The following is a 57671-nucleotide window of genomic DNA, read 5'->3' on the forward strand; positions in this document are numbered from 1 at the left end:
GTTACGCCGTTGGGAGTAAGTGTGGAACGGGGCTTGGGAAGCTCTGCGGCAGTAGTGCGAACATGCCATCGGCTGCGTGTCATCGACGCACATCATCCGGTCACTGACCGAGTATGCACAAGCTTTGGCAAGTGTCGTTTTCGATCACCACCGGCAACAAGAAAGGCCGACTCGACCTGAATCGACAATGGTGCCCCGCCGCCGCCATCACACCCATCACATGACCGACACCACCACCGCCGAAGTCATCCGGACCATCGTCGATCACCGACAATCAGCACACACCACCACAAGCACAGGAGAGATCGTAAAAATCGGCGACCGCTACTACCTCGCAGCCGGCGCACCGGGCATCGTCGTCGTCCGCGACATCCAACCCGAGGGCCTCGTTCTCGTCGAAAACGAAACACCAGGCCCCGGCGTCTACCCCTACCTCGTCAAACCCGACACCCTCGTACCCGCCACCACCTGAACGCCCTAACCCCGACGCCGACCGAGCCGCCGAAGGTTCGCGGCATGAAGCCGCGCCGCCCGCTCCTCCGAATCGACCCACAACGGATACCTGCACTGAGAACAAAAGTTGTCCAACGGCAACGGAATTGGGCTACTACACCGCGGACAGTCATCCAAATGCGACCGACTTGTCATGGCCTCCACCTGTATATCCATAGGCGGTGACCCTGCCACAGGCCACCGACAACCACAGTCCGGCTGACCCGGTCATCGAAGGCGGGTCGCTTGGGTCAACGAGCGGTCTACCACGCAGTTGTTTGTCGACCGGCGATGTCTACGAGTCGATCGAGGCCGACGTTCATGTCGACCAGGTGGGAGTCGAGTAGCGGAATCTCTTTGAATGGCTGGGGTTCTACGAACTGCATGTGGGACGACTCGGCGGCGACCTCTGTGCGCGAACGGTGTCTGCATCCAACTGGCCATCCTTGCCGGATACCTCACCGTGGGCCGGACCGCTGTTCCTGCTGGCGGTGGACCACCGGCGATGCGCACCCTGAGGTAAGGACCGTTAGTGAAAGAGCTACCGCGCGGTGGTGTCGCTGCGATCGATGGCTGACGCGGCCGGATGATCGACTTCCGTGATCATCGCCGCGATGGTTCGCAGAGGCAGATTGCGTTCCTGCGAGAGCGTGGCCATCAGCTCGAACGCGCGCAGCGCGTCGACCGAATAGCGCTCCATCAGCATCCCTTTGGCTTGCCCGATCAGATCGCGGCTTGCCAATCCGGTGGCGAACTGGTTCCGCTCACGCGCGGACAGCAACGCAATGGCGGCGTGCGCAGCGACAGCTTCACCGACGACGACATCGTCAGCGCCGAACGCGTCGGGTTTCGAGCTGTAGAACACCAGCGCGCCCAGGTCAGCGTCACCGGAATACAGGCGAAAAGCCGCTAACGATCGAACGTTCGCCTCGACCGCCGCCGCAGCGAAGAGCGGCCACCGGGATTCGCGCTCGAGGTCTTCAGAAACGACGGTGTCCAGATGCCACAGTTCGGTGTCGATCGGGCCCTCACCGAGCTCGTACTGAAGTCGACACATCTGCTCGGCAACCGGATCGGTGGAAGCGACGACGGTACGAACACCACGCCGCAGCGTAGTGACACATCCTGTGCTCGCATCAGAGATCAGCTCGACTGCCCAAGCCAGAACATCGTCGAGTACCTGTTCCACCGTTCGGCTCCTACCGCCAATTGCTCGTGCGAATTCGGCCAGCCGCAACACCGTCGAAACCTCCGATGCAGCACCGACCGAGCCCACAGACGGCCTCCCACCACTGTTGTGCACGGATGAGCTTGTTCCGGCAGGCTCTCCCGCACGCGCGGCGGGTCGCTCGTTCATCGACACTCTGTCTCTCCCCGTCCCGTCGGACGCACCGTTGCCCCTCGCTGTCGTATCTGTGCCGCGCACGCCGGGATCCCGAGTGCAATCGATGAATGCCGACCGTCGTGCACCGGGATCAGCGAAGAATGTCCTGGGGTCTCTTGCGCCGCGCTTCTGGACGCACCCCTGCGCTGAATCGACCCTGCTCTCAATTCGAGCGTCACAGGATCGAGCACTGACATGCTACCGGCAGTTCAGTCGGACTCGATCGAGGACCTTCCACACTCGCGTCCGAGCTTCTGCCCACCCTGAAGTTCAGCGCAGGTGGTGTGAGAACGCGTCATCGAGGGCATGCACGTTGTGGTCCCGTTCTGTGCTGTAGCGATACGGCGCGCTGTGGGATCAGGGTGCCGTAGGTTCAGACCAAGAGCCTGCGGCACCATCGCAGTAGTTGCTGTGCCTCGTTTGCGGTCGCCACGACATCCCTGTCACCGCGGCAGCCGACACCGCATCTGGTTCGGGTTCCGCAAACCCCACCAGCGCAACCCGATTCCGAATCGGCCCCACCGATTTCGGGCCACCTCGAGCCACCGCCTAACGGCAACACAGAGCTGCCGCGACACCGAATGCCGTCGCCCCCGCACCGTCACCTCGACAGCCGTGCCCCACTGCCGCGCCGCCGCCGTAGAGCACCAGCTCCGGCGGCGTTCTGCGTCCCACCACCCGAGGCCGGCCACGTGCGCATGCGCCCCTGCGGGTCACACGCACCCTACGGGCTGCACCGAATCGAACTCCGCTGCGCTCCGCACTCACAAGAGCGACAAGAATCAAATTACTTACGGGCGTAGGTGGCTTCTCAATAGGGTTTGTCAACTGTTGTGCCCGCTTGGTGGGTGTGTCACGACGGTTCGTGGGCTCGGTGTGCGGAGCTACCGCTTGTTACCGGAGAACAGTAGTACCGCGCCGAGGCCGATCATGAGGCCGCCGCCGATGCCCTCCATGCGCGACATTCGCTTGGGGGAGGTAGCTAACCAGTCTCTGGCTGAGCCTGCGATGAGCGCCCAGACCGTGTCGAGCGCAATGGCGACGATTACAAAGATCAACCCGAGCGCGGCAAGCTGAACTGGCACATGCTTAAGGGATGGGTCCACGAATTGGGGGAGAATCGCCACGAGAAAAACGATCGATTTCGGGTTCGTGACTCCGACCGTGAAACCCTGGAGCAGCAATCGTTTTCCCGACAGCGTCTCGGAGTTCTCAGCGGATACCGCGGACGTTCGGTTGCGGTGGCGAATGGTCTGCACGCCAAGGTATGCGAGATATCCGGCACCCAAGATTTTGATAACGGTTAGTGCCAGAACGGAGCTTGCAATCAGTGCTCCCACCCCGGCGGCGACCGCGATGACCAGGGGTATCTGCCCCAATCCATTGCCGAGGACATTGAGTAGACCGCCGCGACGTCCATACGAGATCGAGCGGCTCACGGTGAACAGGACGCTGGGCCCTGGGACGGCTATCAGGGCGAACGACGCCAGGGCAAAGGCGGCTGCCGTAGTCAGAGAGATCATGAGGTTGCTTCCGTGCTGTGAGGACAATCCAGGTCAGATGGACTATGTCGACGGCCGGAAGGCTTATTTTCAACTCGTGTCCGCGCCGGGGCAACACGGTAAGACAGAATGTTCGATCCAGTCTTCCCTCAGACTGTACCCCGACCCACGCCGGCCGCGCGGTACGGCTGGAAGACATCGATACGCTCACGCCGAAGCCCCGTCGTACACGGGAGCCGCGTTCACCGGAGTGCGGATTACGGCGTGGGAAGGTGCGTGGCGAGGTAGAAGCTGCCGTGCGGTCGGCCAGGCGGCGACCCGGCCCTCGAACCACACGGTATTCGCGATCGAGCGGAACGACGAGAAACACGACTGTTCGTCCGACCCGCACTCGCTGCGCTCCCCGGCGAACACTCGCACCGGCCAGGCATTGACCGTCGACGCCGTGCGCCGCGTCTCTTTTCCGCGCCACCCGGAAGCGAAAAAGAACGCAGTAAAGAAAGAGGCGGGAAGGTGTCCGATAACTTTATTTTAATTCCACTGACGAATAGGCATTAAAGACAGCGGGCGATATGAAACAGCAAGTGCAGCAACGCAAATTGCCGGTATTGAAGTGGTATTAGCCCTGGTGTAAACGCCGCTATTGACGTAAAATAGAAGACAACGCAAGCAATTCCGACAAGGAGAAAGCTATGTCGATCACTGTGTACACCAAGCCGCAATGCGATCCTTGCAGCGCAACCAAAATCTTCCTGGATAGGAAGAAGGTGAACTACCGAATCATCGATGTCACCGAGGACTCCGACGCCTACCGCTTCATCACCGACGAACTCGGCTACCGACAGACCCCCGTCGTCTACGTCGACGACAACCACCACTTCAGCGGGTTTCAGATCGACGCCTTGAACGAACTCACCCCCGCCTGAAACCCACAAACCCGCCAAACACAGAAGAGGTCCCGTCATGCGACTCGTACCCGCCTACACCCCCGACCCCGACTACATCGACCGCCAGATCGACGCCGAACTCACCGCGGAACACCCCGCAACACGCCGGGCCGACCCGGCCGAGGGCGAGCATAACGACATCGACAAAGCCGCATCCTGACCACTGACGCGATGCAGCACAGCCGGTAGCAATGTCCCGCCGGTACGACGTTCGACCCGAAACGAACACGAGGCCCACGATGAACGCACTACGCGCAGTCCCCACACCCGGCGAAGACCCGGCAGCGCAAGCGCGCGCGGACCTCGCACCCGTCGACGAGTTGCACGTCGCTCGCAACGTCGAGCCCGGTTACGACCCGGCCACCGACCCCGAAGCAATGCTCCTGTGCGCGCTGATGGATGTTCGTAACCAGAGCGCCGACAGAACCGACATCGAACGCATCACCACCACACTCACCGCAGCGGACTTCGAGGATCCCGCGCACGCGCGCATCTACAGCCACATCGTCGACCTCATCTCCGCCGGTGGGCCCCACGACTTCGCCTCCGTTACAGGTGCGCTCATCCGATCCGGAGCCGACGGAGCCAAAGATGCTCCGCTACGCAAACGCCTCATGGGCATCGTCACCGCCGGAGCGCACTCCGTCGCCGCCGTGCACTACGCCGATAACGTCCTCTCTCAGTCCTACCGCCGCAGCTTCCACATCGCCGGTGGGCGACTGATTCAGGCCGCCGAGGAGGCACCCGAAGCTGATCTGTTCGATTTCATGGTCGAACTCGGCACCCGGCAGCGTGCAGCGTTTAACCGGCTCAACGCTTTTCGTCGTGCACACTCGTGATGATCACCGGTACGCAACCAGCCAAGAATGACGGTTCTGTACTACACAATAGCCGTGTTGTGTAGTACACTACTCGTATGGCGATCGAATGGACCGACAGTGCCGACAAGCACGGTATCGACCACGCCGACGCGCTCCACGCGATCGAGAACGCCTACTACGTCGAGCGAGAATTCGACGAGCCGCGAGTGCCGGGACATGCGAAACCATGGCTGTTCATCGGCCCACCTCGCGCACTGGGAGGAGCGCTGTTGGAGGTGATGGTCGAAGTGATCCCACCACGAGGAATGGTCGGGATTCCACGTCATGGAAGCCCGACCCAAACACCTCGACCGCACGACCGACTGACACCACGGGAATCGACGTTCCAACCGCACACCCGCACAACTCCACCAACTGAGGTGACACACCATGACCGAACACACCGACCACCAGGCCCTGTCGGAATGGGCCGAGAACGAGATGACCCTGCCCAAGAACTCGACCACCGCTCTGCGCGGCGACGACGCAGCAGCCGCCGGGCGGGCCCTGCTCGAACGAGCCGGAGGCGGCCGCCCGTCGTTGGACCCGAACGCACAACCCGGCGAAAAATCCCCCCGCCGACAGGTCCGACTCCCGAAACCACTGAGCGACAGGGTCAACGCCATCGCCGCGCAGCAGGGCCGCAGGCCCGCCGACGTAATGCGCGAAGCCATCGCCGAATACGCAGCACACCACAGCCAGCCCGCATGAGCGCCGCCGACGTCGACACCGCCGTGCTCGGTACCGGACTGCCCACACACGTCCGCGAACAGATCACTGCCGTCATCGACGCCTCCGGCGACCTCGAGCAGGCTTCACCCGGTAGCGGCGCGCTGACGGTGCAGGTGTGCTCGGCATCGGACACCTCGTACGACGCCGCGACGTGGAGCACCCTGGGCACCTACCGGGCTGCAGACGCTGCCACGCTGGCCGAACGACTGCTCGACGCACTCGGTGACAGTGCGAACATCGGAACCGACCTCGGTGTCCTGATCGTCACTCACACCCACACCGACACCCCGGAGGCACCGGCCATGACCGCACCCACCGCACACGGAGCCGACGGAACCCGCGCGCCGGCCGTGCCGCTGCTGACCCTCGACCTCGCCAAGGCCGACGCACTCGGCGAGGACTTCGAGTGGCCGCAACCGGGCACCGCGGCAGCGTTGGGGACCCCGAACACACTGCTGCACGCGGCATTGTGGGACGGGGCAGTGAGCTACGACCGGAGACTGTGGGGCGAGCTGGAACTGTCGGCCGAGTTCACCGCCCCGAACCGACACGAAATTCAATTCGTGATCACCTACGAAATCGACGGCGCACCGAACATCGTCGACGGCGACACCACCGACTACCCGGCCGGCTTCAACGAACTCTCCGACGACGAACAGAACGCCGTCCCCTCCACCCTGGTCCCGAACCCGGAAACCGCGCGTGCCTGGTTGACGTACCTCGTCGACGCCTTCAACGCCCTGCACGCGAGTACCGACAAGCTCGTCCGCGGGTGGCCCCAGCACTGAAACCCCCTGCGCTGCAACAACGAAACCCCCGATCACCGTGTGGTCGGGGGTTTCGTTGTCGGGCAGTCGATGCGGGTGGGGTGCGTCAGTCCTGGCGGATGGTGCGTAGGAGCTGCGTCGGTCAGGACACAGGCGGTAACGGCGGCGTCGAGGTCTGCGTATCGGCTGCTGGTGCGCTGCCGGGCTGAGTGTGGTCGGCGGGGGCGTGTTCGGCATCGCCGCGGCGACGCGGGGTACTGCGCCCGGACGCGCGCTTGGAAGACTTGGATGTCTTCTTACCGACCGGTGCCGGTGCGGGTAGCGGCAGGGCGGTGAGTTCGGCGGCCGTCCAGCCGGCTTCGATCGCTTTTTTGTAGGCGGCGGCGTGTTCGGCGTTCGCACGTTCGGCCGCGCGGGTCGCGTCGGCGACCTTTTCTCGTGCATCGGCGGCGGCTTGGGCGGCGTCGAAGAGCGATTCGATGTATTTGGTGCGGTTCTCGATCGCGGCGCGCGCGTGTGCCAGTGCGGTGTCTTTGTCGACAGCGGGAGAGACGGAGGAGGTGATGGACATCGGAGTGAGGGCCTTCCAGTTTCGGTGCGCGGAAATCCCCAACCGGACAGGCACCGATCGTTCACACACGCTGCCCGGCGAGGAACGCGGTGCAGGGGTGGATCGGTACGGGTGGGGCGCGCTCGAACGTGACCCTCATCGACGCTCGAACATCATCGAGTCTAAACCATGTTCCCTGCGATGCGGCGGCGCAGCATACGGGCCGAGAGTGGCCCTTGGCCGCGCCGAGTGCGTTGCATTCCCCACAGATCGTTCGTCTAGCGAACGGCACTCCGAACTGTTTGACTACCGACATGTCCGACGTGGGAAAAAGCACAAAGGGTGAGCGCGCCGTTGGTGATGTGGTCCAAGTGACTCGGTCGAAAGGCACCGTTGTCACCGGAACGATCGTCGAGGACTATGCCGACGTGGTGCGAGCTGTGGACGATGATCTCGGTCGGGACTGGGCGAGACCGCATCGGTGGGCCGTTGCACTCGACACCGGTGTGCTCGTCTTCGTCGACGACGATGATCTGATAGCGACGCGAGCGTTGCCGTGAGCGTGCGATGACGAGGCAGGGCAGTGGTCTCGATCCGCTGTTGGCGTTCGCGGTGAAGTGGGAACCGTACGGCGGTGCCAGTGCCGAGGACGTCTTCGCCGAGTTCGGCATCGACATGAGCGAGTATCGGCGTCGGTTGTTCGTGATGCTCAGCTGCAGCGATCGCGGCGGTGTCCGCGCGCCGCTGCGGGATCGGCTGATCGCGTACTCGATCACACCTGCTCGACGTGTGCAGAGTGAGGGGCGCTGAGCGGAGCCTGACGAGTGCCGTTCAGTAGTAGTCGTTGCCGTACGGGTCGCGTCGATACCCGCGACGTGGGCGGTCGGCGACTCCGCTCGCACCGCCGAGTGCGAACAACGGAAGCATGAACAGCATGACTGCTGTGACCGCAAGGATCGCGGCGATGACGGTGGAGAACACAACGGCGATTACGACGAGGAACGCGACGCCGCCGACGATGCGCAGGATGTTTGCGATGAAGCCCTTCCATCCAGCGTCGGTCTCACCGAGGTACTGCACGTACCAGATCAAGAATCCGGCACCGGCAACAGCGAGCAAGGGCAAGAGCCCAACGTCGTCGGTGAAGAGCGAGGAAAGTGTCATCGGGTCGGTCCTTTCGTGTGAGGACTGCGGCACCCGATCGGTGTGGCGAGGGCGGTATCGATCAGCTCGGCGGCCTCGCGCAGTCCGAGACCGGGATGGTGTTCGCGCAACGTTTTGATCGCTGCGATGCGGTTCGGTGTCGACGCGATGGAGTGTGCAACGGCGTCATCGGAAACCTCGACTGGGCCGGTGCACTTCTCGGGGTCTTGTCGGTGGCGGGTTCGCCACTGATACACCGTCGTCGCCGCGTACACCACGACCGCGAGGATCCACACTGCCGCGATGCTGACGTTCCAGGCCGAGGGATCGTCGACTGCGTCGGTGACGGTGTCGCGCCCGAGGAATATCAGCAACACCATCATCAGTAGTTGCGCACCCCAAGGGCGTCGGGTGAGGACTCGTCGATACCAGCGAGGTTCGGGCATGGTGTCACCTGCTCTTGTGGTGGTCTAGAACAGGGTCGGTGGTGCTTGCGCGTCGAGGCTGTATCCGGCGAGGGCGGCGCGCAGTCGGTCGGCGTCGTATCCGTCGCGGAGTGCGTCGCGGACCGCCACGGCTCGTCCGTATCGTCCGCGTGGATCGCCGCCTGCGGGCGTCGGTCCGATGTGGCGTCCGGTAGCAACAGCGTGTGCAAGGTTCGTCGATTGGGTGCCGCGCTTGAGGTGACCGTCATCGACTCGCACGCACAAGGTTTCGTCGCAGTCGTGCTCGCCGACGATTCCGTCCCCGAGGTCGCTGTGCGCGAGCAGCAGCGCGAATCGGTGCGCAGACAATGTTCGTGGGGTGTCGCCGTCGGTGAAGGTGAAGCGGCCGTAGCCGTCGGGAAAGCTGACGGCCGATCGCCACAGCCAACACGTCGGAGTGATGACCACTTTCGTCCAGAAGCGTGCCACGGTCTTGGCGGTCAACGGTCCCTGCAACGGCCGCCACGATCGACGAACCGACATCTCCGGTTCGACGACGGTGTCCCCGCCGAACAGTGCCAGTTGCGTCGTCGCGGTCACGGTCAGCGTCCCGACACGTGGTGACTGTCGGCGAGGTGTCGACGCCGCGCGTTTTGCAGCACGACGAACGCAACGGAGGAGGCGTCGGCAAAGGTCGATGTCGTATTCGATCCTCCGGCCGCGAGTTCGATCGTCGGGGCGTGGAAGTCGCGAAAACCCGCGTCGGGGACGGACGGTTGCGCAGGTTTCTCACGTCCGCCGATTCGGATCGCGGCTCGCTCGATGAACCCTCGGGTGTCGCGGAAGGAGATCGCGGGCAGCCACATTCGGGAGTGCTGCACCGCCGACGCGTAGGCGAGGTCGGCGTTGATCTGCACCGTTCCCAGGTGTGCCGAGTGCAATGGAGACAGCACCGACGGTGTAACACCGAGTCGGTGCCCGAGGCCGGTGCCGAACAAGTCGGTTGCGGTCTCGACACCGATCTTGTCCGACACGCGGATGCGTGCGTTGTCGGTGTAGACCGCGTACGTCCCGTGACTGTCGAAATCGGGCTCGAGCCACACCAGCGCCGCGCTGCGTTGCACGACCGACGCGGGTTCGATGATCGCCGCGCCGGTCGCGGCGGCGACACGTGCTACGAGGTGCGGGTGCAGCAGTGCGACCCAGTCGGCGGCGTACTGACGGTCCGGGCCGAGGGTGAACTCGGCGTCCAGGCGTGCTGCGGTGTGCACGCGTACTCGTCCGGTGTCGTCGACATGGATATGCGGAACGGTGCCGTCGCTGCTCCAGGCGAGCACGTTCGGATCCGTGTCCGGTGTGTGGGGAGCGGGGTACCCGGCGTCGGTCAATGCCGCCACCAGTTCGCCGGTGTAGACGCTCATCTGTGTTCTCCGTTCGTGTCGTCGGCAGGTGCCGCGACGGTGTCCGGCGACTAGCCGGCCACGCCGTTGTCGGAGTCATCCGACGAGTCGGCGTCGGCGAGTAGTGCCAAAAGTTTGCGTGCTTCCCCGGTCGTGATCTGGGTCAGTGTCGCGGCGGCGGCGAGTGTTCCTTCGCGGGCGCGGATGTCGTCGAGCGCCCGGGCCATCGCCAGTTTCGCTGCGTCGATCTGCTCGGCGGCGGTGAAGAACGCCGTCAACGACGCCATGTTCGCCGCGTCCCGGCGCTGACGGTCTGCGAGCACTTTCTGCTGCGCCGCACGCGCCCGAGCACGCGCAGTCATCCGAGCCTGTGTCGACGCCATGCGGCCAACCATAGCCCCAGAGACCGTCAAACACAGAGATCCTGACACAACCTCCCGCCACATCACCGATCCACCACCACCGAAACCCCAGTTCACCAACCCAATCCCATCCACCAGAAATTACCGATCCAAAGCCAAGGCCAACCCACACACCTCATGCACTACGGAGCTAGATGCGTTTCCGCTGGTACAGTCCGCGTTTGTGATGGGTCTGCACAAGCTGACCGCTGGGGATGGGTACGAGTACCTGACCCGGCAGGTCGCGGCTGCCGATTCCACCGAGCGTGGGGCCTCCTCTCTGGCCGATTACTACTCCGAAAAAGGCGAGTCACCCGGCCGCTGGGCCGGGGCCGGGTTGGCCGAATTGGGGTCGGTCGCAGCGGGCCAGCAGGTCTCCGAAGCGCAGATGAAGGCCCTGTTCGGTGAAGGTCTGCACCCGAACGCGGACCTGATGTTCGAGCTGGCGCTCGCGCAAGGGGCGTCTCAGGCCGACGCCGCCCGGTCGGCGAAACTGGGCCGGGCGTTCAAGATCGACTCCGGAGCGACCGCGTATCGGGTGGCGTGCGCGGAGGCGTTCGTGGCGCACAATCTCGCACGCGGGCAGAAGTGGAACGCGGCGATCGACGACGCCGACCGTGCGCGGATCCGCACCGATGTCGGATCGAAGATGTTCGCAAAGGAGTACGGCCGCGCGCCGGCGGACGAACGGGAACTGTCGGGCTGGGTGGCGAAGGTCGGCCGGCAGAAGACCACCGCTGTAGCTGGGTTCGACTTGACGTTCACACCGGTGAAATCGGTGTCGGCATTGTGGGCGGTCGCCCCGCGTGAGGTCTCGGAACAGATCGAAGCTGCACACGAGTCCGCGATCGCCGCCGCGGTGACGTACCTCGAGAAGCACGCGTGCTTCACCCGCGTCGGTACCGGGGGAGTGGCGCAAGTCGACGGCAACGGTTTGATTGCCGCACAGTTCACCCACCGCGATTCGCGCGCGGGTGATCCGAACCTGCACACCCACGTCGCGATCAGCAACAAGGTCGCCGCCACGATGCCCGACGGCACCACCAAGTGGCTCGCACTCGACGGGGCCGCGTTGTACCGCAACAACGTTTCCGCCTCCGAGGTCTACAACACCGTCCTCGAAGCGCAGTTGCGTGAACGCATCGGCGTTCGGTTCACCGAGCGAGCGTCGACCGATCGCAGCAAACGTCCGGTCCGCGAGATCGACGGCATGGACGAACGTCTCGCCGAGCGGTGGTCCTCGCGCAGCGCCGTGATCAAACTCCGCACCGCCGAACTCGCGCGCGCCTTTCAGGCCGATCACGGACGTGAACCGACCGCCATCGAAGCGATCTCCCTAGCCCAGCAAGCGACGTTGGAAACCCGTGCCGCCAAACACGAACCGGTCTCGCACGCCGACCAACGCAGCGGTTGGCGAGCCGAAGCGATCGAGATCCTCGGCTCACAGAAGGCGTTGTCGGAACTGGTCTCCTCGATCACCGCGCACACCGCCGCCGAAGCGACGATGGACTTCGATCACGCCTGGGTGCGCGAGACCGCCGAACGTTCACTCGACATCGTCTCGCGGAAGCGATCACGGTTCCTGCGGCACAACATTCGCGCCGAAGTCGTGCGGCAAGTACGCACTTTCGACCCACCGGCCGGGCGCATCGACGCACTCGTCGACACGGTCACCGACCTCGCGTGTGGGGAGGAGTTGTCGATCGACCTCTCCGGTGCCGCCGACGCCGACCCCGCTGCCGATATCGCCCCGGATGTGATGCGCCGACGCGACGGTGCCGATGTGCACACCCGCCACGAATCGCAGTTGCTCACCACCGCAGCAGTACTCGATGCCGAAGCGCGCATCGTCGCCCTCGCCGGACGCACCGACGGTATTGCGATCGACGACAAGCATGTCGAGATTGCGTTGCTCGAATCAGCAGCGAACGGTCTCGACCTCAACGCCGGGCAGCGGTCGCTGGTGCGTGCGATGGCGACCTCGGGAGCGAAAGTGCAGCTCGCACTCGCACCCGCAGGCACCGGCAAGACCGCGTCGATGAAAGCACTGACGACCGCGTGGCAGAACGCCGCTGGCCGCGTCGTCGGGTTCGCGCCGACCGCTGCTGCCGCCGCAGTCTTGCGTCAAGATATCTTGACGACTACCGATACGTTGGCGAAGTTCGTCGACATCACCCAACGCTTGCGCGAGGGCCGGTCGGTGAAAGTTCCGCAGTGGTACACCGACATCGGCGAGGACACTCTCGTCATCGTCGACGAAGCGGGCATGACCGGAACACTCGATCTCGACGAAGCAATCACTGCACTTGTCGAGCGCGGTGCAACGGTGCGGTTGATCGGTGACGATCAACAGCTCGCCTCCGTTGCCTCCGGTGGTGTGCTGCGCGATATTCACGACCGCATCGGTGCGTTGTCGCTCTCGCAGGTCGTCCGGTTCCGCGACAGTGCCGAGGGTGCCGCGTCGCTGGCGTTGCGTGACGGCGACGAGGCCGCGATCGGGTTCTACATCGACCACGGACGGGTCCATGTCGGATCAATTGCGACGGTCACCGACGACGCCTACACCGCGTGGGCGGCCGATCATGCGGCCGGCAAGGACGCGCTCATGCTCGCCCCGACCCGCGAGCTCGTCGCCGAACTCAACACCCGCGCCCGCACCGACCGCCTCGCCGCCACCGGCAAGCGAGTCGGCCGGGAAGCCGTCCTCGCCGACGGGCTCATGGCCAGCGCCGGGGACACCGTCCGCACCCGCTCAAACGACCGCCGCAACCCGCTCTCGCAGACCGACTGGGTTCGCAACGGTGACCGCTGGATCGTCGAGAAAGTCGGACGGGACGGCTCGCTACAGGTCCGGCATATCGAACTTGGACGCAGCGTCACCCTCGACGCCGACTACGTCCAGTCGGCCACCGAACTCGGCTACGCCGGAACGGTGCACTCCGCACAGGGCTCGACCGCCGATACCTGCCACGTCGTGGCCACCGGCGACGAGACCCGTCAGCTCGCCTACGTCGGGCTCACGCGCGGCAAGCAGGCCAACCACCTGTACTTGGCGACCGCGTCGGACGGTGACCTGCACACCGCGATGACCGAACGCGGAATGCTTCCCCCGACCGCTGTCGACGACCTCCGCGAGATTCTGCGGCGCGACGGCGCACAGGTCTCAGCGCACTCGACCCTCGCCGAAGCCGACGATCCGCACCTCAATCTCTCGCCGGCCGCGCGGGCCTACGACTACTCGGTGGCCACCGGCTCCGAAGTGCACCTCGGCCCGGAGGTCATGGCCGCGATCGACGTCGCCGCCGAACAAGAAGCACCGGGTCTGACCGACGAGCCCGCATGGCCGACCCTGCGCGGACACTTGGCGATCCTCGGTGCACACGGCCGCGATCCCGTCGAGGCGTTACGCAGTGCTGTCCGCTCGCGCGAACTCGATACCGCCCTCGACAGGGCCGCAGTTCTCGACTGGCGTCTGGACCCCAGCGGCACGCATTCCTCCGCCACCGGGCCGCTGCCGTGGCTACCCGCCATCCCGACAGCAGTACACGATCTGCCCGAGTGGGGTGCCTACCTCGACGCCCGCCAGGAATTGGTGACGGCGCACTGCGCACGCATCGCAGCCGACGTCGCCACGTGGACACCGACCACTGCACCGGTGTGGGCGCGCCCGCTGCTCACCGACGAACCTGACCTCGAACTGCTCACCGATCTCGCGGTGTTCCGCGCTGCGCACGATGTGGACCCGGCCGACCGGCGCCCGACCGGACCGGAGCAGCTCGCCGCCGCGTCGGTGAAAGCGCAACGCAGTCTCGACCGCCGCGCCGCCGAGGTGATCGAGACCGGAAATGATGCCGTCTCCCGGTGGCGTCCGTTCGTCGACGAACTCGACCCCCACATCGCCCGCGATCCGTACTTCCCGATCCTCGCCGACCGACTCTCGGCCGCCGCCCGCGCGGGAATCGAGGTTCACACCCTCGTTCGCGACTCGCTCGCCACCTCGCCGCTGCCGGACGAGCTCCCGGCTGCCGCACTGTGGTGGCGTCTCTCCGGTGAACTCTCCGCCGCCGCGCTCGATGCCGACACCGACGGCACGGTCCTCGAACCATCCTGGGCACCGGTGCTGACCGAACTGCTCGGCTACACCGCCGCCGTCCGCGTGATGTCGGATCCGGCGTGGCCCTCGCTCGTGGCGACCGTCGACGCCGCCGACCCGACCCTGTGGACACCGGGGCAGTTGCTCGGAACCGCGTACGAGTTCCTGCACGGTGGCATCGACCCGGTCGATCACGGTGTCACCTTCCCCGCCCACGAACTCGCCACCGCCCTGACGTGGCGGGCCGAGATGCTGGTGCGCGAGAACCACCTCGCCCGCACCTACACCCCACTCACCGTCGAACCACTGTCGGTCGAGGACGAAGAAGCCGTTCCCGTCGCCGACGAGGCGGTCGCCGACACGATCGGCGGTGAGCTGCCCGACGAGTTCGTCATCCCGGCACCACTACCCACCCAGGCTGCTGCGACCGACACCGTCGTCGACGGTTCGACCCCATCGGTTCCGGTCGACGCCGACGCCGACTACCTCGCCTCCCTCGACGCACTCGACGCCCCCGTCGACTACGACCAGCCGCCACCACCGGAATACGACAGCGGCTACGACCAACCGCCACCGGAGTACGACGGCGAGTACACCGGAATCGACCACGAGGCCGGCGCACCACCACTCGACATCGAGGACGCCGCGGTCGAGGCCGGCACCGACAACGCCGACGCCGAAGCCGACGTGTGGGAGGCGCTGCGCTCGTACGTCGAGGTGATCGAGCTGCCGTACCCGACGGTCACCACCGACGAACGAGTGCGCCTGCTCACCGCCGATCTCGACGACGCGAAAGTCAGGTACCGGGAGCTGCGTGGTCGGATTTCCGACGGCACGAGCCCCTCACAGTTTCATGCCCGTACGATGCTCGCCGAGCTGCAGGAGCGAGCCGACCGGCAACGTCCCGCCCGCATCGCGATGCTCGACACCCGCCAGGAGTGGACCGACCGCGAGTTCGAGGCCGAAGCGCTCTGGCATCACATCGACACCGTCATCCGGCCCGCTGTCGTCGCCGACGTCGCGGCCGCCGGGGACGACGACGATGCACGTGCCCTCGCTCAGCGCGGTCTGGACTGGGAGATCTGGCGTGCCGGGTTCGTCGACGACACCGCGGCCGCCGCTCGCGCGTGTGCACACGAGGCAGCGGCGGAGTACGAGCGCGTCACCGCTGCCGATGGGGGAGAAGTCACCGCTGTCGACGTCACCACTGCACGTCTGGCGGCCGAGAGCATCGATCTCGGCACCCTCGCCGCGCTCAAGGCCGATGTCGACCGCACCGAAGCGATGCTGTGGCGGGCCGAACAGGCAGCGAAGCGCGCGGCGATGACCGACACCCCGACCCCAACGCGTCTTTCGTTGGAGTCGACCGTCGAGGTCGTCGACGCACCAGAAGCCGACACAGTCGAACAACTCGAGCACGATACGACGGTCCCGACAGAGCTGTCGGCGGAGGCCACCACCGAGCCCGTACCCGAGCCGCAGCCGGTGCTCTCACCGGCCGATGCCGCTCTGCTCGCCAAGATGGAGCAGGACCCGATCCGGCTCGTCCCGGACGCCGAGCTGGCCGCGTTCGTCGACCGCGCCGGACGCGACCGCACCGAACCGACCGTCGTCGCCGACACCGAGAAGCTGTATGCCCGACTCGACGAGCAAGCCGCCGCGATCGCAGCCGCCCGCGAACTCGCCGCAGAACTACGCCGGATCACCGCGCAGCACGAGGCTGCACGCAGCGAACACACGACACTCACCGAGCAACTGACGACCGCGAAGCGACGCGACCGCAAAACACTCGAACCGGCCGTGGACGATGCACGCTTACGCCAAGAACGCCTCGCCCGCCAGGCCCGCAACACCCAACGCGCCGCCCGCGACGCCGCCGGCCGGGTGGGTGCCGGGGCGAGCGAGTGGGCGGCCATTGTTCAGCGCGCATCCGATCTCCACCAACGCGTAGGCGACTTCGCTGCCGCTGAGTTGTTCGATACTGCTGTCCTGGAGCAGGGTCGTCGCCGTAGAACGATGTGGGTCGGTGGGAGACAAGCAGACGCTGAACGCCGTGTTCGTGCAGCGGCAGATGCTGCACAACGCCTTGATGCTCCGGCCATCTCCGGAATCACGGACCGTGAGAGCGATGTTGGGACGCCACCTGTGGATCTCGATCAACGTCCCCGCGCACTGGTGTCTCCGCCTGGCAGAGTCAGGCCGGGTACGAGTTCCGACCGTGGTGATGGGCTTGGACCGCTCGACGCGGGGATAGAACGAAATCAAAACCATGACCTCGATCGGGGCCTGTAAGCGTCGCGGTTGGATCCGCTCCCGATCGGCGGACACCGACGTCTTGAGGCTCGATGGCAGTGGCCAAGCGCGCCTCAGCGTATCGAATAGGAAGCCCGTCCGACTGCTCCACCGAGTGTCAGAAGAACGCCCGTAGGTTCTTGTGTTGACGTCGGACCCATGCAATACGGTCCGTCAAGATATCTTGACGGACCGTATTGCATGGTGTGATGGAATGACTATGTCCCCAGTTGGGCATCCGTAACTTCAGCAGCAGATTGTGGCTCGTGCGGCATCTCTCAGCGCGGTCGATCGCGGGTAGACCTGGTGTACTCCAATTCCCACGAGCAAACGTGCAGCGCGCCAGGCACTTGCGCACCCGTTCTTGCACCACGTTGGAACGGACCAGTCGGGAGCACAGACTGGGTCGTTTGTGTTGCAGACGCTGTTGATCGAGATGTCTTTACTGTCGTTGAAGCGGGTTCCGTTGCTACCTGCGACCACTGGGAGCAACTGGCCGATCCCGAGCGACGAGCGTGATGCAGAGCCAAAGGGGACCACTCCGCTGTCATCGCCGATGCGATCACCATCACCTACCAGGACCGCACTGCTGACATGGAACTGACGTAGTTGTGGTGCGTCGAAAAGTTGAATCAAGCGGTGCATAACCATTGCGCCTTGCGAATAGCCTCCGAGCGTCACGGACACGGACTCACATTCGGGCAGTGTCTGCACTTGCTGAAGTAGCTTCACGGCCTTGGTGATCCCGTCGGGTATCCCGTCGAAGTAGCCGGTGTTGCCGAACAGAACCAATGGTATCGACGTTACCGAGCGCGCCGGGTAGTCGACGGCGATGGCGTTCACCTTGTAGTCGGTGGACCCCTTTTCTGCCATAGCGTTGTACACGGCAGTCATTGTTGGTCCCAAGCCGCTGGATTCGCCCGATCCCCGGGCAGCGATGAGCAAGTGGTCGGCGTTCTTGCACGCTTCACTGACAGTAGTTCGTACCGGGTCCGGCGCGGCAGACGCTGCAATTGGATAGACGAACACACTGGCCGTTGCGGCGATAGTGGCTACCAGTAGTGCTCTCATTCCGCGCCGAGAATTTTTGCTTGGCCAATGCATCGGGCTCCCCTGATTTTCGGCAGACGGCCCCATATGAACCGTCCAGCTTTCGCTGGCAGTGTGCCCCAACGCTGTGCGCGCCTGGATGTATCCAGGGAAAGTTCATACGTCTGAATGAGATCCTTGGCCGAAATGTCGATCGGCTAAATAATGCAGCGTGTCAGCGATGACCGCTACCGATACACATAGTCGCCGTTCCTTTCAACCAGCTCACCACTCTGGACCGGAGGTGGCACTGCCCCGCACGCAGTGGCGTAGTCCTCCGCGATATCGGGGTTGGAGTCGCCTGGATTGTCGGCATACCAACCCGATAGCTGGGCGCACCGTCCATTGTCATTGTCGGAGCCGACCCAACCGAAGAACTCCACAGCTGCAAACCCGACCGCCACGATCACAGCGATCAGGCACAGACCAACAAAGGCCATTCCCACGCGCTCGCCTCCAGTAGCTGGCGCGCTGGGATCTCGCACCCACATCCGATCCTTCTCTGACCAGTAGTACCCATGAGCGCGGGTGAAATTGGACGGAGAATCCGGCCATTTCAAGTCTCGTAGTAGCTCACCTGTCCGCAATTTCTTGTTGGGAGGAATGCCGGGAGGCGAACGCCGAGCTGGACGAGAATCGCGATTTCGGGTCAGCCTGTTCACGGAGTCTGCTGTTGATGAATCGAGCGCTGCCGTAGCGCTCGGCCCTGCCATCCTGGACCTGACCAATGGCACGTATCGTCCTGCCGCAGCAGCAGCTTCGGGCGAAGTCACGAGTACGCAATGCCGGTTCTCTTCGGGGGCGACACCCTCATCGTCGCCGGGCACATGAAAAGTGACGTACCCCGGCGCTGTCGGTCCTGGGTTGAGAAAAGACACCGATTTGATGTTCCGGTAAGCGATAGTGACCTTGTCCGAGCCCTTGCCTGCGTCAGGGTCGAATGCCAGCGTCACACCCTGGGAATCGACCGTCACGTTGCCGTCCGAACCTTTATACGTGGTTTCCACAGTCTGCCTCCAGGATGGACGATGTGTTCGCCGGAACGTCGTCCACAGCCAACAGACCGTTACAAGCGTTTTCGTCGAGAACAGTGTCTTCACGGTCCCCCGGGTTGCGGCCCTTCTACGACGGGCCGGCCGGAATCCGCTCGCTGACCTGGCTGATTGGGGAGCACCAAAGATCCCCACCTACTGCTGACCGTCAAGATTTCTTGACGGTCAGCAGTACGTGTCTGGTCGACCGAGGTTTGTCCTTAGGTATCGAGGCCGTATTCGTTGTCAGGTTCGTGACCTGGCTCCGGTCCCTCGCGCTCGGTGCCCTTCCACGGCTTGGCCGTGTTGGGTCCATCGTCCACAGCGCGGAGGAACTTGCCGGGCCGGGTCGATGTATCGCCCAATCCCAGCTGTTCGTCCGTGACCGCACTCTGTGCGGCGGCAAGCTGAGCAGCAATTGCTTTGTCGTGCATCATTGCTCGTACATCGTCGGCGCTACCCATCCCGAGGTCTTCGACGAGTGCGGGGGTGGGGTTGAGCATCAGCGACCACCCCGGCTTGCGTCCTTTCGCTGCCGCGCGTTCGGCACGGGCAGCGTCCCGGGCAAGGGCTTCGGGACTGGTCTCGGCCTCCTTGATCTCCCGCCGCAGTCGGGCGACTTCGTTCGAGAGATCCTTGAGCTGCACCGCTTTTGGGAAGTCCGACAGCTCGACCAGTTCGAGGTCGTCGAGGCGCTGTTCGTCTCGATCGAGTGAACGTTCGGCCTTGGCCAGGTCGGTGTCGACGGTGTACGCCATGTTCTCCACCCGCGTGAGCAGACCGAACGAGTGTTGGCTGCGGTCACCGTCCCCGATCCTCGGATACAGCTCGTGTGCTTCGATCGCTTTCGTCGACGACCCGAGTCCGGAGAACGACAGATACAGCGCACTGGCCTGGGCGGGACGGGAGGCTTCGATCGGGAATCCGCTCATCTCCGCGATCACCATCGTCTTGGTGAGCCCTTCGCCCTTGAGGGCCTGGTAGGTGCCCTGCAATGCCGTGGCCATCGCATTCGCGGCGTCGCTGCGCTTGTCGTAGAACTTCCCGCGGATGGTCATGCCTGGCCACTGGTCGACCTCGCGCCGGCCTTTGAGGATCGGTGCTGCTTCGGTCAATTGGGCGACACGCTGGCGTGCCCGCGGTACTTCGCGGCGCAGCCGGTCGCGGTCACGCTCGATGGAGCGTTGCTCGGCGAAATGCGAATCCGCTTCGGACTGGAGCTCTTGGAGCTGGGAGTCGAGTTCGATCTGCTGGATGTACCGATCGTCACCGGTGGCGAGGGCCTTGGTCATGGCCGAGTTCTCGGCGAGCGAGTCGCTGTCGAGGTCGACCACGCGGCGCATCGAGCGGTCCGCTTTCTTGAGCTGTTCGATGAAGTGCGCCTTGCGGTGCACGGTCTGCCACATCACGGTGTCGAAGGTCTTCTCGGCGACGTAGTTGAACACCTTCACATGCGCGTTCTGGTTGCCCTGCCGGATGATTCGGCCCTCGCGTTGTTCGAGGTCGGCCGGTCGCCACGGCACGTCGACGTGGTGCAGCGCGATCGCGCGGTCCTGGATGTTGGTGCCGGTGCCCATCTTCTCGGTGGACCCGAACACCACCGATACCTTTCCGGTGCGGCACATCTCGAACAAGCGGGCCTTCTCCGACGGCTTCGGGTAGTCGTGAACGTAGGCGATCTGCGCGGGCTCCATTCCGCCGGCGAGCAACTCCGCGCGGATCCCGTCGTAGATCGACCACGACCCGTCGGCTTTCGGGGTGGAGCGGTCGCAGAACACGATCTGCAACGCACCCGGCGTCGGGTGAGGTTCACCGGAGGAATCGAGATACGTGTTCTCGCTCGATTCGTTGTGCACGTCCAGGATTCGCTGCGCGACGATATGCGCCCGGGAATGCTCCGGCGGTGCCGGATCGAGATGCGCGACCCTCGGGTCGAGGGTGGCGTTGCGGCCGTCGTTGGCGACCTTGAGCGCATTGTCGATATCTGGGCGTTTGGCGTCGACATGGTCGGCGCGATACCCGAGGTCGGCGATGAAGTCCTGCACTTCCAGGGCCGGGGTAAACGTGACGTCGGTGTTTCGGCCACCGTCCTTGACCGGCAGGTTCGCCGGCACCTGATCACGGGTGACCGCGTCGGTGTAGACACTCGTCATCCCGATGAGATCACCGACGTTGGTGAATTCACCGACCCGAGTCACTGCCCGCAGTCTCGATCCGGACGAGTTCAGCTCGACCCGCTCGACGGTATCGGTGAATGTTGCTCCCCAATCGTTGATCTGGGCGACCCCGGCGTCCTTGAGCAGATCAGGACGCAGGTAGTGCTGCATCACCCACAGCTCGGCGAGGGAGTTCGCGACGGGGGTGCCGGTGGCGAACGTGGCCACGCGTTCGACGTACTCCTCCGGCGGGATGCCCTTGGTGATCGCTTCCTCGCGGCGCATCGACCGCAGATAGTTCAGCTTGAGGTCCATGTCGGTGGCCCGGTGCGAGCCTTCGTTGGCGAGCTCGGTGACCCCGGACGCGCGGGCGAGATTCTTGAACTCGTGTGCTTCGTCGATGAAAAGGTAGTCGCAGCCCGACGCCTCGAACGTCAGCCCTCGGTCCTTCCCGGCCTGTTCGAGCGCGGTTTCGAGTTTTTCTTCGAGCCTGGTCTTCATCGCTTCGAGTCGTTTGATGGTCAGATCTGACGTCGCGTCGACCAGCGCTGCATCGAGATCGGCGACTTGGGTGCGGATGTACTCGGCTTTGGTGCCGGGATCGACCCCGATCGAGGAGAACGCCGACCGCGGCACGATCACCATGTCCCAGTCCTGCGAGGCCGACTGTGCAACGAGCAACCGGCGCCCTTCGGCGTCGGTGGCCGCCGATCCGGACAGGATTCGCGCGCCGGGATACCACTGCCCGGCCTCGCGAACGACCTGGTCGATGATGTGGTTGGGCACCACCACCCACGGCTTGTCGGCCAGCCCGAGGCGCTTGAGCTCCATCGCACCCATGAGGATGGTGCCGGTCTTGCCGGCCCCGACGACGTGATCGAGCAGCACCGTCGGCTCGGAAACGATCCGAGCGGCGGCGTCGCGTTGGTACGGGTACGGCGAATACTTCTCACCCAGGCCCGGGAAGGCCATGTGCGCGCCCGAATGCACGGGCGCGACAAGCGAATTGAACTTGTCGTTGTAGATGTCGAGGAGCTGTTCGCGGCGCACCTCGTCGGCGTGCAGTGCCCACTGCCCGAACTCCTGGGCAAGCCGCCGGGCCTTTGATTGGGCGGCGCGTGTCGCGGCATCGTGCACCGTCGGCGCGCCGGCACTCTCGCGGAACTCTTTGGAGCTGGTGATCTCGATCGGGTCGCTGTTGAGCAGATCGGTGAGCATCGCGGGCCAGCCGTAGTCCCCGGCGCGCATACCGGCGTTGCCGATACCGCGGTCCTCGGCCGGGCGGTGCTCGAAGTTGTATTTCGTCGACCACGATCCGCGTTTGGGTACCAGACCCCACTTGAGATCCTGTTCACCCGCACCCGGATAGTGATCGACCGCCACGGTCCATCGCCCCGATGCCCGCTCGATGGTGACCGGAACATCGGCCGGTACCTCGAAGGTCTCGCGGACGAACTGGGTGTAGGTCTCGATCGGCACCCACGGCGCACCGAGAGCGACATCGACTTCGGTCTTGCGCGGCGGGATGACCGCGGTCAAGGCGTCGACGTTGGCTTGGTAGCGGGGATCGAGGGCGGCGATCTCTTCGGCGTCGGCGAGCTTGGTGCGGACATTGCCCGACAGGTACGTCGACGAGGACACCCACCGGGTCGGGTCGGTCAGAGTGCGGAAGGCGCGTCCCTCCATCTGGGTCTCGGCGTGCTCGACGGTGGTTCCGAGTAGTTCGGCGATCCGACCGACATCGAGGCGGGCCTGTTCGTCGAGGCTGATGGCCATCGCCTCGTCGACCGTCTCGGCGTGGCTGCGCAGCTCACGCGAATGCAGGACGTCGGTGTGGAAGATCGCCGCCTTGCGGGCGGTCATGGTCTCCTCGTCGAAATGCTCGAGGGAGAGCACCGCAGCGAACGTCGGATCGGTGCGTAGCGCTTTACCGAGGTGGCTCTGCAGCTTGGTGGGCTGGCGCGGGTTGATCCACGCATCGTCGGACAGCCGGTCGTAGACGTCTTCGGGAACCTCACCGGCATACGGGTCGCCGGCGACCCCTTCGTCCTTACGCCAGGTGTCGATCGACTTCGCCAGAGCGGCGTCGTGCTGCGATTCGGTGAGGTCCTTGGGCGTTGTCATGGTGAACCGGTTGATCGGGCCGTAGCGGGCAACGTAGGCGTCGTACTGCTCACCCAGGATCTCCCGCAGCGCTTGCCGTTGACTGGGGTCGGTGGGGCCACGATGGGAGTCGATGAGGGCGTGGGTGGTGTCGCGGAGCGCGAGCAGCTCGCCCCATTCGGCGACCTGCTTGGCTCCGCGAGTGTTCACCGGCTCCCAGTCGCGCGAATTCCAGCGTTCGATGATCTCCATCTGCGCGTCGTGTCGCAGCGTTCCCACCGCGAGCTCGTCCTCGGCCGGTCCGTTCCCGATCGCCAGCAGTCCGCGCTCGAAGTCCTCCCGGGTCGGGCCGAGGGTGTCGCGCCACGATGCGGTGAGCCCGAGCCCGAGCCCGTCGGCCTTCGCGACATCGACGATCGCGGTGAGCCGATCCTCGACCAGGGAAGCGAGGTCGACGTCGCTGTCGGGGGCGTCGACGGACAGAGTCTCGTTGCCGTACTGGCCGTGCCCGACCCGTAGCTCACCGAGCACCCATTCCGGGTGGTCGGTGTAGACGGCATTGATCGGCACACCCTTGTCCTCGCCGGCATCGTCGAAGGCAGTGGCGTTCTCGAGCTGCAGGAACCGTTCTGTCAGCGGCGCAGGCTTCACCCCGTCGGCGCGGCGACGGAACACGAGAATGTCGGTGACGACCTCCGTCCCGGCGACACGGCGGAACGCGTTGGACGGCAACCTCACTGCCCCGACGAGGTCGCCGAGGGCGGCGATGTCGCGGCGGGCCCGCTGGTTCTGGGCGTCGAGGGTGAAGCGGGAGGTCAGGACGGTGACATAGCCGCCGGGTGCGGTCATCGCCAACGATTTGACGATGAAGTGGTTGTGGATCGAGTGCTTGGCCTGATTGTGGACCGGGTCGTAGAGCCGGTAGTCCCCGAACGGGACGTTGCCGATCGCCGCGGTGAACGAGGATGCCGGTGCGGTGGTCTTCTCGAATCCCTCGGCGCGGATCTGCGCCGACGGGTTCAACGCCGCGGCGATCGCGGCAGTGGTGGCGTCGAGCTCCACCCCGACCATCTGCGCCGAGCCAGGGGAGTGGGCGATGAACGTTCCCGACCCGCAACCCGGTTCGAGGACACGACCGCCGGAGAACCCGGCCCGGATCGTCGCCTTCCACATCGCCGCAGCGATGGCCGGGTCGGTGTAGTGAGCGTTGAGGATGGTCCGCTGCGCCTGCGCCCACGCTGAGTCGTCCAGCAACGAACGGATCTGCTCGCGTTCGGCCGCCCAATCGTCGCGGCGCGGGTCGAAGACCTGCGGGGTCGCACCCCAACTCGACCACCGAGCCAGCACTGCTTGCTCGTCGGCGGTGGCGTACCGATCCTGCGCGGTCACAGCCGCGAGCACCCGTAGGGCTTCGATGTTCGCTGCCACACGGGCTTTCGCTCCGGACGGAACCAGAATCTCGGTGCCGGGCCGGAAGTCGACGGGCTCGACATTCCACAGGCGCTCGGCGACCGTCTGAGTGTCGACCGCCGTCCCTTCGGCGGTATCCGGTACCGCTGTCGTCGCCGCAGGTTCGGGTGTCGGTTCGGCTGTGGGGGAGTCGATCTCGACTGCAGTTGGGGGAGTGCTCTGAGTGGGGAGGAGTTGATCGACGCGGCGGCCGTCGACGGCGATCAGGTGCCGACTCTGGTTGCCGAAGTTCACCGCCGCAGCGTGATCGTCGGGCCCGAGAGTCTTCTGATTCTCTTCCGGAATCAGCGACACATCGCCCGCGCGCCGCAGCTCCATCAGCGCATCGGTGACCTGCTCACCGGTCAGTGACCCGTCGAGGTCGGCGCGGATCCGCGCCAACCGCACGTACGCTTCGTCCTCGCGCGCGAGCCGGCCGTAGGCGTCGCGCACCAGGTCCGTCGCCGACGGCATCGGTGCGACAGCGTCGACGGCGACGTCAGGGGCGACCTCCGGTGCGGGCTGGAGCTCGCGCCCCTGTCGGGATGCGGCGTCGGCGGCGAGGATCTCGGGATCGACCGGTGCCGGTAGCGGTGTGCCGCCGACATCGACGGCAGCCGGGTCGATCGGCGCTGCACCGTCGGCGTCGAACGAGAACAGATCGAGCTGGGCGTCGGATTCGCTGCGGCGGTTTACTTTCCGCTTGCCGCGTGCTCGGCCACCCTCTCGTCGAGCAGGCTCGTGAACGACGGATACAGCGGGTGCTCGGTCGACGTCGGGTAGGGCTGGTCGTCCTCCATCCTCGCCGCCAGCAGGTGCACCGCGTAGTACTGGAACCGACTCGGCTTGTCCTTCCACAACAGCCGCATCAGCCGCCGAGTCGACTCGATCGGGTCCTCGCAGTTCAGCGGGTTGCGCCACCGCTCCGGATCGCTCTTGTGGACCTGAATCCGCGCCCGATCCCGTTCCGCTTCCGCTTCGGGGCTCTCCTGATCCGGCGGGTAGGCCTCCATCTCCTTCGGGAGCTGGCCGTAGATCTCCTCGTTGATCACGAAGTCCGTCGCCTGCGCCCACGCCTGGTTGATCAACCCGACCTTCTCCATGTACGGGGGCGGTTGGCCGTTGTCGCGCATGTAGTTCCGCAGCACCTGCTGTTCCATGTTGATCTTCATGTTGTCGATCCGCTCCGCGATCCGCTCGCTCTCGCTCTCGAGGAACGCCTGTTGATCGGTCGGGCTCAACTCCGGTGGCAGCCCCTGGTGCTGGAGGTAGAGCTTCATGATGTCTTGCGTTATCGGGTCGATCATGGGTGTCACTGTCCTCTGTCTCGGCGAACAAATCGAGTTGGAAATCGTCGGAATCTTTGGCCACAGCGTGCGCTCCTGAAGTCGGGCGAGAGGTGTATGCGACCCGCGCAACCCGAGGCCGGGTGGGGGTCGTTAACGTCGTCGTCGGCTGGAGGCGCAATCTCCGGCCATTAAGGGCCCTGGTGGGTCATGCAGGATCCACCAGGGCTTCTGGCTGTTTCGGGTCAGGGGTTGTGTCAGGTTTTTCAGCCGGTGAGCTCGTCGAACCAGCCGGCCGGGGCCTGCACCAGGTTCAGCCGTATCGGCGGTGTCTTCTGATGAGAGTCACGGCTGCACAGGTACATCGGGCCGTGCTCGGCATCGAGCATCGTGCGCAGTTGCGGGTCCGCGTGGTGAACCCACCACCCCGACATCGCGGCCCCGTCCTCGGCTGCGGACGCTGCCTCCCATGCCGTCCACAGTGCGTGCAGACGCACCACGACCTCGGGATGCTCGAACCAGCGTGGGCAGAACACCCGGTTCTTCCCGGCAGACGACGAGAGCCTGCGGGCCACGATGGCCGACAGCCACGTCTCGAACCAGGCATCGAAGCCCGGAAACTTCGTCGACGCAGCCTTCTCGGGATCCGAATCGGAATCGGAGTTGTCGGGCTGGTCGTCGGGGAAGTTTTCGTCGGGGAAGTCGTCGTCGGCGGGGTGGAAGTCGTCGTCAGCGGTCACAGGAACGGCTCCTCGTCGACGTCGTCGATGGTGGCGGTGGCGTGTACTCGATCGGGGACGTGGATCTGCTCCTTGTCGGGGATGCCGTACATCGCGAACGAGGCATCGATCGCGTCGGCATTGGGGCCGTCGGACCAATACATCTTCTTCACCAAGACCGGCCGATTGCCCGAGATCTGGACCAGTGCCCGGGTTTTCGGGATCGCGGCGAGATCGTCGACGGTCAGGATCGGCTCCTTGGACCAGGACTGCGACTTCGACGACGACCCACTGTCGAACACACCGCCGCTACGCGAGGCCGACCAGCGTTCGACGTCGTGATCACCGACGAGCGCTGACAGCTCGGAGAGCGTGTTCTTGTCCTTCACACCGCCGCCGTACCAGAGGAAGTTTGCTGCATCGAGGAGCTGCTTGACCCCGTCCTGCCCCCACACCTTCTGGGCCTGAGAAAGGTTCTGCACGATCGTCATCACACAGATCCCTTGCGATCCGAGGTGGGAGTACCAAGCGGGGAGCTCGGGCAGGCGGCAGACGTTCGCGGCCTCGTCGAGGACGCCGAGCATCGGTACCGGAAGCCGCCCGCGAGGGCTGCGGCGAGCGACGCGCTGAGCGGCGTCGATGATCGACCCGATCAACGCCGTCGTCAGCGCCGACGACGAGTCGGGGCCCTCCTTGGACAACGCATACAACGTGTCGGTGCTGGTGACGAAGTCCTCGACGACGAACTCGCGCATCGAATGCGGATACCGCACCGATCGACCGATCTTGGTGTCCGGTGCGCCCTCGACGGAGATGTCGCGGCGGTTCGGTGGGAGCACCGACATCGCGTAGGCCTGCTCCTCGAGCAGTCCGATGAACCGACGAGCCATGTCGTACAGGCCATCTCGCTGGCGCGGGTTGAGTTCGCTGGTCGACTTCAACCGGTTCGCGATGATGTGGTGGCCGTGGACCTCGAGCAGCCGCTGGGGAAGTTCGTTCCCCTCGTCGGAGAGCCAGCCGTAGACGTGCAACAGATCTCCGTCCGCAGACGCCGCCGCGAGCATCATCTGCGCCAACAACTCCTGAGCTCCGCCGTCGAAGTAGGCATCGACGCGGGCCGAATCGTCCTTCGATGCGGCAGCGAAGTAGGAGGCCAGCTTGCGGGCGTCCATGATCGTCTCGATCACGCGCAGCGGGTTCCACCAGAACCCGTCATCGCTGGTGCGGGGGCCTTCGGCGATCCCCTGTAGGTCGTACCGCCACACCGCGCCGAGGGCCTCCCGGACACCACGGGTGAAGTCGTGACCGTCACGCTTGTTCGAGGTGAACAATGCCGCGCCCGGAGCGGTGCACAGCGCGTCGATCGCCAGCGCCGCGGTCTTACCCATCCGAGGCCCGGCGAGAGCGAAGAGCATGTCTTCCCACGACATGAACACCTTCTGATTGCCTTGGACGGTGCGGCCGACGATGACCCCGATGTCGGCGTCGTCCAGCGTGTCCCGGTCGACGAGATCCGGTCTCAGCTTCTTCGCCCGTTCGAGTGCCTGCTTGCCGGTCACCCCGCTGAGCTTCGAGGAGGGCCCCATCAGTCGGGCCTTGGCGTCGACATCGTCTTTCTTGCCACTTCCGGCCGCGCGTGCCGCTGCGGCGACCCCGGTGAGACCGGAGGCGATGATCACCGTGATCACGAAGATCCATGTCGAGACGGTCGGCCAGGTGAGCTGTCCGCCGGCCACGGAGAACAGGGCAACGAACGGATTGGCGGGGATCTGCTGGCCGGTGTCGGTGAACGCGTGCCCGAGCCACAGCGACCCGTAGGCGACGGCGATGAGCGCGATCGCGAGCAGGACTGCGATCAGCGGCAGCATCGATGAGGACGCTCCGGCACCCTTCGAGGTGGGTCTCTTCGTTGTCACCATGCGTCCACACCTGTTTCGGTGGCTGTGTCGACGCCGCGGTCGAGTTCGATGACGCGGGCGACCCGGTCGGTGATGTCGATGACCGAGCCCGACGAACGTTCCTGCCGGGGTGTGTCGAGCATGAGATCGGTGAGACGGATTGGTTCGACGTCCGCTGCAGTGGAGGACACGTCGAGGGTGTGTTCGGCGATGTCGTCGAAGTCGAGGACATCGAGCTCGGCGGGTAACTCCAGGACGTCCAGGGACAGGCCTGGGCGCAGTACGGCGTCGTCGACACCGTTGTCGACAAGCCGCTGCCGCCACGCATCCTCGTGAACAGCCGTGCGATCGGCTGTGGCATCGGCCCAGTCCTGCTGGACGGGATCGGTGAAGGTCTGGCCGGCGATCAGCTCGTGCGCGACACCGGTGGCGGCGAGATACGCCGCCGCCCGCACCAGCGACACGTCGGAATCGAGCAGCCCGAACGCGCGACTGTCGCTGCGCGGCTCGTAGGAGTGAGTGCGACTGCGAATCTCCTCGCGGCGGACGTGTGCGCGGTCGGGCAGACTGCGTCGTCGTGCGGCAGCAAGAGCGGCGCGTCGGCCGCGTTCATAGGCGGCGGCAGCGATCTGCGAGCGGCGCTGCAGCTCGGCCGTCGAGACAGTGCCGGTGGTCATCGACGGTCACCACCGTCGACAAGTGACGGGACTGGGAAATGGTCCGGCGGGAGCGAGTTAGAAATCGACATGGAGGGCCTTCACTGGGAGCGTCGGCCAGCCCACAGCTCGATGACACCGACACCCGAAAACGGTGCGGTGCAGCGCTGTTGCTGGATGGACGCTCGACCGTGACCCTCATCGACGGTCGAACACCCGCTATGTTATCTCATCCTTGAGCGGTCGTGCGTGTGTAGCAGGCTTCGCTGTTTAACGGCACCTGCGTCGCAGGCGCAGACCAACGAGATGATGCATTTGGAGCGATTGAACTCATACACGACGTAGACGGGCACTTAGTCGATCACCGCGTTCGGGTTGTTCGAGCACGGAAATCGGACACGCCCGCTTGTTCTCATTCGGTAGGTCAGGTTCGATGGAGCGATGTCGGAGGAAGACGGTTTCACGGAAAAGAGCTGGCATTGGTGGATGAGTCGCATTGTCGTGCCGCTCGTTGTAATGGCGGTAGGTTTTGCTGGTCTGCTGTGGGTGAACCGCGACAACCCAGACGATCCTGCGCGTGCATCCGGACCGTCAGACAATGCAATGTGCGCCGATGATGCGGACGACCTGGACACGGGTTGGGGTCCTGATCGTCCGACCGTAGGTCCTACCGGAGTCTCTGGTCAGCCGAGTTTCAACGTGGAACGCAACAACCCCAATTACGGGGACGAACGCAACTTCCTCCGTCTGAAGGAAGCTAGCTTCACAAGCGCGGGTGAGTGGACTGATGTCCTCGACGTCGTCCCAGGCGGCGAGTACTTGCTGCAGGTTTACATCCACAATGGTGCAAGCGCGATAAATAGTCCCGAGAACGTCGCCAGCGACACAACGGTCCGTTTTGGTCTTCCTACTTGCGACGGTTTGGCGCTCGCACTCGAGGCGGTAGTTTCCTCACCGGCTGCTTACCCGCAGATGGTTTTCGACACAGCCGTATTGAGAGCTGACCAAGCCATCAAGGTGCACTTGGTGCCAGGATCTGTGCAACTGTTTAACAACAGTTTTCCCGGCGGGATCGAGCTGCCAGATCGAGTCGCCACAGGTGGTGGCCGCGTAGGCAGTGCAATGGCTGACGGGAGTGTCGGAGGAGGCTTTGCCAACTCGTTGTACGTCAGTGCCCGCGTCCGTACGTCTACGCGGTGACCCGGATTGCACTCTCATGGACTCTAGGTTGGGGTCTGTACGGGCGCACCGAAGGACCGGCACTCGAACCACATCAGACCGAGAACCTGTCGATACTCGGGGTGCGGACCAAATCTCTCACTCTTCGACCGGTCCGAGGATTTCCAACGCCAGGGCGTTGATCTGGCTTGCGATGCCTTCCACCTCCAACGCGTCTCGTATCTGCGCACGAACTCTCTTGAAATCGCCCGTGCCGCTGATGTCAAGGTCCGCGGACACAGTCTCGGCCCGTTCGGATAGGCCAACCAGCGCCTCATGTGTGGCATTAGAGGGGTCGTACAGCGGAATGTTCAGATAGAAGGGGTACGTATCGAAATGCCGACGCCCAATTTGTCCGCGTGATTGCAGCAACGACACCTGATCCAGGACCGGTTGTGAATTCAAGATGCCGACCAAGTAGCGAGCCGTCTCTCGGTCCGGAACGACTAGCCAGTATAGGGAGCTGTCGATGACAATGTTGGGATCGTCGAGGTAGGTCGCAGCGAGCCGGGTACCCGACTTGGTGTATACGACCCGGTGTCGCCCTTTGCCCAACTGCCCGGCCAACTTACCTTGGAAATTAAGCGCGTCATACAGCCGATTTCCGGCAGTCTTCGCCTGATCCCAAACTTTATTGACCGACGTCCACCACTCGAATAGATGAGGGTACTGTGCAATATCACTCTCAGCAATAAGTCGATCGCCTACCAGAGGGAGTACGGCGAGAGATTGTGCAATTACTCGATAGTGCGCTATTGATTCGCCCTTCAACACAGGGCGAACGAACGTCGACTCGACCGATCCAGACATGTCGGGAACAAGCTTCCAGGCTTTGTCTTCGTATGGCGAACGTTCGGATTGCACCAAGGTAACGCCAGCGGCAGTTCCCAAGGGCGATTTTGGTCTCTCGCGAACGAACGTCAGCACACGCGGGAATATGCTCGCACCTTGGTACGCGGTAGCGCCATACGGGGACCGATACGTACTCTGGGTGGTCATAGCCCTGTTGTTTCCCGCACGCTCCGTCAGCAAGGGTTTCGCGGTCTCCCAGGTTGACCATTTGCTCGGGAGTCGGCCAGACATCACGATGCAACCCGACCCCAGTGGTTGTGCGTCGGTGGTGCGGGTGCCTGAGATGACAGCCGAGGGGACAGGAAACATATGAGGGCGTACTTGCTCCAAATCGAGAGGAACATCGAAAGACGCTCGAACCGCGAGGGTGTCTTGGGCCTTTGTACCCTCGACTGTCAACCACCGCCCGGTGCGTAAACCCTCGTACTGCATCCGCGAAAGCACAGCTTTAGGCGTCACAAAGGCAAATCTGCCGTTCAGGCGAAGATACTGTTCGACGCTGCGCGCAATGAAAAGACCTACCAGATCTTGGTGGGTGATTACCTTTCGGCCAGCAGCCCACAGATTTCTCGCCTCAGAGAAGGACTTGAACTGCTGCTTCATTCTTGACGTCATGAACCTGTACGCAACCCATGGGGGTTCCCAATCAAAACGTCTACTCGACTCGCCTCCAGAGCGAACCACAGTGGCCGCACTTGATTGCGTACGAAGTACCCCCACACATGGTCTCGGCCCTCGGCATTGAGGGTGCACAGCGTCTCGAAGGTGGACAACAGAGTTTCGCGATCAATCGGATCAGTGATACCGCGGCGGTTCAATATTGGCACGATTGTCGGCCGAGACGATGAACTGCTGGTATAGGTTTGCGCGACTGTTGCGAGATCCGAAACCAGGCTGTCGAAGGTTGCTGGATCATCCACGGTTCTGAGCGGGAAGATTAAAACTCTTCCGATGTTGAAAAGCTCGCCTTGTGATTCATCGCCCGCCAAATCGTGGGTGTCGACATCGATTTGCATCGTTGTGCTCGTCACTGTCCGGGCTGAGTTAGACCACTGCATCGAATCCCCGAGGTAAACGGGCACCGTCACTGGACCGCGTCCCGTCTGGTGGGCCAAACGGTCAGGGCCGATCGCGAGCAGATAGGTCACGCGAGCTAGGACGACCGAAACTGGGTGAATGTCCATCCCAAATACGTGTCGTTCGACGCTCGCCAACGCATCTGTATTGGATAAGCCAGATGAATCGGCGGCGGCAAGGTGTCTGCGCACGGCGTGAAAGATGAACGTACCTGAGCCGCATGCTGGATCCATCACCCGACTCTCCAGAGGGTCGGTGATTACCTGCTCGACCAGTTTCTGTGCGAGCCAGTCCGGGGTGTAGTACTCGCCCAGTGACTTGCGGGTGTCCGCGTTGATGACTGATTCGTACAGCACTTTTAGAACGTCATGCTGAACATTCGACCAGTCGAATCGGCGTAGCTGGCGTGTCAGATTTGCGACAAAAGATTTACCTTCTGGTGCTTTCAATACCCAATCGAAAAGCCCGGCCTCAACAACATTGTTGATCTGTGCTGCTGTAAATTCACTGCCGTTGACCAGCTGTTCGGGTTTGCTCTCTGCGGTGGCAAGATCCAGTCCGATTACTGCGTGGGCGATAATGCTGGCTTCCAGTACGAGTAGAGTGTGGTCTACGAAGAGGCTCGCGTCGTCGTTGAATGACGTCCCCAATGCGGTGCGCAGAAGACGTGCCCACAGATGCCGTTTAAGGGCGACCTCGGGATCTTTCGACGACTTTACATAAATTTGTGTAAGTTCTTCATGGTCCAATAGAAACGCTGGCGATTCAACGCCGAGGCGGCGCTCGATTTCCTCGGGGGTTGGCTGGATGTGCTGTTCGGTCGCCAGCACGTTCTCGAGCCACAGCCGCAGTGTTTCCGCGTCGGTACCGATCGACACCTGCAGGGTGTCGATGAGAATCAGTCCATTGTTGTCCGGGTCCAGGTTGTACAACTGCCAATCTCGACCATCGGTCAAGATGCCGACATAGCGTCGTCCGAATCGATTGCTTTGTTGCCTGACGTAGGCGGTTAGTTGCTGGACCGCGTCGTCTAATACGTTTGCTCGCCGGAGGTCGCGTTTGACCTCGATGACTGCGCTTCCGACCTCGATGTCGATTCGGCGGCGGGTTCCGTCATCGAGCTGGACCTCCAAGTCGACGACCTCATCGGCACCGAGGCCCAAGTCGGCATCGATCAGCAGAGATCTGATGTCGGCTTGCAGGGTCGCTTCGGATCGGTGTGCGTCTCGCACGGCAATCCGGCCGACTATGGCGGCCAGTTGCGCGTTGGACAGACTCATCGTTCCTCCGTAGTGCGCAGTTGCAAGGCCCGCTCGCGGACTAGTTGAACCCTAACGGTCCAGCTCGATTCCGAACCTGCGGACCACGCGGGCACGGGAGTCATGGTTCTCTCCCGCTGTGCAAGCGCGCTCACCGCGGGGCGAGCGCACGTGGACAGGAGCCGTTCACGAAGCGGCCGTACCGATAGCTACAGCCGCCCATATCGCCCGGATGACCGGTGTCAGCAAGCAAGCAGTTTGGAAGCGTTGGAAGAACCTCACCCAACGCACTGATGTGGTGTGGACGATCGGTGATGTGGAATGTTGATGATCGGTAACACGTTCGGCGTTGGTGCACTCGTGCCGCGGGCAGCTCTCCGGGCCACGAACGAGGTACGGCGGGTTGGCGTCATATTGTGTATGACAATCATTACCGATAACGGATATTATGTCAGGTAGCCGCTAGGAAGCGTTGTGCAACAAGGGAGTTCGAGCATCCCCGCTCGCGCGAACTTGTCAGCGCGATGTGGGCTCACCACCCGATATGCAGCGGATTCTCGGAGACGTCAGGAATCGAACGAGCTGTACATCACGCGCGAGGTCATGGTGTCGGCCGCGTCGTTGAACGCGCCGAAAGCCGCCTGGAGCAGCTCGTAGGCAGGGGCCAACTGGGTCGGCTCGATCTTCGATGCCGAGCTCCTGTCTCACAAGGTTCGAAGCGGTGCATGAGCTGCAGCGCACCGGCAGCATGGCGGGCGTTCAGCGCCTTTTAGTGGTCAACCTACATTGACCGTGTAGGCCGGTCAATGTAGGTTGACCGTATGCGGCGACTCACCCCTCATGAAACAATCGAACTCACAGAACAGATCGAAGAAATTTGTCAGCGATACGGCCTGGCGATCGCTAATGACAGTGACGATCCCGCTGTTCGCGCCCGCGAGATTGCGCTCTCCGAACTGCGTGTGGCCTCGTTGCTGGAGATGTTCTCGAAAGCGCACGTGGACAAAGCTGTTCACGAAGCGGCGGTAACGAGAGCGACTGCTGCCGATATTGCCCGGATGACCGGTGTCAGCAAGCAGGCAGGGTGGAAGCGTTGGAAGAATCTCACCCAACGCCCTGACGCGGTGTGGCTGACCGACGACAGGGAGTGTTGGTGACCGGCAACGGCATTCGGCGGTACCGGGGTTGGTGCACTCGTGCGGTTGAACAACTCTCCCGGCAACGGACGAGGTACGGCGAGCTAGTGTTTATCGCACATGAAAAGCATTTCCGATACAGATATTATGTCAGTTAGCCGAGTTGAGACGTTGCCGTGCAATGCATGTCTCGCCCTAAGTGGGTGTGTTTCTGGGTTGACTTAGCTCGTGGACCAGTTGTTGGTCGCAGACGGCTGACATGACGTCAGTGCTGCGACGGATGTGTCAGTCCGTCGCAGAGCCAGGCGGGTTGGGCTTCGTGAGATCGTCGATGTGTGTGGGTTCGACGCCCTCGGTGATAGGTGGCCGCAGCCAAGATCGACAGCGCGGCAACCGAAGGTGAGCGGCGTGAGAATAAAACACCCGGTCACCTCACAGAGCCGCTCTGGGGTCTCGGTGACCCTTGATGGTTGGTCACTTTGAGGTATGCGCTGCTCGCTGGGCTGCCTTGCTCGGTCGTCGGCAACGGCGCGAGGGTCCCACGCCCCCTCGGTCGACGTCAGATGCCGCAGCTGCGGTAGTTCTTTACATGGGAGGTGGCGGGCGTAGCCACCTCCCATGCGGAGGAACAGCCCTAAGCTGCGGAGCGGTAACCGCGGTATACTGCCGCGCGGGCGCTAGGTTCGGTGCTGATATGCGTGCTGCGCGCGGCCACGCAATCGGGGCCCAATCGGATCCGAGCTCGGACCCGTCTCAAAGTAAACCGAGGTCGGCCGCGAGCAATAACATTACTTATCTCCGCGCACGACCACTGATATGGCAGCAATAGCTAAAAACCAGTAAATTATCCAAAAGATCGCGGGAAGATCAAACAATAAAATGAGAGCGATATTGACGGCGAGCGCAATGGCGAACACAACGAGACCCTCGGTGTCTGGCGAGTTGTCCACCAAGGTCTTGCTCGTTGGTGCGGGAACCCGCTCGATCGAGGGCGGTGCTCCGGTCCGGAGTTCGAACGGACCGATCTGATCCTCGGCCGGCTCATCCCTGTTGGCTGTCTGCCTACGAAGTAGCTCGGTAGCGGCATGGTTGACAGGAGCGCACGTCCAGTCAACGTCATCAAAAGTGAACAGCGCCATCCCTACTTCATTTGCGTACTCAAGGGCGGTTCTCGCGTATCCCTCGTACGAGAAGAAGATGAGCTGTTTCGAGTGGTCGACCCCACGTGCACCAACCAGGTTTTGTAGGGCAGGGCGACCTACGGCTTTGAAGTGCATCTTTACCTGCGCAATCGCGGACATCGACATGATGTCGATGCCGCTGTCGTGACGTCCCGACATCTCCCGTGCGTCATGAAATCCCATGTTCCTCATCACGCGGGCCATCTCACGCTCGGCACGCTGATGCCTGGGCTCCATCGATCCTCCGTCTGTCAGATCAGAGGATCATAAGCGGGAACACCGACAATCAGGGTCAGTCGATGGAAGCGACAACAACTGACCTGTCTGAGCCCGCCCTTAGGATGTCGTGATGCCTTCGCGCCGCCCCGATCCCACTGCACAGATCGTGTTCGACGCCTACAAACGCACCACTGGTCCCGTGGCCTTCCTGGATGAGTCGTATCAGGCCCCAGACGGTGTCGTTGCACACCGGGACACCTTCTATGTGTTCACCGCCGTCATCGTCGAACTTGACGCGATGGATGAGCTACGGGTGGGCATCGAGGACATCGCCGACGGAACCTACTGGCACACCACGAAAGCGTTGCAAACCTCATCTGGAATCGACCAGACCCGCGACATGCTCGACTTCCTCGCCGATGGGCACGAAGCATGTGTGATCGCGCACCAAATCCCTGTCGGTGCCGACGATACCGACGCTCAGACCGCGCGGACCGCCTGCTATCGCCAGCTCGCGATCCAGCTCGGAGCCGGCCGCGACGATGTGTGGCCAGCCATCGATCTGTTCGTGCTCGAGGAACGCAATCAGAGCAACTTCCGCAACAAAGACACGGCTGACCACAAAGCCTTGGTGTCCGAGAAACTGATCCCCCGCAACACCCGCCTCCTGTCGACGTCACCGCGCCACGAGCACCTGCTGTGGCTGCCCGACCTGGTCTCAATGGCCTATCGGCGGACCCTCACACACACCAACAGCACCAGCAAATTGTTCGACGTGATCGCCGACAATGTGCACTTCGTTAAGGTCAGCGAGCCGGAGAAGGCCCAGAAATGAAGCAACCCCTGGCTGCCGTAGCTACACCAGGGGCCAGACCGGCTGTCGAGGCTTACGCCCGGAGGACCAGTTCCTTGCTACTCATACGATAACACCGCGCGCCCAGAATTCAATCCCGGCGCATTCCACACCCACCGTTCACCCGTCATCAGGAGACCCTCGCACTCCGGCGAGCTGTTCGACACTCGGGTCTATCGCTGCCCTGATCATGTTCGGCTCCATCGGCAGTAGAGCGTGCCGGTACATGTCCGACCTTGCGTGCGCCTGGGCGAAACATTGCACTATCTACCGAACCCGGCGTCACTGACGTCCTGGCTGCGATCAGGGCGAGAAAGCCATGAGGGCTGTTGTCGCCGGAGAGCGACTCTGGGTATCGGTCGGAGTCGGCGGCGAGGTCTTCATCCCGCCCCGGAGCAGAAGACGGCTGACGCTCGCCCCGGCGCGGCTCACATACGGGTTCTCAACCGGTTTCCACGTGCCGATCGCGTTATGACCAGTAGATTCCGGGAAGTGCAGTGCGTCAAACAAATTGACTCGCATTGAGGAAGGCACACGGCCGTCTAGAACGGCCGGAGTACCTGCGTCCTGGACGAGGATTGTCCAGATCGGGTATTCGGTTCGCCGTCGGTCAGACCTGAGCTTCGCCAACGTCAGGCTGTGGGGCTTGGTGCTTCGGGGCCGGGGCACCCGACTTGCCGGTACTCGTGAACAATGATCAGAAACCGAACTACTGGTTCTATTGTTCAGGCCCTTTATCAACCAAGGACTCCGCATGCATCGCATCAAAAAGTTGTCTCTCACCTGCGCGACTGTCACTATCGTGGCCATCGCTCTCAGCGGATGCGGCGCGGAAGGGCAAACTGCTGAACCGACGCCTGGCTCGACGGTCGCTGTCGACGCGCCGACTGCTGCACCCGCCCAGGCGTCGTTCGAAGACAACGTCCTCGCGACGGAGGACGTCACCATCACGATCACCGACGTGAAGACAATTCAGGTCGGTGAGGACGGAAATGAGTACGGCGACAAGCCGGTCATCGCATTCTGGTACGACACGACAAATGTTTCCGGCAAGCAGACTGATCCGGGGACGGCGTGGATATCCCGTTTCGAGGCGTACCAGGACAACGATCCCAACGCGGAAAACAAGCTTGCTGTCGGCTCACTGCCAGACGCTGCGTTCCTCGACTCCCAGATGAACAAGATCAAGGTGGGCGGCACTGTCCCCAACGCGATCGCGTACGAACTGTCCGACACGACAACTCCTGTGAAGCTTGTGGCCACCGCGAACCTAGGCCAGGACGAAATCGGTTCGATGACCTTCGAGCTGCAGAAAGTAGAGACCACAGCTGAGCCGGTTTTCGAGTCCGATCCTGTTGCGCAAAAGTTCACCACGGCGCTCGATAGTCTCGGCATCGAGTACACCCCTCCCGTGCGTGCAGAGGTTGGCCTGTCAGGTGCTCGGATGCGGTTCGACATGGCAGTCAACGGCTACGACGCCGGAATCAATGTCTTCGGGGACGGGGAGGCGCTCGCGGTATGGCAGGAAGCCAGCGATTCCTTCGGCGGGGTTCATGTTGCGTTGCCCGACGCGTATGCCGTGCTGACGTTGAACAGTTCCGAGGGCATCGCGGACTCGGCAAGGATTGCTCCGATGATCGCCGAAGCTGTCGGCGGCACCGCCCACGGCGCTTAGCTACATGACCGGTGACTCGCCGACGCTATTCGGGGGTCGGGGAGCAGATTGACGAAATCCGGCGCTAAGGGGCAATCGCCGAGCGACCTTGCGCTGTAGGTGATTTCATGTCGTCGTGACTGATGAGGGCGGCTATGGCCGGTTCGGTGCGTTGTCTCGGCAGGAGCTGGAGCGTTACTGCTACTTGGATGACGAGGACCGGCGGCTGATCGCTGCGCGGCGGCGCGACTACAACCGTCTGGGGTTCGCGGTGCAGGTGGTGACGGTGCGTCACCTGGGAATGTTCCTGGCTGATCCGCTGGATGTCCCGCCCGCGTTGATCGAGTATCTGGCCGAGCAGTTGGAGATCTCCGATCCGTCGATGGTGAAGCGGTACACCGATCGGGAGAAGACCAAGCTCGAACACGCCTGGGAAATCCAGCAGGTGTACGGACTCAAGCCGTTCGGCGAGATGGAGTCGGAGCTCACGTCGTGGATCGTCGACCAGGCGTGGATGACCGGCGACGGACCGAAGGCGATCTTCGGCGACGCAGTGACATGGCTGCGGAAGCGTCAGGCGCTGCTGCCGGGGATCACCACGTTGGAGCGGCTGATCGGCGACGGCCGCAACGCGGCGGACGCCCGGTTGTGGCGCCAGCTCGGCGAGCAGCTGACCTCGGAGTCCGCGTCTGCCTTGTTGCGGCTGCTGGAGGTTCCTGCGGAGGGCGGGCAGAAGGTCAGCGAGCTGGAGCGGCTGCGCAAGGGCGTGTTCAAGGCGTCGTCGAAGGGGATGCTCGCGGCGCTGCGCAGGGTTGTCGACCTGCAAGCGGTCGGGGTGGACAGCATCGACGTGAGGGCGATCCCGCCGCGTCGGTTGACGGGGTTGGCGACCTACGGGTTGGCGAGCAAGGCCGCCGCGCTGCGGCGGCTGCCCACGCGTGAGCAGCGCTTGGCGGTGCTGGCCGCGACGGTCGTTGTGTTGAGCGCGCGGGCGGTCGACGACGTGTTGGAGACCTTCGACATGTTGATGACGACGAAGCTTCTGTCCAAGGCCGAGCGGGAGTCTCGCGAGGAGAAGCTGCGTCGCTATCCGAGGGTGTCACGCAACGCAGGCAAGCTCGCGGCAGCGGTGAAGGTGCTGCTGGAGATGGTCGAGGTCAACCAGGACGTCGGGCTGGGCGTGGTGTTGGACATGATCGAGAAGACCGTCACCCGGGCCGAGTTGCGGCACGCGGTCCAGGCGGTCGACGAGCTGGTGCCCGCCGACGACGCGGAGCTGGATGGGCAGCGGTTGATCGAGTTGGCCGGCAAGTTCGCCACGGTCCGCCCGTTCCTGTCGATGCTGATGGACACGATCGAGTTCGGCGCGACCAGTGACGGCGCCGCCGTCCTGGCGGCAATGAAGACCCTCGCCGAGCTGCTGACATCCAGGTCGTCGGGCAAGATCCCGGCAAACCTGCTGGACGCCCGCAAGGTCGACCACGACTTGATCGTCGGCGCGTGGAAGCGCTTGATCTACACGCCGGGCCGACCGGAGGGCACCGTCGACCGGAACTCCTACACGATCTGCGTGTTGGAACAGTTCCACCGACACCTCAAGCACCGCAGCATCTTCGCGGTGCGTTCGTCGCGGTGGCGCGACCCGCGGGCGCACCTGCTGGCAGGCGAAGCCTGGGAGGCTGCGCGTGACGCCGGCATGAACGCGCTGGGCCTGCCCGCCGCGCCGACGCAGCTGCTGACCGATCACGCGACGGCGTTGGAGACCGCTTATCGGGAGTTGGCCGCACGGCTGGGCGAGGACACCCCAGCCAGCATCGACGCCGACGGCAAACTGCACGTCGCCGCGCTGGACGCCAAGGCCGAGCCCGCGTCGCTGGTCGACCTGCGCCGCCGGGTGGAGGCGATGATCCCGCGTGTGGACCTGCCGGAACTGGTCACGGAGGTGATGAGCTGGCATCCCGGTTTCACCGAGGCGTTCACCCACACCTCGGGCAACGAGGCCCGCGTCGCCGACCTCGGCTTGTCGGTGGCGGCCGTGCTCTGTTCCTATGCGATGAACGTCGGGTTCAAACCGGTGACAACGCCTGGTGTCGACGCCCTGACCAGGGATCGGCTGCTGCACGTCGACCAGTGCTACGTGCGGGCCGAGACCATCGAGGCGGCCAACGCCGTGCTGGTCGACGCCCAGGCCGACATCCCCCTGGCCCAAGCGTGGGGCGGCGGGCTGGTCGCCTCGGTGGACGGGATGCGGTTCGTGGTGCCCGTGCGCACCCATAACGCCCGCCCGAACCCGAAGTACTTCGGCCGGAAACTGGGCATCACCTGGTTGAACATGCTCAACGACCAGTCCGCCGGGCTGGCAGGCAAGGTGCTGCGCGGAACACCTCGCGATTCGCTGCACACCATCGACGTGATCGTGTCCCAGCACGGCGGGCGGATTCCGGAGGTCATCATCACCGACACCGGGTCGTATTCCGACATCGTGTTCGGACTGCTGCATCTGATCGGCCGCCAGTACCGGCCGCAGCTGGCGAACCTGCCCGATCAGCGGTTGTGGCGCATCGACGCCCGAGCCGACTACGGGCCGCTGGACAAGGCGGCGCGCGGGGTGATCGACACCGCCAAGATCGCCGCGCACTGGGAGGACATGTGCCGGATCGCGGTGTCGATCCACTCCGGTGAGGTGTCGGCGCACGAGGTCACCAGGATGATCTCCCGCGACGGGCAGCCGACCGCGTTGGGCCAGGCCATCGCCCATTTCGGGCGGATCTTCAAGACCCTGCACATCCTGCGCCTGGCCGACGACGAACCTTACCGGCGCGAGGGCAAGGCCCAGTCCAATCTCGTCGAGGGTCGTCACGACCTGGCGCGCACGATCTATCACGGCCGCAAGGGCGAGATGACCCGCGCCTACTACGAGGGCATGGAAGACCAGCTCTCGGCGCTGGGATTGGTGCTCAATTGCGTCGTCGTGTGGAACACCGTCTACGAGAACCGCGCCCTCGCCGCGCTGCGAGCCGGCGGATACCCGGTGCTCGACACCGATGTCGAGCGATTGTCGGCGTTCGTGCGCGCCCACATCGGCATCGACGGGCACTACAGCTTCCACCTGCCCGACCCCAGCGGAGTTCACCGACCGCTGCGCGACCCGGACGCCGACGACGACGAGTAGCGCGAGTCGAAGGGTGGCGGATGACCGCTCAGGACCTGACGACGCATGTCGGCGGAAGTCTCTCCTGAGCCGCGAAACAGGCCACGGCCTGCACCTCTACCTCCGACCTGACCCAACAAACTACCGCTAGATTACGGTCACGGAGAGCGTCAGTTTGTCGCTGTGCGGCACGCCCGTCCGGTCGAGGAAGTCACACATGTCATCGATCATCGGCTGCATGAGCAGCTGCCCCAGCTGACGAACCATCAGCCCGATGACCTGTGAGGACTCGGATCGCCGTGTCGAGGTCTTGCCCGAATAGCGGAGTTTGGAGATCTCTCTGCGACTCAGGTCGGTCAGCCGCTCGAGTAACTCGCTCTTTCCCTGCGGATCGAGCACAGCGCGCCGGATGTAGTTCACCACCGTCGGATGCGTCGCGAGCATGTGCCGCACCGCCTCGTCTCGAGCGGCGGCGACCTGCGCTGGGGCGCCCTCGTCCGGCACAGAGGCGATCGCCAGAGCGTAATAGTCGACGACCAGTTGCTCGACGGCGACGCGTAGCCCGTCCTTGGTCTTGAAGTGGTGCTGCACCAATCCCACGGCGACCCCGGCGGCGGCGGCGACGGCGCGCATCGAGACGCGATCCTCGCCGCGCTCGGCGTAGAGGTCGAGCGCGGCGTTGCGAATGCGGGCCTTCGCGGTGAGGTCCTCGTCACTGGCGCGGGGGTCGGTCACAGAAATTGCCTCCTATCAGAGAAAAAAGCATACACCCTTGACATTAGACAGTACATGCGCATTAATGGCTATACATCAGTATAGTCAAAAAGGGGTTGATGATGTCGCAGTCGAGTTCGCTGCAGGGCGTGCAGGTGGTGTCGCTCGCGATCAATCTGCCGGGCCCGCTCGCCGCCGCGCGGCTACGGGCGCTGGGCGCCACCGTCACCAAGATCGAACCGCCGGCCGGCGACCCGCTGCGGGCCGTGGCGCCGACGTGGTACGACGAGCTCACTGTGGGCCAGCGGGTCGTGACCCTCGACCTCAAGGACCCCGCTGATCGGGCGGTGGCGGCGCGCGAGCTGTCGCGTGCCGACCTGATGCTCACCGCCATGCGCCCCTCGGCGCTGGTCAAGCTCGGCCTGGACGAGTTGACCGCGGCGAATCCGCACCTGTCGCATATCGAGATCGTCGGGCACGACGGGATCGCGGCGGAGCAGCCCGGCCATGACCTGACGTACCAGGCCCTGCACGGCACTCTCCAGCCGCCGACGATGCCGACCGTCCCGGTGGCCGACCTGCTCGGCGCCGAGCGCGCCGTGTCCGCGGCCCTGCTCGCCCTGCGCGTGGCCGCGGAGTCCGGCGTGGGACACCGCGAGCGGGTCGTCCTCGAACAGGCGGCCGCCGACGCCGGCGCCGCAGTTCGGCACGGTCTGATGGGAGCGGGCGCGCCGCTCGGCGGGGCGCATCCCGGTTACCGGATCTACTCCAGCTCCGACGGCCACGTCGCGCTGGCCGCGCTCGAGCCGCACTTCTGGGAGCGCGCCCGCGCCGGTCTCGGTGTCGAGGGCACCCAGGAGGAGCTCGAGCAGCCTCGCATCGATAGCCGCAGCACTGTCGACGGCGAGTGTGCCTACTGCAGCCAGGAAAACCACGGAACCCGCAGCATCATGATCGGATTCGGTCAAACGGTCATGCTCGAGCTGTAGCTACAACAAATCCACTGTCCGCGTGCTGTTTTCGCCCACGCATGAAGAAGACCGGGCGATTTTACGTCCATCGAGAGGCCTTCGGACCTCTCGCCTGTCCGTCACTGTTGCTGGAGCGTGACCGTTCAGGATGAAGTCGTCGTCCAACCGACCGATCTCCGATCGAGCGCACGACGGGCAATCGAAATGGTCCTGAGCTTGACCTACGGGGACCGCACCTACCTCCAAACCGAGTACTCATCCTGGCCGTTGCCGCGGAGGCGTGGGGATGTCGGGTTCGGTGCTGTTGATCCGCCGAAACTATGCTCGCCGTCATGTCGTACGACAGCTTAAGGGCGAGGATCGAAAGAGTTGCTGAGATTGCAACCAACCTGACCAATGATCCGAATGCTCCGAAGTATCACCACGTGGTCCCTCAGTCCTACATCAGACGTTGGACCCCCGGCGGAAAAGGCGCGGTACGGTCCGTTCGGATCGACGATGGTCGCGGGAAGCTCGTGGGGCCCAGGAAGGTTGGCGGGGTAGAGCAATTCTATCGACTCGAAGCCGACGACATCGACCAGACCTCGACACCCCCGCTGGTCGTCGAGGTCCTACTGGAGGTGTTCGACAAGCTCGCCAAGGTTCGGATCGACGAACTCCTCGCAGCCGAGCCTGGACCTGTCACCGACGTCGAGATGAAGCGCGATCTTGCGATGGTGGTTGCCGCGCAGATGAGCCGTGGCCAATCGTTTCGCCAGGAACAGCTCGATCTCCTCGAGTATGCATCCCGGCAGGATCCGATCGAACACTCGAAGGTCGCAGCTCGTATATGGCTCTTGTCGACCGGCCAAAGCTTGGATGACGAGACGATTGAGGTTGCCGCAGCACAGATGCGCGAGAAGGACCGCCGATCGTTGATCAGCCAAGACCACAAGCCTCAGGCAATCCAGCTGATGATGCAAAATTTTACGAAGCTGATCGTTCCCTTGATCACGCGGAATTGGGCCGTCTACTGCACTCAAACGCCTCTGTTGACCAGTGACGACCCGGTCGTTGTTATCGGAGGTCCGTCCACTGATCGCCGTGTGAAGCCCGGTAACGCCAGTGCGGCCGTGTGGATCTACCCCATCGACCGTCATCGGCTTCTCGCGTTCTTTCGCCCGGGCATCTCGCCGCAGCTCCCCTTCGTTCTCGACGCGGTCGAGACCTACGAGATCAATCAGGAGATCGTCGCTGCCGCCTACGAAAAGATCTTCGAGCATCCCGACGACGACATCGCGAGCACCATCACAGTGCCTCCGTGGCCGGTCGTTCCCCGCGCCGAGACAGTGGTCGAGCTGTCACGTCGTCCGACCCGGTGGTTCGAGAGCGCGGAGCTGCCGGCTGCACCGGTGTCCCGTTGGTATCAACGCTGATTCAATGACCCCTGCCGCGGTAGACAACGTGCATCCGTATCACTTGGGGACGTGTCGTTAATCCATTTCAAAACGGTCAATTGGGTTGTTGGTCTGCAGGTGTCGTGCTGGCGTTGTAGAAAGCCCGCGCGGTGTCGATTGCGGCACGGGCGGGTCCGGTGGTGTGGGCGATATTGAGCGGCGGCGTCCACTGCGCGATGACAGTGGCTTCGACCGCGTCCGGTGATGAGTGTTGGCACCAGCTCAGTTGTAAGTGTGTGTGCATCCATTCGGTCAGGTGAATCTCATCGGGGCTGGCTTTGCCGTGCGCCCGCTAGCCGCCGCCGTCGGAGATGCGTCCGATGGCTTCGCCGGTTTCGTCCGACACCGCTTGTCGGTGAGTTCTGACACCACTCGGGCCGGATCCACGCCGGGGATGTAGGTCTGCGTCGACACCACTGCTCGGGCGTACGACCTCCGGTCAGCTCGTCTGCTTCTTGGTGGCCTGGGCCAGACGATAAGAGTCGGTGCCGGTCTCCAGGATGGTGCCACCGAAGGTAAGCCGGTCGACGATGGCCGCGCACAACCGGGGGTCGGTGAATGTCTTGGTCCAGCCGCCGAAGGACTCGTTGGACGCGATCGCGACCGAGGCCTTCTCCTCACGCTCGGTGAGGACCTGGAAGAGGAGTTCCGCACCGCGGCGGTCGAGCTGCATGTAGCCGAGCTCGTCGATGCACAGCAGGTCGACTCGGCCGTAACGGGCGATGGTCTTGGCGAGGGTCATCTGGTCGGCTGCTTCGACGAGCTCGTTGGCGAGCTGGGTCGCCAGGGTGTATTTGACGCGGTAGCCGGCCATGGCGGCCTCGGTGCCAAGGGCGATCAGCAGGTGCGACTTCCCGGTGCCGGAGTCCCCGATCAGACACAGCGGCTGGCCCTTGTGGACCCATTCGCCCTTGGCAAGGGTGTGCACCACGGCGGGGTCGATGTTCGGGTTGGCGTCGAAGTCGAATGCCGGCAGGGACTTCTCCCGTGGGAACTTGGCCGCCCTGATCCGCCGCTCGGACCGGCGGCGGGCGCGGTCGTCGCACTCGGCGAGGAGCAATTCGGCGAGGAACCCGCGGTAGGACATCTGCTCACGCCCGGCCCGGTCGGCGTACTCGGTGAAGGAGCCGCGGATGGTGGGCATCCTCAGCATCCGGCAGGCCTGGTCGATCGCGGCGTCAGCGGCTTCCTCGGTCATTCCACGGCGCTTGGTGGTCACGGTGCAGCTCCTTCGTTCGGGTTCTCGCGACGGTTGGGCAGCAGCTGGTCGTACTTGTCCACGCTCGGCAGTGGGCGAGTGTCGGCTGGGAGGTGTGCGCGCAGCCGGCGCTCGGTCAGCGATCGCACGGCAGGGGCCTCGCCTTCGCCGTACGCCTCTGAGCCGACATGGGCGGTTGGGTGGTCCAGGGCCGCGTCATCTGCCGTGTCCTCGTGCTTGCGTGCCTCCAACGCGACCGCGTCCGCGGTCAGCGCACCGGCACGTAGCGCGGTTGCGAGCCCGGCGACGACCTGCTCGTGGGGAAGGTGGCGATGCAGCATCAGCACCTCGATCAGGGCCCGGGTGCCATCGGCGTCCCCGTGGGCCTTGCATGCCGCTGCCCACCAGGCGTCGTGCACCTGGGTGAACCGTCCCGATGCCCGTGCCTGCTCCAACGCTGTTGCTCCGGGGAGCGCGCCGGGTTTGCGGAGGAGGACCTCGAGGTAGTGGTCCAGGTCGACCCGAGTCGCGCCCTTGGTCATCAGTCGCTCGTGGCGGGCGATCTCGGCCTTGCCGTCGTAGATGATCAGGTCGCTGGCATTGAGAAGCACCCGGGCTTGGCGGCCGACCAGACGCGCGGGGACGGAATACTTGTTCATCCTGACCGTGACCTGGGCGTACCGATCCACGCGCGGGGTAAACCACCGGCCGGTCTCGAACACCTCGACAGGTAGTGGCGCGAGCAGTGGCTGCTCGGTGACGAAGTGCTCCCCGACCGTGCGGGCCCGGGACCCGATCCGACGAGTCTCGTCTGCCAGGTCCCACTCGTCGACCAAGCTGTTGAGCTCGGAGAGGGAGTCGACCTCGGGGATGGGGACGAGGTGGTTGCGGCGGAACCAACCGATCTGGCCCTCGACGCCGCCCTTCTCGTGGGCCCCCTGGATGCCGGGTTGGCAGTAGAACGCCTCGATGCCGTAGTGCGATCGGAACGCCGTCCAGCGGTCGGCCTCGACCCGCTGACGGCTGAACCCAATCACGCTCGCGACCGCGGCCTTGAGGTTGTCGTAACGGATCTTCCCGACCGGCACCCCGCCGAGGACGCGGAAGGCGTGGGCGTGGCCTTCGAAGAAGGCTTCCTGTCCCGCAGAGGCACTGATGCGGTGCACGGCCTTGCCGGAGTAGGAGAGTCGGAGGCTGAACAGCGCGCAAGTGACAAGCTCGCCCCGCAGCTGGATGGCCACATCACCGAAGTCGACCTCTGCCTCCCTGCCCGGGAGATGTTCTTGTGGGATGAACGTGGCTGCGGGCTCTCGACCGGCCTCGATCCGGATCTCCCGGCGTCGGGTCGCGACGTAGTCCCGCACCATCCCGTATGAGACCTCGTGGGCGTCGTGCTCGTCCAGAAGCCGATCGAAGATTCGCTTGGCGGTGTGACGCTGCTTGCGCGGAGCATCCAGATCGTCTCGCAGCCAGGAATCGATCACCCCGCGGTGTGGATCGATCCTCGATCCACGCTTCGGCTGTGGCTTGCGTGGCTCCGGCCACGCCGAGGCCTGCGCGGCAGCCACTGTCCGGTACCCCACGCCGTGCTTGCGCTGCAGGGCGCGGTTGGACATCCCGGCGCGGACATCGCGCCGGATTGCGGAGTACAGGTCGACCCTGGACCTACCCGCCGGCACGGACACGCCCGTCTTGGGTCGGGCCGGAGGTCATCGGCCATTGCCGGAGGTTGGTGTGCCGAGGCATTTTGCGATGCCGTCGAGAATCAGGCCGACACCACGCCGGTAGGCACCTTCGGGGTCGTTGGCTTTGCCGGTCTGTTCTCCGAGGGTGCGGGAGACGCGCGAGGCGGTCGGGAACCGGGTCTGGTCGCCGATCGCGTTGGTCAGGGCCGGTTCGATGTTCGACCACCAGTCGGTGTCGTGGTCTTCGCCCGGCAGCCTGGAGTCTTGGGCGGCGCGTGTGGCGCGGGCGGTTCCCTGCACCAACGAGAGCAGGGCGGTGAGGGTGTGCTCCATCTCGATGTCGGTGAGCCCGATTCCGTCCAGGGCGCGCAACTCGGTCTCGTACTTCGTTGAGGCCCCTGGTCCCGGGACTGGGCGTCCGGTAGCGAGGTCGGTGATCCAGGGATGGGCTTGGCAACTCGCCCAGTTCGCTTCGGCGAGCGCGGTGACGCGTTCCCGCCAGTCCGCGCCCTCGGGGATCGTGACGGCCTCGTAGGTCACGCCGGCGACTTGATCGAGCATGAGCTCGACGAGTTCGGCACGGCCACCGATGTGTGGATACAGCGCCATCGCGGTGACCCCTGCCTCCTCGGCCAGTCGCCGGATTGTCACGGCGTCCAGGCCTTCTCTGTCGGCGAGGTCGACTGCCAGTGTGGTGACGCTTTGGGTGCTGATCCCGCTGCGTGGGCTCACCGGCGAGTCACGCCAGAGCAGTCCGATCAGCTTGAACTCGTCCACGCCTGTGCGCTTGGCCATCTCTGTCCTCCTCGAACTCTACGTTGTATACTACACCGTAGAACGCGACGAGAGGAGCAGCATGGATGTCGAGATGAGCCCACCTGGCTCGATCCGGGTCGAGGCGGTGCGCAAGACCTTCCCGAAGCGGGACAAACCCGCGTTGACCCGGGTCGATCTGCGCGTCGACTCCGGCCGGGTGTGCGCACTGCTGGGAGCCAACGGTGCTGGCAAAACGACCCTGGTGCGGATTCTGACGACGCTGACGGGAAAGGACTCCGGCACTGTGAGCGTCAATGGCTGGGACGTGGACCGCGATCCTGCACGGGTACGGGCATCGATCGGCGTCGTGGGGCAGTATGCCGCCCTCGACGAGGTGCTCTCAGCCAGGGAAAACCTGGAACTGTTTGCCCGGCTGATCGGGCTCTCACGTACCGCGGCCCGGTCGCGGGCAGCCACGCTCCTGGAGCAGGCGGGCCTGAGCGAGCACGGCGGGCAGAAGGTATCCGGGTTCTCCGGTGGCATGCGACGTCGCCTGGACCTCGTGACCTCGATGATCACCCGTCCCGCCGTGCTCCTCATCGATGAGCCGACTACGGGCCTCGATCCGATCGCCCGTCGCACGATCTGGAACACGGTGCGCTCGTTGGTGGACGAGGGTACTACCGTCCTGTTGACCACGCAGTACCTGGAGGAGGCCGACGAATTGGCCGATGACGTCGTGATCCTGCGCGAGGGTTCCGTGGTCGCCACCGGCACCCCATCGGACTTAAAGGCGCTCGTGGGAGAGCCGCGGATGGAACTGCGCGACCCCTCCCTCGAAGACGTCTACCTGCATCTGCATCAAGGGGGCGACGCAGCATGAGCGCCACGACGATCGAGCACCACGGTCCGGCCACGGGCAGCATTCTGCGCGAGGCCGTTATCCTGACCGGCCGCGCGATGCGGCACTGGCGGGCGCGGCCGGTCACGTTCAGCATCCAACTGCTGTTCCCCGTCTTGGTCATGCTGCTCATGGGCGGCCTGCTCGGCGGGGCGATCGCCGGCACCACAGGCGACTACATCGTCTTCGTCGTGCCGGGCATTCTCGCCTTCACCGTGCTATCGGGAATCGAGACGACGATCACCGCTGTCACCGGAGACGCCGCCAAGACCGTCACCGACCGGTTTCGCACCCTGCCCATCTCCCGCGGTTCGGTGCTGCTGGGACGGGTCTTCGCTGACATGCTCACTGCCGCCGTGGAACTCGCGGTCGTCACCGCCGCAGGACTGCTGCTCGGCTGGCGTCCCGAAGGGGGCGTCGCCGATGTTGTGCTCGCCTACGTCCTGCTGCTGTGGCTGAGGTTCGGACTGCTGTGGGTCGGCGTCTGGATCGGGTTGAAGGCCGGCACGCCAGAGGCGGCCACGACCGCCCAGCTTGCGATCTGGCCGGTGGCGTTCCTCTCGACTGTGTTCGTCGATCCGCGCACGATGCCGGCCTGGCTCGGAGTCGTCGCCGAATGGAACCCCCTGTCGGCGACCGCATCCGCGGCGCGTGAACTGTTCTCGGGCACCGACCTCACCGGGGTTACCTTCGTCGCCGACCACTCCGTGCTCTTCGCCATCGGCTGGCCGCTCGCGCTGACCGCGGCGTTCATCCCCCTCGCCATTCGTGCCTACCGGAGACTGTCATGACGACCACGACCCACGACGTGATCCGCGTACGCGGAGCCCGTCAGAACTCACTCCAAGACATCGACGTCGACGTCCCCAAGCATCAGCTCGTGGTCGTCACCGGCGTATCCGGATCAGGCAAGTCCTCGCTGGTGTTCGACACGATCGCGGCCGAATCAGCGCGCCAGCTCAACGAGACATTCTCGGCTTTCGCCCAAGGCAGGCTCCCCAGCTACGCCCACCCCGACGTCGACCTGCTGGAGAACCTCTCGGCCGTTATTGTGGTGGATCAGCAGCGCCTCTCCGGCGGACCTCGCTCCACGGTCGGGACCATCAGCGACATCGGCGCACGTCTACGGCTGCTGTTCTCCCGCATCGGTGAGCCGGCCGCCGGCTATTCCAACGCCTACAGCTTCAACGACCCCGCCGGCATGTGCCCGAACTGTCAGGGGCTCGGCGTCGCGGCCTCGGTCGTGGAATCCGAACTCGTCGACGACGACCGCTCCCTCAACGAGGGCGCGATTACTTTCCCCAAGTTCAACCCGGGCACCTGGCTGTGGAAGGCCTACGCCAAGTCCGGGTTCTTCGACCCCGACTTGGCGATCCGCGACTACACCCCCGAACAACGCGAGCTGCTCCTGAACGCACCCGCCGCCAAGCACACCCCGCCCGCCGGGATGGATGCGGTCGGCACCGCCTACGAAGGCCTCGTCACCCGGTTCAACCGGATCTACCTCCAGCGCGAACCCGACTCGTTCAAAGGCAAGCAGCGAGAGGCCTTCGAGCGGATCGTGTCGCGTGGCCCCTGCCCCGAATGCCACGGCTCCCGACTCGCCGCGCCTGCCCGCGCCAGCCTGATCGACGGCAAGTCGATCGCCGACCTCAACGCTATGCAGATCAGTGACCTCGCCGAGCGCGTCGCCAAGATTGACGGTATCGGCGTGGCACCGCTCGTCGCGAACCTCTCCGTCCACCTGAAACGGATGATTACCCTCGGGCTCGGCTACCTCAGCCTCGACCGGGCCACGTCCACCCTCTCGGGAGGTGAGGCCCAACGGATCAAGATGGTCCGCCATCTCGGCAGCGCCCTGGCCGACATGCTCTACGTGTTCGACGAACCCACCGTGGGCCTGCACCCCCGCGACGTCGCCACCCTCGGACAGATGCTCGAGGCTCTGCGTGACCGCGGCAATACCGTGCTCGTGGTCGAACACGATCCGGACATCATGTCAATCGCCGATCACATCATCGACCTCGGCCCCGGAGCCGGAACCTCCGGCGGCCAGATCGTCTACCAAGGCGACTACGACGGCCTCACCCAGGCCGACACCCCTACCGGGCACGGACTCCGCGAGCACCGGCGCGCGACCCGGACGCGGCGTGAACCCGACGGCTGGATCAGCATCGACGATGCCACCACCAACAACCTCCAGGACGTCTCCACCCGCGTCCCGCGCGGCGTGATGACAGCCGTGACCGGAGTCGCCGGATCGGGCAAGTCCAGCCTGATTCTCGGCAACCTCCCCGCCGTCGAACCCGACGCGATCGTCATCGACCAACGCCCCATCCGTGGATCGCGTCGCTCCAATCCGGCCACCTTCACCGGCCTGCTCAACCTGATCCGTGATGTGTTTGCCAAGACCACCGGAGCACCTGTCGGGCTGTTCACCCCCAACTCCACCGGAGGATGCCCGGCCTGTGAGGGCAACGGCATCATCTACACCGACCTCGCCTTCATGGAAGGCGTGATCACCCGATGCGAAGTTTGCGAAGGACGACGGTTCACCCCCGAGGCCCAAGAGCATCAGGTCGATGGCAAGAGCATCGCCGACGTGTTCGAGATGAGCGTTACCGACGCACTCGGCTACTTCACCCAGCCCGCGATCGGGCGCATCCTGTCCCGGCTTCATGACGTCGGGCTCGACTACCTCACCCTCGGACAGACCCTCACCAGCCTCTCCGGCGGCGAACGTCAGCGACTCAAACTCGCTACCGAACTCGGAACCTCGGGCCGCACGATCATCCTGGACGAGCCGACCACAGGACTGCACATCGCCGATATCTCTCGGCTCCTCGGGCTGCTTGACCGGCTCATCGACGCCGGATCGACGCTCATCGTGATTGAGCACAACCTCGACATCATCGCCGCCGCCGACTGGATCATCGACATCGGCCCCGAAGCCGGACACGAGGGCGGACAAGTCGTCTTCGAGGGCACACCAGACCAGATGATCACGGACGGCGGGACCTACACGGCCGAACACCTACGAGCTCGCGCGAAAAACTGACACGGTAAGGCCAGCCGCACTGCCTGGCTCCGGCCTGTCCTCACCACCGATTCACCGACGTCCAAGACAGACGATCTGGAGCCGGTCCACAGCTCGAGATCAAGCGGTGTCAACTCTGGCCGACACCCTCCCAAGCCATAGCCGGGTGGTGCTGGCTCTGGGCGACAAGCGGTGTCGGATGAGACCCCCGTAGCCAGTCCGACTTTCTTCACGTCCAGGTGCACCATGTACCCGGGATGCTTCGCGGTGATCGTCTGGATTTCCCGGTTCGTCTCCGTCTCACCGTTCGGGTCGATGAATCGGCGGCGGTTCAGGCCGAGCTGGGCCAGGTGCCGGGTGATTGTGCGCCGACTGACCGCAACACCGTCTGCATGCAGTTCGAGGGCGATGAGGGACGCCGACCACTTATGCCCGCGCCGTAGCCTCCTCGATCCGAGCTACTGTCTCGCCAGCTGTCGCTCTCGGCTGCTGGGCTGACGCAGACGAGCGGACAAGCAGGCCGAGCTCGCCGAACTGACGGTACCGGTTCACCCACTTCGATGCAGTTGCGCGGGAGATGCCCATCTCTGCCACGGCGTGTGCGATTTGGTGGGTACGGCAGCGTTCAATCAGTCGATTGCGGCCTTCGGGAGCGAGCGGCGCATTCTTGTGGCTGCGCCTGCGTGGTTTGTCGCCGATCGACGAACTTGGGCTCGAAGTCATGCTCTGCGGCCCAGCGCTAGGACGTGACAATCCCGTCATGGATCGATACGCCTAGAACAGTCCCAGCACCAGCGTGATCGCCAGGAACAGTGCCAGCTGATAGCCGGTGTTGATGGTCGTCAGCTTCAGTGGCTTCTGCTCGAACGAGTTGTGCTGAAGAAGGGTCGATGCGGACAGTGTCAGCCAGGCGACGACCCCAACCACCACGGCCATCCACACGGAGTCGTTACCGGTCGCAGCCGATGTGAGCCCGACGGCGAACGCGAGACCGACCGTGGTCGCGGCGTTAGACACTGCGAGCAGGATCAGGTTCCGCGTTCGGACAGGTTTGTTCTTCTCCGGCGTGATGCCTGTGAGCCCCTCCCAGGCGTCCGCGATGGCACCCTTTAAGTACCAGGCCATCGCGACAACCATCCCCGCGACGAACGCGAGGAGCACACCAATCCAGCTGATCTCCATGCCTGTACCTCCCCGATGGCCAGGGCACGGCCAGCCCCTAGCGACGATGATGTTCACTTGATATAATCAATCATGGTTGAAAATGTCAATCGGGCGTCACGTCGATCTTACGGCCAGTTCTGCGGGCTGGCACGCGCGCTCGACATCGTCGGAGACCGTTGGAACCTCCTGATCGTGCGCGAGCTGCTGCCAGGCCCCCTGCGATACAGCGACTTGAAAGCCTCCCTGCCGGGCGTGGCGAGCAACCTCCTGGCCGAACGGCTGCGGACGATGGAGGAGACCGGCGTCGTGGAGCGAGCACTGGGAGACGCAGGCGTCCTCTATGGACTGACGCGATGGGGCGCGGAGCTCAAGGAGCCGATGGAGGCTCTGGGGCGGTGGGGCGTCCCTCTGCTAGCTACCGGGCGGGGCGATGACGAGTTCCGGCCACGATGGCTGACTCTTGCCCTGCCTGCCATCCTCAATGGGAGAACGGCAGCACCGCCTGTAGAGGTTGGCTTCGAGGTGGAGGGCCTGCTCATCGTTCTCCGTATCGACGAGGATGGAACGAGCGCGCGCATCGGTGACGACCATCGACCGGAGACCGTTCTGGCGGCCGAGGCCGATACCGTCGTCGGCCTCGTCGCCGGTACCCTCACCGTCGACCAAGCGCTCGATGCAGGTGAACTCCGCGGAGACACCGGCACCCTTCGGCGAGCGTTCGTAGGCGACGCCGCCTCCAAGGCCCTGGATCCGAAGGGTCCGTAGTCGGAGCGACGCCGTCAATACCGTCATGGCCAGCAACAGCTAGAGACCTTCGGATCCCACCTGCCCGTCACTGTGGCTGGAGAGTGACTGCATCCCCAGTGAATGTGGTGGCGGTGTGGTTGCTGCATATGGCGGCGATGATGTGTCGGTGCGCAGCCCTGCGCCCCGGCGCTCAGACTAAAGATGTGCTCAGCATGCTCTTCGCCCCAATTGCCAGTGTTCGTAGCGCGTTGTTCGGACTCAGACCTAATTCGTCCCTACTACCGCGGTCGATGGCTATAACCGTCCTTGCCCAACGTCATCGTTGGTGAGTGCGGTCATGTGTTCCGTCGGTCGCGCCGGGGCCGAAGCGCGGACCGTAGTGTCCTGATTTTCGACGGCCGTAGCCACACCGTCGAGCGCGGTACGGATGAGTTCACCGTAGGAATCGTCAGGTAGAGCCGATAGGCGTTCGCGGGCTGCGGTGAGGTGTTCACGGGCGGTGTCGAACGAGCCGAGGCGACGATAGTTGTCGGCGAGGTTGAGATGGAGTGAGGGATAGAAGCCCTCGATGTGCAGGTTGGTGTGATGTTGTTGGACGCGTTGTTCGCTGACGGCGTCGGCGGCGTCGAGTGCGCGCACGTCCCACGCGAGGGCTTGTGCAGGATCGGTATGGAGATCGGCCATGTAGTGCGCAAGAGTGCAGCGGTGGAACGGATCTCCGCTGACTCCGATGAGCTTCCACAGGTCTTGGAGTTGGGTGCGTGCTGTGTCTGCGTTTCCGCTGCGTCCGTCGGTGACGGCCTGAGCAATGAGGTCCATCGTCGGGTCCGTGTTTGCGTCTGTCATAAGTGGTGCTCCTTCGGTGGCGTGGATTCGTCTGGAGGTGGGGGCATGGTGGGCATAGCGACTGTCGTGAGGTCGCCGTGGTCGGCGGAGCGAATGGTGGCCGGCTGTGTGTGGCCTCGGAAGTCGATCAGCAGGTCCGCTCCGATTGCGCTGCTGATTGCGGGATAGAGCGTGGTGAACTCGAACCAGACTTCGATCGGACTTCCGCTTACGCTGGCGGGTATTTCAATACGGTTGTCCGACTCACTATTTCCGATGTCGACGCCAATTTCAGTGACGCGAAGCCCGATCAGGGCGGCTGAACTGTCCTCAAGAGCCTGTCGGAGCATTGCTGTCGACACTTGGACACGGGTAGTTATCGCTGGCATGTCATCGAGCATCAACCGGTAGTCAGGGAACGGCTCGGTCAGTAGTCGGCAATACCGGTCATCGCAGTTTGGCAGCCGCATCCACAGGCCGTAGGCGGTGGCTTCGATCCGTGCCTGCGCAGTCCGTCGTAGATCAGCCAGGCAACTGCGCAGATCATCGCCGTTCACCGTTGCAGCCCACGCTATGGCGGTCGGGTTCGTGGTTGTCAGGGTTCGAGTGGACAGTCGATAGCGATCGGTTGCTGTCACGGCCACAGTGCCGGTTTGCGCTTCGAAACGCACACCACCCAGTACGGTGACGCCTGGTTCGTTGCTGGTAGCGGTGAGTACCTGCTCTATCGCTGCCGCCAGTACCGGTCCGCTCATCGCAACCACCGTCGCCGAGGCAATACCGGTCAGCGTTGATTTGATGGCGTCTGACTGCTGACGTGCGGTTGTAGCGTCCTTGGCTACGGTGTCGACGTGTTCATCGATCAGGCGGATGGCTTCGTCGACATCAGCATCCAGAACCGATTTTGCCTCGTCGGACAGCCAGCCGTAGACGTGCAGGAGATCTCCGCCGCCGCACGCGGACGCGGACGCGGACGCGGACGCGGACGCGGACGCGGACGCGGACGCGGACATCATCTGCGCAAGTAGTTCCTGTGCGCCGCCGTCGAAGTACGCCTCGATTTTGGCCGAATCATCGCGCGATGCGGCAGCGAAGTACGAGGCGAGCTTGCGGGCGGCGACGATGGTGTCGATTCCGCGCAGCGGATTCCACCAGAACCCGTCGCTCGTGGTGAGCGGACCTTCGGCGATGCCTTGCAGGTCGTAGCGCCACACCGTGCCGACCTCCTCGCGGACACCGCGAGTGAAGTCGTGTCCGTCGCGCTTGTTGGAGGTGAACAGCGCCGCGCCGGGCGCGGTGCACAGTGCGTCGATCGCCAACGCCGCAGTCTTGCCCATACGAGGTCCGGCGAGGGCGAAGAGCATGTCCTCCCATGACATGAATACCTTCTGGTTGCCCTGGACGGTGCGTCCGACGACGACTCCGATGTCGGAGTCGTCGAGGGTGTCCAACTCGGCAAGATCGGTTCGTAGCGACTTCGCGCGTTCGCGTGCCTGTTTGCCGGTCACCCCGGTCAGCTTCGATGTCGGTCCCATCAGGCGGGCCTTGGCGTCGACGTCGTTCTTGCCGCTGCCCGTCGCGCGGGCTGCGGCGGCGACGCCGGTGAGACCGGAGACGATGATCACCGCGATCACGAAGATCCATGTCGATACGCTCGGCCACGTCAGCTTTCCGCCGGCGACCGAGAACAGCGCCCCGAACGGGTTGACGGGGATATCTTCACCGGTGTCGACGAATACGTGCCCGAGCCACAGTGAGCCGTAACCGAGCGCTATCAACACGATTACCACCGAGACGGCGATCAGCGGGAACATCGACGACGATGTCCCGGCTCCCTTGGAGGTCGGCTTCTTGGTCACCATGCGTCCACACCAGCCCCGGTGGCAGCGTCGACGCCGCGGTCGATCTCGATGACGTTCGCGACTCGGTCGGTGATGTCGACGACCGACTCCGACGGGCGGTTCTGGCGTGGTGTCTCGAGCATCAGATCGGCCAGACGGATCGGTTCGACGTCCGCAGCGGTGGAGGACACATCGAGGGTGCGTTCGGCTATGTCGTCGAAGTCGAGGCCATCGAGCTCGGCGGGCAACTCAAGGACGTCCAGCGACAGACCCGGGCGCAGTACCGCGTCATCGATGCCGTTGTCGATCAACCGTTCCCGCCATGCATCCTCGTGCACAGCCGTGCGGTCGAACGTGGCGTTCGCCCACTCCTGCTGCACCGGGTCGGTGAAGGTCTGCGCTGCGATCAGCTCGTGTGCGA

47 protein-coding genes and 1 pseudogene (1 of these 48 running past the window's edge) are annotated in these 57671 nt (G+C 64.0%); 20 read left to right on the plus strand and 28 right to left on the minus strand.

What is annotated here, in order from left to right; all coding sequences use genetic code 11:
• Window positions 1-220: 220 nt before the first annotated feature.
• The gene (locus J1M87_RS11750) at window positions 221-472 is read left to right on the plus strand and encodes a hypothetical protein (RefSeq protein WP_206489759.1); all 252 of its coding nucleotides are present in this window, start codon (window positions 221-223) and stop codon (window positions 470-472) included.
• Between the two features lie 561 nt (window positions 473-1033).
• Here the strand turns inward: J1M87_RS11750 and J1M87_RS11755 are convergent.
• The gene (locus J1M87_RS11755; RefSeq protein ID WP_307830789.1) at window positions 1034-1681 is read right to left on the minus strand and encodes a GAF and ANTAR domain-containing protein; all 648 of its coding nucleotides are present in this window, start codon (window positions 1679-1681) and stop codon (window positions 1034-1036) included.
• Between the two features lie 1079 nt (window positions 1682-2760).
• Window positions 2761-3399 (minus strand): LysE family translocator, encoded by a 639-nt coding sequence (locus J1M87_RS11760; RefSeq protein WP_206489761.1) that lies wholly within the window; start codon window positions 3397-3399, stop codon window positions 2761-2763.
• 671 nt (window positions 3400-4070) lie between these two features.
• Between J1M87_RS11760 and J1M87_RS11765 the strand changes: the two genes are divergently transcribed.
• The 5 genes from J1M87_RS11765 to J1M87_RS11785 all read left to right on the plus strand — a co-directional run bounded on the left by J1M87_RS11765 (window position 4071) and on the right by J1M87_RS11785 (window position 6705).
• Entirely contained in the window at window positions 4071-4304 is a 234-nt protein-coding gene (locus J1M87_RS11765; protein ID WP_206489762.1) for a glutaredoxin family protein, read from the plus strand.
• A gap of 37 nt (window positions 4305-4341) precedes the next feature.
• Entirely contained in the window at window positions 4342-4485 is a 144-nt protein-coding gene (locus J1M87_RS11770; protein WP_206489763.1) for a hypothetical protein, read from the plus strand.
• Window positions 4486-4564: 79 nt separating this feature from the next.
• Window positions 4565-5164 (plus strand): DnaB-like helicase N-terminal domain-containing protein, encoded by a 600-nt coding sequence (locus tag J1M87_RS11775; RefSeq protein WP_206489764.1) that lies wholly within the window; start codon window positions 4565-4567, stop codon window positions 5162-5164.
• A gap of 411 nt (window positions 5165-5575) precedes the next feature.
• On the plus strand, window positions 5576-5896 hold the full coding sequence (locus tag J1M87_RS11780) for a hypothetical protein (RefSeq protein WP_206489765.1): 321 nt from the start codon (window positions 5576-5578) through the stop codon (window positions 5894-5896).
• Complete coding sequence (locus J1M87_RS11785; protein WP_206489766.1) at window positions 5893-6705, plus strand: hypothetical protein; 813 nt, start codon at window positions 5893-5895, stop codon at window positions 6703-6705. Before J1M87_RS11780 ends, J1M87_RS11785 begins: the two co-directional genes overlap by 4 nt.
• 121 nt (window positions 6706-6826) lie before the next feature.
• Here J1M87_RS11785 and J1M87_RS11790 read toward each other — a convergent pair whose 3' ends face one another.
• Entirely contained in the window at window positions 6827-7255 is a 429-nt protein-coding gene (locus tag J1M87_RS11790; RefSeq protein WP_206489767.1) for a hypothetical protein, read from the minus strand.
• Window positions 7256-7605: 350 nt separating this feature from the next.
• On the opposite strand from J1M87_RS11790, the gene J1M87_RS11795 reads away from it, so the two are divergent.
• The gene (locus J1M87_RS11795; protein ID WP_241256807.1) at window positions 7606-7794 is read left to right on the plus strand and encodes a hypothetical protein; all 189 of its coding nucleotides are present in this window, start codon (window positions 7606-7608) and stop codon (window positions 7792-7794) included.
• Window positions 7795-7801: 7 nt separating this feature from the next.
• On the plus strand, window positions 7802-8044 hold the full coding sequence (locus J1M87_RS11800; RefSeq protein WP_206489769.1) for a hypothetical protein: 243 nt from the start codon (window positions 7802-7804) through the stop codon (window positions 8042-8044).
• A gap of 21 nt (window positions 8045-8065) precedes the next feature.
• Here the strand turns inward: J1M87_RS11800 and J1M87_RS11805 are convergent, their stop codons facing one another.
• Genes J1M87_RS11805 through J1M87_RS11825 form a run of 5 tightly spaced genes read right to left on the minus strand, consistent with a single transcriptional unit; the run spans window position 8066 to window position 10585 of the window.
• Window positions 8066-8398, minus strand: coding sequence for a hypothetical protein (locus tag J1M87_RS11805; RefSeq protein ID WP_206489770.1), 333 nt, complete (start codon window positions 8396-8398; stop codon window positions 8066-8068).
• Window positions 8395-8823: a hypothetical protein gene (locus J1M87_RS11810; RefSeq protein ID WP_206489771.1), complete on the minus strand. Its 429-nt coding sequence runs from the start codon at window positions 8821-8823 to the stop codon at window positions 8395-8397. Before J1M87_RS11810 ends, J1M87_RS11805 begins: the two co-directional genes overlap by 4 nt.
• 24 nt (window positions 8824-8847) lie before the next feature.
• Window positions 8848-9402: a hypothetical protein gene (locus J1M87_RS11815; RefSeq protein ID WP_206489772.1), complete on the minus strand. Its 555-nt coding sequence runs from the start codon at window positions 9400-9402 to the stop codon at window positions 8848-8850.
• A gap of 2 nt (window positions 9403-9404) precedes the next feature.
• The gene (locus J1M87_RS11820) at window positions 9405-10223 is read right to left on the minus strand and encodes a hypothetical protein (RefSeq protein WP_206489773.1); all 819 of its coding nucleotides are present in this window, start codon (window positions 10221-10223) and stop codon (window positions 9405-9407) included.
• Window positions 10224-10273: 50 nt separating this feature from the next.
• On the minus strand, window positions 10274-10585 hold the full coding sequence (locus J1M87_RS11825; protein ID WP_206489774.1) for a hypothetical protein: 312 nt from the start codon (window positions 10583-10585) through the stop codon (window positions 10274-10276).
• Window positions 10586-10790: 205 nt separating this feature from the next.
• Here J1M87_RS11825 and mobF point away from each other — a divergent pair, with 205 nt between their 5' ends.
• Complete coding sequence (gene mobF, locus J1M87_RS11830) at window positions 10791-16988, plus strand: MobF family relaxase (RefSeq protein ID WP_241256833.1); 6198 nt, start codon at window positions 10791-10793, stop codon at window positions 16986-16988.
• Between the two features lie 246 nt (window positions 16989-17234).
• Here the strand turns inward: mobF and J1M87_RS11835 are convergent, their stop codons facing one another.
• The 7 genes from J1M87_RS11835 to J1M87_RS11865 form a co-directional block, all read right to left on the minus strand.
• Window positions 17235-18125 (minus strand): cutinase family protein, encoded by an 891-nt coding sequence (locus J1M87_RS11835; protein ID WP_307830790.1) that lies wholly within the window; start codon window positions 18123-18125, stop codon window positions 17235-17237.
• 140 nt (window positions 18126-18265) lie between these two features.
• The gene (locus J1M87_RS11840; protein WP_206489777.1) at window positions 18266-19177 is read right to left on the minus strand and encodes a hypothetical protein; all 912 of its coding nucleotides are present in this window, start codon (window positions 19175-19177) and stop codon (window positions 18266-18268) included.
• Window positions 19178-19329: 152 nt separating this feature from the next.
• Complete coding sequence (locus tag J1M87_RS11845) at window positions 19330-25476, minus strand: helicase-related protein (protein ID WP_241256834.1); 6147 nt, start codon at window positions 25474-25476, stop codon at window positions 19330-19332.
• A 32-nt stretch (window positions 25477-25508) separates the two neighbouring features.
• Complete coding sequence (locus J1M87_RS11850) at window positions 25509-26123, minus strand: hypothetical protein (RefSeq protein WP_206489778.1); 615 nt, start codon at window positions 26121-26123, stop codon at window positions 25509-25511.
• A gap of 245 nt (window positions 26124-26368) precedes the next feature.
• Window positions 26369-26842, minus strand: a complete 474-nt coding sequence (locus J1M87_RS11855; protein ID WP_206489779.1) for a DUF4913 domain-containing protein — start codon at window positions 26840-26842, stop codon at window positions 26369-26371.
• On the minus strand, window positions 26839-28740 hold the full coding sequence (locus J1M87_RS11860; protein ID WP_206489780.1) for a type IV secretory system conjugative DNA transfer family protein: 1902 nt from the start codon (window positions 28738-28740) through the stop codon (window positions 26839-26841). Before J1M87_RS11860 ends, J1M87_RS11855 begins: the two co-directional genes overlap by 4 nt.
• Entirely contained in the window at window positions 28734-29396 is a 663-nt protein-coding gene (locus tag J1M87_RS11865) for a TraI DNA relaxase (RefSeq protein ID WP_206489781.1), read from the minus strand. The genes J1M87_RS11860 and J1M87_RS11865 overlap by 7 nt, the downstream gene beginning before the upstream one ends.
• A gap of 420 nt (window positions 29397-29816) precedes the next feature.
• Between J1M87_RS11865 and J1M87_RS11870 the strand changes: the two genes are divergently transcribed.
• Window positions 29817-30575: a hypothetical protein gene (locus J1M87_RS11870; protein ID WP_206489782.1), complete on the plus strand. Its 759-nt coding sequence runs from the start codon at window positions 29817-29819 to the stop codon at window positions 30573-30575.
• 117 nt (window positions 30576-30692) lie between these two features.
• Here J1M87_RS11870 and J1M87_RS11875 read toward each other — a convergent pair whose 3' ends face one another.
• Entirely contained in the window at window positions 30693-32048 is a 1356-nt protein-coding gene (locus tag J1M87_RS11875) for a hypothetical protein (protein WP_206489783.1), read from the minus strand.
• 8 nt (window positions 32049-32056) lie between these two features.
• The gene (locus J1M87_RS11880) at window positions 32057-33802 is read right to left on the minus strand and encodes an N-6 DNA methylase (RefSeq protein WP_206489784.1); all 1746 of its coding nucleotides are present in this window, start codon (window positions 33800-33802) and stop codon (window positions 32057-32059) included.
• An 800-nt stretch (window positions 33803-34602) separates the two neighbouring features.
• Between J1M87_RS11880 and J1M87_RS11885 the strand changes: the two genes are divergently transcribed.
• Window positions 34603-34938, plus strand: coding sequence for a hypothetical protein (locus J1M87_RS11885; RefSeq protein WP_206489785.1), 336 nt, complete (start codon window positions 34603-34605; stop codon window positions 34936-34938).
• 767 nt (window positions 34939-35705) lie between these two features.
• Here the strand turns inward: J1M87_RS11885 and J1M87_RS11890 are convergent.
• Window positions 35706-36335 carry a restriction endonuclease gene (locus J1M87_RS11890; RefSeq protein ID WP_206489786.1) on the minus strand — a complete coding sequence of 210 codons (630 nt, stop codon included), beginning with the start codon at window positions 36333-36335 and terminating at the stop codon, window positions 35706-35708.
• A 112-nt stretch (window positions 36336-36447) separates the two neighbouring features.
• Between J1M87_RS11890 and J1M87_RS11895 the strand changes: the two genes are divergently transcribed.
• The 3 genes from J1M87_RS11895 to J1M87_RS11905 all read left to right on the plus strand — a co-directional run bounded on the left by J1M87_RS11895 (window position 36448) and on the right by J1M87_RS11905 (window position 41996).
• Window positions 36448-37152 (plus strand): hypothetical protein, encoded by a 705-nt coding sequence (locus J1M87_RS11895; protein ID WP_094610713.1) that lies wholly within the window; start codon window positions 36448-36450, stop codon window positions 37150-37152.
• A gap of 772 nt (window positions 37153-37924) precedes the next feature.
• Window positions 37925-38845 carry a DUF5067 domain-containing protein gene (locus J1M87_RS11900; protein WP_206489787.1) on the plus strand — a complete coding sequence of 307 codons (921 nt, stop codon included), beginning with the start codon at window positions 37925-37927 and terminating at the stop codon, window positions 38843-38845.
• Window positions 38846-38960: 115 nt separating this feature from the next.
• Window positions 38961-41996, plus strand: a complete 3036-nt coding sequence (locus J1M87_RS11905) for a Tn3 family transposase (RefSeq protein WP_011331220.1) — start codon at window positions 38961-38963, stop codon at window positions 41994-41996.
• A 126-nt stretch (window positions 41997-42122) separates the two neighbouring features.
• Here J1M87_RS11905 and J1M87_RS11910 read toward each other — a convergent pair whose 3' ends face one another.
• On the minus strand, window positions 42123-42710 hold the full coding sequence (locus tag J1M87_RS11910) for a TetR/AcrR family transcriptional regulator (RefSeq protein ID WP_011331219.1): 588 nt from the start codon (window positions 42708-42710) through the stop codon (window positions 42123-42125).
• Between the two features lie 101 nt (window positions 42711-42811).
• Here J1M87_RS11910 and J1M87_RS11915 point away from each other — a divergent pair, with 101 nt between their 5' ends.
• On the plus strand, window positions 42812-43678 hold the full coding sequence (locus J1M87_RS11915; protein ID WP_241256836.1) for a CoA transferase: 867 nt from the start codon (window positions 42812-42814) through the stop codon (window positions 43676-43678).
• 314 nt (window positions 43679-43992) lie between these two features.
• Complete coding sequence (locus J1M87_RS11920) at window positions 43993-45075, plus strand: DUF4238 domain-containing protein (protein WP_206489788.1); 1083 nt, start codon at window positions 43993-43995, stop codon at window positions 45073-45075.
• Between the two features lie 76 nt (window positions 45076-45151).
• On the opposite strand, the gene J1M87_RS29415 is transcribed toward J1M87_RS11920, so the two are convergent.
• The 4 genes from J1M87_RS29415 to J1M87_RS11935 all read right to left on the minus strand — a co-directional run bounded on the left by J1M87_RS29415 (window position 45152) and on the right by J1M87_RS11935 (window position 48774).
• The gene (locus J1M87_RS29415; protein WP_332307791.1) at window positions 45152-45358 is read right to left on the minus strand and encodes a GIY-YIG nuclease family protein; all 207 of its coding nucleotides are present in this window, start codon (window positions 45356-45358) and stop codon (window positions 45152-45154) included.
• A gap of 177 nt (window positions 45359-45535) precedes the next feature.
• Window positions 45536-46294 (minus strand): IS21-like element helper ATPase IstB, encoded by a 759-nt coding sequence (istB, locus tag J1M87_RS11925; RefSeq protein WP_198289540.1) that lies wholly within the window; start codon window positions 46292-46294, stop codon window positions 45536-45538.
• Window positions 46295-46311: 17 nt separating this feature from the next.
• Window positions 46312-47973: an IS21 family transposase gene (istA, locus tag J1M87_RS11930; protein ID WP_042940362.1), complete on the minus strand. Its 1662-nt coding sequence runs from the start codon at window positions 47971-47973 to the stop codon at window positions 46312-46314.
• Between the two features lie 30 nt (window positions 47974-48003).
• Complete coding sequence (locus J1M87_RS11935) at window positions 48004-48774, minus strand: TetR/AcrR family transcriptional regulator (protein WP_008720567.1); 771 nt, start codon at window positions 48772-48774, stop codon at window positions 48004-48006.
• On the opposite strand from J1M87_RS11935, the gene J1M87_RS11940 reads away from it, so the two are divergent.
• From J1M87_RS11940 to J1M87_RS11950, 3 genes are read left to right on the plus strand one after another with little or no spacing between them, the layout of a single operon-like run.
• Complete coding sequence (locus tag J1M87_RS11940) at window positions 48761-49618, plus strand: ATP-binding cassette domain-containing protein (RefSeq protein WP_307830791.1); 858 nt, start codon at window positions 48761-48763, stop codon at window positions 49616-49618. The two genes, J1M87_RS11935 and J1M87_RS11940, sit on opposite strands and share 14 nt — an antisense overlap.
• Window positions 49615-50427, plus strand: a complete 813-nt coding sequence (locus J1M87_RS11945; RefSeq protein WP_008720571.1) for an ABC transporter permease — start codon at window positions 49615-49617, stop codon at window positions 50425-50427. The genes J1M87_RS11940 and J1M87_RS11945 overlap by 4 nt, the downstream gene beginning before the upstream one ends.
• Window positions 50424-52694 (plus strand): excinuclease ABC subunit UvrA, encoded by a 2271-nt coding sequence (locus J1M87_RS11950; RefSeq protein WP_008720573.1) that lies wholly within the window; start codon window positions 50424-50426, stop codon window positions 52692-52694. Before J1M87_RS11945 ends, J1M87_RS11950 begins: the two co-directional genes overlap by 4 nt.
• 197 nt (window positions 52695-52891) lie before the next feature.
• On the opposite strand, the pseudogene J1M87_RS28600 reads toward J1M87_RS11950, so the two are convergent.
• Window positions 52892-53396, minus strand: a pseudogene (locus J1M87_RS28600) (helix-turn-helix domain-containing protein); the annotation flags it as partial.
• Window positions 53397-53447: 51 nt separating this feature from the next.
• On the minus strand, window positions 53448-53855 hold the full coding sequence (locus J1M87_RS11960) for a DUF1761 domain-containing protein (RefSeq protein ID WP_008720575.1): 408 nt from the start codon (window positions 53853-53855) through the stop codon (window positions 53448-53450).
• A gap of 72 nt (window positions 53856-53927) precedes the next feature.
• Between J1M87_RS11960 and J1M87_RS11965 the strand changes: the two genes are divergently transcribed.
• Window positions 53928-54602, plus strand: coding sequence for a helix-turn-helix domain-containing protein (locus J1M87_RS11965; RefSeq protein WP_008720577.1), 675 nt, complete (start codon window positions 53928-53930; stop codon window positions 54600-54602).
• Window positions 54603-54878: 276 nt separating this feature from the next.
• Here the strand turns inward: J1M87_RS11965 and J1M87_RS11970 are convergent, their stop codons facing one another.
• The 3 genes in view from J1M87_RS11970 to J1M87_RS11980 are tightly spaced (each overlapping or abutting the next) and all read right to left on the minus strand, a layout consistent with a single transcriptional unit that may run on beyond the window.
• A complete protein-coding gene (locus J1M87_RS11970; RefSeq protein ID WP_008720579.1) occupies window positions 54879-55430 on the minus strand; it encodes a hypothetical protein in 552 nt (183 codons plus the stop codon).
• Window positions 55427-57271, minus strand: a complete 1845-nt coding sequence (locus tag J1M87_RS11975; protein WP_206489789.1) for a hypothetical protein — start codon at window positions 57269-57271, stop codon at window positions 55427-55429. Before J1M87_RS11975 ends, J1M87_RS11970 begins: the two co-directional genes overlap by 4 nt.
• Window positions 57265-57671, minus strand: partial view of a hypothetical protein gene (locus tag J1M87_RS11980; RefSeq protein WP_008720584.1) — the 3' portion only. Its footprint extends 256 nt past the window's final position; 407 of the gene's 663 nt are visible here — the last part of the coding sequence; the start codon falls outside the window, past its right edge — the gene reads right to left on this strand; it ends in the stop codon at window positions 57265-57267. Before J1M87_RS11980 ends, J1M87_RS11975 begins: the two co-directional genes overlap by 7 nt.

It is taken from the genome of Rhodococcus sp. KRD162, assembly GCF_017168335.1.
GTDB lineage: Bacteria > Actinomycetota > Actinomycetes > Mycobacteriales > Mycobacteriaceae > Rhodococcoides.

What these genes read in the sequence shown, in the direction of transcription:
- J1M87_RS11770 (WP_206489763.1), top strand. Translation starts at nt 4,342, where the DNA reads ATGCGACTCGTACCCGCCTACACCCCCGACCCCGACTACATCGACCGC.
- J1M87_RS11900 (WP_206489787.1), top strand. Translation starts at nt 37,925, where the DNA reads ATGCATCGCATCAAAAAGTTGTCTCTCACCTGCGCGACTGTCACTATC.
- J1M87_RS11820 (WP_206489773.1), bottom strand. Translation starts at nt 10,223, where the DNA reads ATGAGCGTCTACACCGGCGAACTGGTGGCGGCATTGACCGACGCCGGG.
- J1M87_RS11775 (WP_206489764.1), top strand. Translation starts at nt 4,565, where the DNA reads ATGAACGCACTACGCGCAGTCCCCACACCCGGCGAAGACCCGGCAGCG.
- J1M87_RS11860 (WP_206489780.1), bottom strand. Translation starts at nt 28,740, where the DNA reads ATGGTGACAACGAAGAGACCCACCTCGAAGGGTGCCGGAGCGTCCTCA.
- J1M87_RS11935 (WP_008720567.1), bottom strand. Translation starts at nt 48,774, where the DNA reads ATGGCCAAGCGCACAGGCGTGGACGAGTTCAAGCTGATCGGACTGCTC.
- J1M87_RS11875 (WP_206489783.1), bottom strand. Translation starts at nt 32,048, where the DNA reads ATGAAGCAGCAGTTCAAGTCCTTCTCTGAGGCGAGAAATCTGTGGGCT.
- istB (WP_198289540.1), bottom strand. Translation starts at nt 46,294, where the DNA reads ATGACCGAGGAAGCCGCTGACGCCGCGATCGACCAGGCCTGCCGGATG.
- J1M87_RS11890 (WP_206489786.1), bottom strand. Translation starts at nt 36,335, where the DNA reads ATGGAGCCCAGGCATCAGCGTGCCGAGCGTGAGATGGCCCGCGTGATG.
- J1M87_RS11750 (WP_206489759.1), top strand. Translation starts at nt 221, where the DNA reads ATGACCGACACCACCACCGCCGAAGTCATCCGGACCATCGTCGATCAC.
- J1M87_RS11785 (WP_206489766.1), top strand. Translation starts at nt 5,893, where the DNA reads ATGAGCGCCGCCGACGTCGACACCGCCGTGCTCGGTACCGGACTGCCC.
- J1M87_RS11850 (WP_206489778.1), bottom strand. Translation starts at nt 26,123, where the DNA reads ATGATCGACCCGATAACGCAAGACATCATGAAGCTCTACCTCCAGCAC.
- J1M87_RS11950 (WP_008720573.1), top strand. Translation starts at nt 50,424, where the DNA reads ATGACGACCACGACCCACGACGTGATCCGCGTACGCGGAGCCCGTCAG.
- J1M87_RS11920 (WP_206489788.1), top strand. Translation starts at nt 43,993, where the DNA reads ATGTCGTACGACAGCTTAAGGGCGAGGATCGAAAGAGTTGCTGAGATT.
- mobF (WP_241256833.1), top strand. Translation starts at nt 10,791, where the DNA reads ATGGGTCTGCACAAGCTGACCGCTGGGGATGGGTACGAGTACCTGACC.
- J1M87_RS11790 (WP_206489767.1), bottom strand. Translation starts at nt 7,255, where the DNA reads ATGTCCATCACCTCCTCCGTCTCTCCCGCTGTCGACAAAGACACCGCA.
- J1M87_RS11880 (WP_206489784.1), bottom strand. Translation starts at nt 33,802, where the DNA reads ATGAGTCTGTCCAACGCGCAACTGGCCGCCATAGTCGGCCGGATTGCC.
- J1M87_RS11825 (WP_206489774.1), bottom strand. Translation starts at nt 10,585, where the DNA reads ATGGCGTCGACACAGGCTCGGATGACTGCGCGTGCTCGGGCGCGTGCG.
- J1M87_RS11885 (WP_206489785.1), top strand. Translation starts at nt 34,603, where the DNA reads ATGCGGCGACTCACCCCTCATGAAACAATCGAACTCACAGAACAGATC.
- J1M87_RS11780 (WP_206489765.1), top strand. Translation starts at nt 5,576, where the DNA reads ATGACCGAACACACCGACCACCAGGCCCTGTCGGAATGGGCCGAGAAC.
- J1M87_RS11945 (WP_008720571.1), top strand. Translation starts at nt 49,615, where the DNA reads ATGAGCGCCACGACGATCGAGCACCACGGTCCGGCCACGGGCAGCATT.
- J1M87_RS11765 (WP_206489762.1), top strand. Translation starts at nt 4,071, where the DNA reads ATGTCGATCACTGTGTACACCAAGCCGCAATGCGATCCTTGCAGCGCA.
- J1M87_RS11835 (WP_307830790.1), bottom strand. Translation starts at nt 18,125, where the DNA reads ATGGGGCCGTCTGCCGAAAATCAGGGGAGCCCGATGCATTGGCCAAGC.
- J1M87_RS11970 (WP_008720579.1), bottom strand. Translation starts at nt 55,430, where the DNA reads ATGACAGACGCAAACACGGACCCGACGATGGACCTCATTGCTCAGGCC.
- J1M87_RS11805 (WP_206489770.1), bottom strand. Translation starts at nt 8,398, where the DNA reads ATGACACTTTCCTCGCTCTTCACCGACGACGTTGGGCTCTTGCCCTTG.
- J1M87_RS11960 (WP_008720575.1), bottom strand. Translation starts at nt 53,855, where the DNA reads ATGGAGATCAGCTGGATTGGTGTGCTCCTCGCGTTCGTCGCGGGGATG.
- J1M87_RS11865 (WP_206489781.1), bottom strand. Translation starts at nt 29,396, where the DNA reads ATGACCACCGGCACTGTCTCGACGGCCGAGCTGCAGCGCCGCTCGCAG.
- J1M87_RS11895 (WP_094610713.1), top strand. Translation starts at nt 36,448, where the DNA reads ATGCCTTCGCGCCGCCCCGATCCCACTGCACAGATCGTGTTCGACGCC.
- J1M87_RS11760 (WP_206489761.1), bottom strand. Translation starts at nt 3,399, where the DNA reads ATGATCTCTCTGACTACGGCAGCCGCCTTTGCCCTGGCGTCGTTCGCC.
- J1M87_RS11800 (WP_206489769.1), top strand. Translation starts at nt 7,802, where the DNA reads ATGACGAGGCAGGGCAGTGGTCTCGATCCGCTGTTGGCGTTCGCGGTG.
- J1M87_RS11915 (WP_241256836.1), top strand. Translation starts at nt 42,812, where the DNA reads ATGTCGCAGTCGAGTTCGCTGCAGGGCGTGCAGGTGGTGTCGCTCGCG.
- J1M87_RS11975 (WP_206489789.1), bottom strand. Translation starts at nt 57,271, where the DNA reads ATGGTGACCAAGAAGCCGACCTCCAAGGGAGCCGGGACATCGTCGTCG.
- J1M87_RS11810 (WP_206489771.1), bottom strand. Translation starts at nt 8,823, where the DNA reads ATGCCCGAACCTCGCTGGTATCGACGAGTCCTCACCCGACGCCCTTGG.
- J1M87_RS11870 (WP_206489782.1), top strand. Translation starts at nt 29,817, where the DNA reads ATGTCGGAGGAAGACGGTTTCACGGAAAAGAGCTGGCATTGGTGGATG.
- J1M87_RS11965 (WP_008720577.1), top strand. Translation starts at nt 53,928, where the DNA reads ATGGTTGAAAATGTCAATCGGGCGTCACGTCGATCTTACGGCCAGTTC.